Annotated in this window: 41 protein-coding genes (1 of these 41 running past the window's edge); 32 read left to right on the top strand and 9 right to left on the bottom strand. The window is 71.8% G+C overall.

Features of this window, described 5'->3' with window-relative positions; genetic code table 11:
* Window positions 1–70 precede the first annotated feature (70 nt).
* From Q5762_RS17395 to Q5762_RS17445, 11 genes are all read left to right on the top strand, one after another.
* On the top strand, window positions 71–2470 hold the full coding sequence (locus Q5762_RS17395) for a hypothetical protein (RefSeq protein WP_315893035.1): 2400 nt from the start codon (window positions 71–73) through the stop codon (window positions 2468–2470).
* A complete protein-coding gene (locus tag Q5762_RS17400; RefSeq protein ID WP_315893036.1) occupies window positions 2467–4101 on the top strand; it encodes a hypothetical protein in 1635 nt (544 codons plus the stop codon). The genes Q5762_RS17395 and Q5762_RS17400 overlap by 4 nt, the downstream gene beginning before the upstream one ends.
* On the top strand, window positions 4098–4631 hold the full coding sequence (locus Q5762_RS17405) for a Pycsar system effector family protein (protein ID WP_315893037.1): 534 nt from the start codon (window positions 4098–4100) through the stop codon (window positions 4629–4631). Before Q5762_RS17400 ends, Q5762_RS17405 begins: the two co-directional genes overlap by 4 nt.
* 6 nt (window positions 4632–4637) lie before the next feature.
* Window positions 4638–7148 carry a vWA domain-containing protein gene (locus Q5762_RS17410; protein WP_315893038.1) on the top strand — a complete coding sequence of 837 codons (2511 nt, stop codon included), beginning with the start codon at window positions 4638–4640 and terminating at the stop codon, window positions 7146–7148.
* Window positions 7149–7223: 75 nt separating this feature from the next.
* Window positions 7224–10649: a tubulin-like doman-containing protein gene (locus Q5762_RS17415; RefSeq protein ID WP_315893039.1), complete on the top strand. Its 3426-nt coding sequence runs from the start codon at window positions 7224–7226 to the stop codon at window positions 10647–10649.
* On the top strand, window positions 10646–13135 hold the full coding sequence (locus Q5762_RS17420; RefSeq protein WP_315893040.1) for a hypothetical protein: 2490 nt from the start codon (window positions 10646–10648) through the stop codon (window positions 13133–13135). The genes Q5762_RS17415 and Q5762_RS17420 overlap by 4 nt, the downstream gene beginning before the upstream one ends.
* The gene (locus tag Q5762_RS17425; protein ID WP_315893041.1) at window positions 13132–15315 is read left to right on the top strand and encodes a hypothetical protein; all 2184 of its coding nucleotides are present in this window, start codon (window positions 13132–13134) and stop codon (window positions 15313–15315) included. The genes Q5762_RS17420 and Q5762_RS17425 overlap by 4 nt, the downstream gene beginning before the upstream one ends.
* On the top strand, window positions 15315–17696 hold the full coding sequence (locus tag Q5762_RS17430) for a hypothetical protein (protein ID WP_315893042.1): 2382 nt from the start codon (window positions 15315–15317) through the stop codon (window positions 17694–17696). Before Q5762_RS17425 ends, Q5762_RS17430 begins: the two co-directional genes overlap by 1 nt.
* 40 nt (window positions 17697–17736) lie before the next feature.
* Complete coding sequence (locus Q5762_RS17435; RefSeq protein ID WP_315893043.1) at window positions 17737–18969, top strand: arginine deiminase; 1233 nt, start codon at window positions 17737–17739, stop codon at window positions 18967–18969.
* Window positions 18970–19082: 113 nt separating this feature from the next.
* Window positions 19083–20093, top strand: a complete 1011-nt coding sequence (argF, locus tag Q5762_RS17440) for an ornithine carbamoyltransferase (RefSeq protein ID WP_315893044.1) — start codon at window positions 19083–19085, stop codon at window positions 20091–20093.
* Between the two features lie 171 nt (window positions 20094–20264).
* Window positions 20265–21722, top strand: coding sequence for an amino acid permease (locus tag Q5762_RS17445; RefSeq protein WP_315893045.1), 1458 nt, complete (start codon window positions 20265–20267; stop codon window positions 21720–21722).
* Here the strand turns inward: Q5762_RS17445 and Q5762_RS17450 are convergent.
* Window positions 21676–22119: an ATP-binding protein gene (locus tag Q5762_RS17450; RefSeq protein WP_315893046.1), complete on the bottom strand. Its 444-nt coding sequence runs from the start codon at window positions 22117–22119 to the stop codon at window positions 21676–21678. The two genes, Q5762_RS17445 and Q5762_RS17450, sit on opposite strands and share 47 nt — an antisense overlap.
* A gap of 271 nt (window positions 22120–22390) precedes the next feature.
* Between Q5762_RS17450 and Q5762_RS17455 the strand changes: the two genes are divergently transcribed.
* Both Q5762_RS17455 and Q5762_RS17460 read left to right on the top strand, forming a co-directional pair.
* The gene (locus Q5762_RS17455) at window positions 22391–23218 is read left to right on the top strand and encodes an enoyl-CoA hydratase family protein (RefSeq protein ID WP_315893047.1); all 828 of its coding nucleotides are present in this window, start codon (window positions 22391–22393) and stop codon (window positions 23216–23218) included.
* Window positions 23219–23220: 2 nt separating this feature from the next.
* Complete coding sequence (locus tag Q5762_RS17460) at window positions 23221–25638, top strand: bifunctional salicylyl-CoA 5-hydroxylase/oxidoreductase (protein ID WP_399495187.1); 2418 nt, start codon at window positions 23221–23223, stop codon at window positions 25636–25638.
* On the opposite strand, the gene Q5762_RS17465 is transcribed toward Q5762_RS17460, so the two are convergent.
* Genes Q5762_RS17465 through Q5762_RS17475 form a run of 3 tightly spaced genes read right to left on the bottom strand, consistent with a single transcriptional unit; the run spans window position 25625 to window position 28572 of the window.
* Entirely contained in the window at window positions 25625–26080 is a 456-nt protein-coding gene (locus Q5762_RS17465; protein ID WP_315893049.1) for a hypothetical protein, read from the bottom strand. The genes Q5762_RS17460 and Q5762_RS17465 overlap by 14 nt on opposite strands.
* Window positions 26077–26919: a PaaX family transcriptional regulator C-terminal domain-containing protein gene (locus Q5762_RS17470; protein ID WP_315893050.1), complete on the bottom strand. Its 843-nt coding sequence runs from the start codon at window positions 26917–26919 to the stop codon at window positions 26077–26079. The genes Q5762_RS17465 and Q5762_RS17470 overlap by 4 nt, the downstream gene beginning before the upstream one ends.
* A 9-nt stretch (window positions 26920–26928) precedes the next feature.
* The gene (locus Q5762_RS17475) at window positions 26929–28572 is read right to left on the bottom strand and encodes an AMP-binding protein (protein WP_315893051.1); all 1644 of its coding nucleotides are present in this window, start codon (window positions 28570–28572) and stop codon (window positions 26929–26931) included.
* A gap of 120 nt (window positions 28573–28692) precedes the next feature.
* On the opposite strand from Q5762_RS17475, the gene Q5762_RS17480 reads away from it, so the two are divergent.
* The 10 genes from Q5762_RS17480 to Q5762_RS17525 all read left to right on the top strand — a co-directional run bounded on the left by Q5762_RS17480 (window position 28693) and on the right by Q5762_RS17525 (window position 36496).
* Complete coding sequence (locus Q5762_RS17480; RefSeq protein WP_315893052.1) at window positions 28693–29889, top strand: acyl-CoA dehydrogenase family protein; 1197 nt, start codon at window positions 28693–28695, stop codon at window positions 29887–29889.
* Window positions 29886–30284 (top strand): RidA family protein, encoded by a 399-nt coding sequence (locus tag Q5762_RS17485; protein WP_315893053.1) that lies wholly within the window; start codon window positions 29886–29888, stop codon window positions 30282–30284. The genes Q5762_RS17480 and Q5762_RS17485 overlap by 4 nt, the downstream gene beginning before the upstream one ends.
* A 117-nt stretch (window positions 30285–30401) precedes the next feature.
* A complete protein-coding gene (locus Q5762_RS17490; RefSeq protein WP_315893054.1) occupies window positions 30402–31952 on the top strand; it encodes an MFS transporter in 1551 nt (516 codons plus the stop codon).
* Window positions 31953–31981: 29 nt separating this feature from the next.
* Window positions 31982–32635: a hypothetical protein gene (locus Q5762_RS17495; protein WP_315893055.1), complete on the top strand. Its 654-nt coding sequence runs from the start codon at window positions 31982–31984 to the stop codon at window positions 32633–32635.
* Window positions 32636–32718: 83 nt separating this feature from the next.
* The gene (gene tpx, locus Q5762_RS17500; RefSeq protein WP_315893056.1) at window positions 32719–33219 is read left to right on the top strand and encodes a thiol peroxidase; all 501 of its coding nucleotides are present in this window, start codon (window positions 32719–32721) and stop codon (window positions 33217–33219) included.
* A gap of 224 nt (window positions 33220–33443) precedes the next feature.
* A complete protein-coding gene (locus tag Q5762_RS17505; RefSeq protein WP_315893057.1) occupies window positions 33444–34391 on the top strand; it encodes a tetratricopeptide repeat protein in 948 nt (315 codons plus the stop codon).
* Window positions 34392–34565: 174 nt separating this feature from the next.
* A complete protein-coding gene (locus tag Q5762_RS17510; RefSeq protein ID WP_315893058.1) occupies window positions 34566–34949 on the top strand; it encodes a sortase-dependent protein in 384 nt (127 codons plus the stop codon).
* Window positions 34946–35578, top strand: coding sequence for a class F sortase (locus tag Q5762_RS17515; RefSeq protein ID WP_315893059.1), 633 nt, complete (start codon window positions 34946–34948; stop codon window positions 35576–35578). The genes Q5762_RS17510 and Q5762_RS17515 overlap by 4 nt, the downstream gene beginning before the upstream one ends.
* Window positions 35575–36066 (top strand): RNA polymerase sigma factor, encoded by a 492-nt coding sequence (locus tag Q5762_RS17520; RefSeq protein ID WP_315893060.1) that lies wholly within the window; start codon window positions 35575–35577, stop codon window positions 36064–36066. Before Q5762_RS17515 ends, Q5762_RS17520 begins: the two co-directional genes overlap by 4 nt.
* A complete protein-coding gene (locus Q5762_RS17525; protein WP_315893061.1) occupies window positions 36050–36496 on the top strand; it encodes a hypothetical protein in 447 nt (148 codons plus the stop codon). Before Q5762_RS17520 ends, Q5762_RS17525 begins: the two co-directional genes overlap by 17 nt.
* A 42-nt stretch (window positions 36497–36538) precedes the next feature.
* On the opposite strand, the gene Q5762_RS17530 is transcribed toward Q5762_RS17525, so the two are convergent.
* From Q5762_RS17530 to Q5762_RS17540, 3 genes are all read right to left on the bottom strand, one after another.
* Window positions 36539–38068 (bottom strand): UDP-N-acetylglucosamine 1-carboxyvinyltransferase, encoded by a 1530-nt coding sequence (locus Q5762_RS17530; protein ID WP_315893062.1) that lies wholly within the window; start codon window positions 38066–38068, stop codon window positions 36539–36541.
* Between the two features lie 51 nt (window positions 38069–38119).
* Window positions 38120–38476 (bottom strand): extradiol dioxygenase, encoded by a 357-nt coding sequence (locus Q5762_RS17535; RefSeq protein WP_315893063.1) that lies wholly within the window; start codon window positions 38474–38476, stop codon window positions 38120–38122.
* Between the two features lie 129 nt (window positions 38477–38605).
* A complete protein-coding gene (locus Q5762_RS17540) occupies window positions 38606–40525 on the bottom strand; it encodes an amidohydrolase (RefSeq protein ID WP_315893064.1) in 1920 nt (639 codons plus the stop codon).
* Window positions 40526–40667: 142 nt separating this feature from the next.
* Between Q5762_RS17540 and Q5762_RS17545 the strand changes: the two genes are divergently transcribed.
* Together Q5762_RS17545 and acnA are read left to right on the top strand one after the other, a co-directional pair.
* Window positions 40668–41693 carry a LacI family DNA-binding transcriptional regulator gene (locus Q5762_RS17545; protein WP_315893065.1) on the top strand — a complete coding sequence of 342 codons (1026 nt, stop codon included), beginning with the start codon at window positions 40668–40670 and terminating at the stop codon, window positions 41691–41693.
* A 152-nt stretch (window positions 41694–41845) separates the two neighbouring features.
* Entirely contained in the window at window positions 41846–44566 is a 2721-nt protein-coding gene (gene acnA / locus Q5762_RS17550; protein ID WP_315893066.1) for an aconitate hydratase AcnA, read from the top strand.
* Window positions 44567–44653: 87 nt separating this feature from the next.
* Here acnA and Q5762_RS17555 read toward each other — a convergent pair whose 3' ends face one another.
* Complete coding sequence (locus Q5762_RS17555) at window positions 44654–45562, bottom strand: VCBS repeat-containing protein (protein WP_315893067.1); 909 nt, start codon at window positions 45560–45562, stop codon at window positions 44654–44656.
* Between the two features lie 153 nt (window positions 45563–45715).
* Window positions 45716–49534 (bottom strand): GH92 family glycosyl hydrolase, encoded by a 3819-nt coding sequence (locus Q5762_RS17560; protein ID WP_315893068.1) that lies wholly within the window; start codon window positions 49532–49534, stop codon window positions 45716–45718.
* A gap of 388 nt (window positions 49535–49922) precedes the next feature.
* On the opposite strand from Q5762_RS17560, the gene ngcE reads away from it, so the two are divergent.
* From ngcE to Q5762_RS17595, 7 genes are all read left to right on the top strand, one after another.
* Complete coding sequence (gene ngcE / locus Q5762_RS17565) at window positions 49923–51371, top strand: N-acetylglucosamine/diacetylchitobiose ABC transporter substrate-binding protein (RefSeq protein ID WP_315893069.1); 1449 nt, start codon at window positions 49923–49925, stop codon at window positions 51369–51371.
* A 71-nt stretch (window positions 51372–51442) separates the two neighbouring features.
* Complete coding sequence (locus tag Q5762_RS17570; RefSeq protein WP_315893070.1) at window positions 51443–52366, top strand: sugar ABC transporter permease; 924 nt, start codon at window positions 51443–51445, stop codon at window positions 52364–52366.
* Window positions 52367–52377: 11 nt separating this feature from the next.
* Window positions 52378–53301, top strand: a complete 924-nt coding sequence (locus Q5762_RS17575) for a carbohydrate ABC transporter permease (RefSeq protein WP_315893071.1) — start codon at window positions 52378–52380, stop codon at window positions 53299–53301.
* Window positions 53302–53513: 212 nt separating this feature from the next.
* Window positions 53514–54725: an ROK family transcriptional regulator gene (locus tag Q5762_RS17580; protein ID WP_315893072.1), complete on the top strand. Its 1212-nt coding sequence runs from the start codon at window positions 53514–53516 to the stop codon at window positions 54723–54725.
* Window positions 54726–54846: 121 nt separating this feature from the next.
* The gene (locus Q5762_RS17585; protein WP_315893073.1) at window positions 54847–55947 is read left to right on the top strand and encodes a substrate-binding domain-containing protein; all 1101 of its coding nucleotides are present in this window, start codon (window positions 54847–54849) and stop codon (window positions 55945–55947) included.
* Between the two features lie 187 nt (window positions 55948–56134).
* A complete protein-coding gene (locus Q5762_RS17590; RefSeq protein WP_315893074.1) occupies window positions 56135–56941 on the top strand; it encodes an ATP-binding cassette domain-containing protein in 807 nt (268 codons plus the stop codon).
* Window positions 56938–57671, top strand: the 5' portion of a protein-coding gene (locus Q5762_RS17595; protein WP_399495189.1) for a sugar ABC transporter permease. 649 nt of this gene lie beyond the right edge of the window; only the first 734 of its 1383 coding nucleotides appear in the window; its start codon is at window positions 56938–56940; its stop codon lies beyond the right edge, outside the window. Before Q5762_RS17590 ends, Q5762_RS17595 begins: the two co-directional genes overlap by 4 nt.

Here is a 57671-nt window from a genome sequence, read left to right on the forward strand (position 1 = left end):
GGCCATGCACCCGCCGGGACCGAGAGGTCACAACCCTACTCGTGAGGGCTGCAGAAGGGATGGTCCTCTAATGAGCGACGAGGACGGCGCCCCGGCCCAGGACGAGCCCAGAGACGGCGGCCCTTCCACCGGTGCCGACTCAGGAGGCGCAGGCGGACCGGGCGGAGCGGGCGGGCCGGGCGGTGCAGGGGGCGCGGCGGGAGCGGGCGGAGCGGCGGGCGGGGACCGGGGCGACGGCGCCGGCGCCGGCGAACAGCCGCCCGAGGCCAACCCCTTCGACCGGGCCGGCCGCAGCCCGCTCGACGGCGTGGGGGGCACCGGCACCGGCGGCGCCGGCACCGCACGCGCCGCCCTGCGCACCCTCGCGCCGCGCCCCTCCGGCCGTACGTACGAGATCGGCGGCGACGGCCAGGTATTCGAGGGCAACCAGTTCATCAACCAGTTCTGGTCGAGCCCCGGCACCCGCTCCGACCTCGTGCGGGGCCGCGTGCCCGAGGAGACCCTCCAGCACCTGGACGACGTGTACCGCGAGGTTCCCGGCTACGCGCGGATGCGGGACCTCCTGCGCGGCAACCGCCTCCTCGTCCTGTGCGGCGAACCCGGCAGCGGCCGCAAGGCCACCGCCCTCGCCCTGCTCTCCGAGGTGACCGCCCACAGGGTCAACCGGCTCGATCCCCGCCACCGCGTCGACGAGATCGCCACCGAGTCGCTGGAGAGCGGCTCCGGCCACCTCCTGGAACTCCCGTCCGACGAGGGCCGGGCCGAGCACGAGCCGCACCGGGGCCGCGACGAGCCCCGTGACCGGACCCGCCGTACCCGCGTACGCCTCTCCGAACTGCACCTCGACCGGTTCAGCGAGCAGCTGCGCGAACGGGAGGCGTACGGAGTCGTCCTGGTCGAGAGCGGCGACCTCGCCGACCGGCTGCTGCGCGGACGGTACGGGACGTACTGCCCGCCACCGCCCTCCGACGAGGTCCTCCACCGCCACCTGCGGACGCTGCTGCGCGGCGAACCCGAGGGGGCGCTCGACGGCGCGCTGACCCTGGCCCGGCGCGCCGACGTGACCAAGGCCCTCGGCCTCGACGCGCTGCGCCCCCGGGAGGCCGCCCGGCTCGCCGACCACCTGGCCCGGCGGCAGAAGGAGGAGCTGACGGACGCGGAACTCCTGGAGGACTGCTCGGCGTTCGTCCGCGCGCAGGCCCGCTCCTGGTTCGCCGGCGCGGACCGCCCCGGCACGCTGCCCGAGGCGCTGCCGGCCCTCAACGCCACCGCCTTCCGGATCGCCGTGGCCGTCTTCAACGGCTCGGCGTACAGCATCGCCGCCGAGGCGGCCGAACTCCTCACCTGGGAGCTCGCCGCCACCCTCGACCCCGAACAGCCCCCGGGGAGACGGCTTTTCGGCACCCATGCCGACAGTCGCCCGGTCCTCGCCCGCTCGGTCCTGGAGGACGGCGAACTCGACCTCGGAGCGGCCAAGGTCCCCGTCCGGGCCATCCGCTTCCAGGGCGAGGCGCTGGCCACGGCCGTCCTCGCCGAGGTCTGGTACGGCTACCACAACGTGCGCGGCCCGGTCTCCCGCTGGCTCCGGACGCTCTGCCACGACCCCCGCCCCGAGGTGTGGGTACGGGCCTCCATCGCCGCCGGTGTGCTGTGCTCCTGGGACTGGATCTACGGGTTCGGCGAGCTGATCGCCCCGATGGCGGCCATGGACAGCGCCGTACCGAGGATGGCGGCCGCCACCGCGCTCGCCGAGGCGGCCCGCAACCCGCGCGTGCAGCCGGCCGTCGTCGCCGTACTGAAGGACTGGGCGAGCGGCGACGACGACGAGCTCCGCGACACCGTCCTGCTCACCCACGGCTACGTACTGGCGGCCGGGACGGTGAACGGCTCGCTCGAAGCGCTGGCGCGGGTGGTGCGGCAGCGGGAGGCCACCGACGTGGAGGTGATCGCCACGGCCGCGTTCAGCGTCGTCCGGCTGCTCGCCGCGGGGGACCCGGAGACGGTCGTCCGGCGGATGGCCGCGTGGCTCCGGGACGGCCGGCTCAACCTGGCCAACCTGGTCCTCGTCTCCATGCTGAACACACTGACGTTCCGCACCACCCACCTCTGGGGGCTGCGGGACGTGCCCGAACTGGAGGCGCACGCCGCCCGCCCGCTGCTGGTGGCGCTGCTCGCCACCCGGCCCTCCCTGACACCGCACCTCGCGGGGCTGCTGCGGCACACGCTCAACACCGCGCGGTCGGGCGAGGCGGCCCTCGACGGCCTGGGAAGCCTGCTGCGCCGGGCGGCGAAGGACGAGGAGGCGCTCGACCACGTGTGCCGACTGCTGCCGCTGCTCGGGGTGAGCCGCAGGGACCGCGACCGGCTGCGCGGGCTGCTCAAGGAACTGGTCGGCGATCGCGACCGGCCGATGGACCGGCGGGCCGCGGGCCGGATGTGGGACGCGGTGGCGGAAGGAGCCGAGCGATGAACGACCCCGGGAACCAGAACGGCGGCGGCGCCGGCGGCGGACAGGGACAACGACGCCAGCAGGGCGCGCAGGGCGCGCAGGGACAGCGTGAGCCGCAGCGCGGGCAACAGCGTGAGCCGCAGCGCGGGCGCGGACAGCAGCAGGGACGGCAGGGCCAGCAGGGACGCCCGGGACAGCAGGGACAGGCAGGGCGGCAGGGGGCCGCCGGGCAGCGGGGAGAGGCGGGACAGCCGGGCATGGAGCGGGCCATCGGGCCGCTGATCGGCGAGGTCGCGCCCCCGTACCGCCGCACCAGCGGCACGGTCGCGGCCGTGCTGCTCTACCGGAACGGCGGCCACCGGATCATGTGGCCCGACCGCACCGAGGACACCAACAAGCCCCGGCTGAGCTCTCCGTACACCGTCTTCGAGGTCCTGACCGGCCGCCATGTCACCGAGTTCGAACTGAGCCTGCCCGCCTCCGGTGACGGCATCTTCTTCAAGGCCGCCGCCCGGGTCGTGTGGGAGGTGGCGGACCCGTACCTCGTCGTCACCCACCAGGTGTGGGACGTCGCCGAGTTGCTCCGGCACGACCTCCTCGACGGGCTGCGGGCGGTGTCCCGGCGGTTCCGGCTCACCGACGCCCAGCGCGCCGACGAGGCCGTACGCGAGGAGTTGAGCTCCGGGCGCTTCAGCCTCGGCGAGGACCTGGGGCTGCTCACCCGGGTCCTGGTCTTCATCGACCTGGACGACACGATCAAGGAGGAGATCGGCAAGCGGGACATGGTCGGCGTCTCCATGCAGGTCGACGAGCGGGAGATGGAGCAGCGACGGGTCAAGGAGCTGGCCGAGCGGCGGCTCGTCGCGGAACGGGCCCGCGATCTCGAAGAGCTGTTCCGGCGCGGCGACCTGGCGCAGATCGCGCACCACATGGCGATGAACCCCGACAAGCAGTGGGACATCAGGCGCGAGCTCCAGCACGAGAAGCGGGAGGGCCAGGCCGACTTCCTCGCGGTGTTCAACCGCCTGCTCGACACCGGGGTGCTTGAACGGCACGACATCGGTGAACCCATGTACCAGGTACTGGAGTTCCTGCGGGAGAGCACGGGCACGGTCCTCGGCGGCGTCGCGGGCCAGGTCCTCAACCCGCCCGGTCGCGCCCGCGGAAGAGCGGCCCTCGACAGTGCGCGCGCCGAACCCGTCCTGCCGCCGTGGCACGACGACACCGGCGACGAGGAGGAGCCGGCGGAGGCCGGCCGTGACGCGGTCGACCGTGAGCGGGCGGGCCGTGACGCGGCGGACCGTGAGCGGGCGGACGGTGAGCGGGCGGACGGTGAGCGGGCGGACCGTGACGGGGCCGGGCGTGATCGCGTGGAGCGGGACGAGGGACGGACGGTGTACGAGCCGACCCGCGTCCAGTCGTCCTCGGAACGCGACCGCGACGAGCGCGCCCGTCGCCGGTACCGGGACTTCGACGACCGGCGCGACGACGACGGACGCCATGACGACAGGCGGTACGACGACCGGGAGGACGGCCGGGACGACGACCGGGACTTCGACCGGGGCTACGACGACCGGCGGCGGGACGACCGTGACCGCGGCCGTCCACCCCGTCGCCCCAGCGCCGAATTCGACGACTGGGACACCGAATGACCTCCCCGACCCCGACCCCGACCTCAGCCCCGACCCCGACCCCGCCCCCCGCGCCCGTACCGGACCCCGCCGAGCTCCGCTTCATGGCCGAGCGGCTCCTCTCGACGGTCCGTGAGGACATCGGCCGCGCCGACACCAAGGCGGCGATCCTGCTCTCCGGAGCCCTCGCCTTCCTGGCGGTGGTCTTCTCCCGGGACCGCGGCCCGCTGCCCTCGTCCGGCGCGGGCCTCGTCCTGCTCCTCGTGGCCGGGACGCTGTGGACGGCCGGGGTCCTGATGCTCGTCTCGGTGGTGCTGCCGCGTACCCGTATCGGCGCCGACCGCACCCTGCTGCGCGAACTGACGGCGGGGACGAGCCCGGACGCGCTGCGCGACCGGCTCACGGCGTCCGGCGCGGACGTCACCGACTGGCTTCTCGAACAGGCGAGCGTGCACGGTGTCGTGCTCGCCGCGAAATACCGGTGGCTGCGGCTGGGCGTGTGCGCGCTCGCGCTCGGCTCGCTGCCGGCCCTCTTCAGCGGACTGTGGTGAGAGACGATGCAGTGGAGAAACACCGGGGGCGTCCTGCTCCTCGCCGGGGCGCTGCTCGCGCTCTCCGGCCCTCTGGGCACGGCCGGCCCGCTCGGCCCGGGTACGGCGGAAGCGGCGCAAGCGACCGCCGCGAAGGCAGCCGCGCCCGCGCCCGCCGAAGGCCCCGACCCCATCGACTTCGCCGTCGTCGTGGACCAGTCGGCGAGCCTCGCCGACAAGGACCTCGCCCTGGAGACGGAGGCGGCGGCCCTGCTCAGCCAGGGCGAGATATCCGAACGCTCCCGGGCCACCGTCATCGGCTTCGGCAGCTCCGAGAAGCCGGGCCAGTCCCCGGTCCGCGAGGTGTGCCCGCCGACCGTCGCCGACGCGGCCGGCCGGCAGCGCCTCAGCGACTGCGTACCGCAGTTGACCCGCCGGGACGCCGGCCGGATGGGCCCCGGCACCGACTTCCCCGCCGCGATCCGGCAGGCCGTCTCCCGGCTCACCGAGGACGGCCGTGAGAACACGCCCAAGGTCGTCTTCCTGCTCACCGACGGCAAGCTCGACGTCGGCGACAGCCCCGAGTACGGCACGGACAAGGCCAGTCGGCAGAGCAACGGCGAGAAGCGGCTCGCCGAGGAACTCGCCCGCGCCCGGGCCGCCTCCGTCCAGGTCTGGCCGCTGGGCTTCGGCGGTGAGATCGACCGCGCCGCGCTCACCGCGATGGCCGAGGGCGGCTACCGGGGCAGCTGCGCCGACGTGCCCGGGGCCGTACCCCGGATGCGGGTGGTCGACAGTGCGGCGGGCATCGACAAGGCGCTCCAGGAGACGTTCGCGGCGGCCCGCTGCGCGCGGATCGCCCACGGCACGGCCGGCAAGCCGCCGGCCGACCTCTCCGTCACCATCCCGCCGATCGCCACCGACGGTTCGCTCACGGTCGGCAAGCACGACCCGAAGGTGCGGGTGACGTACTACGACCCGAGCGGGCGGAAGGTACCCACCCAGGGTGAGCTCGACGGTTCCACCTTCGAAGTCAGTGGACAGGACGGCCCGGTCGAGGCGCTGCGCGTCAAGAACCCGATGCCCGGCCGCTGGCGCGTCAACATCGAGGCCCCGGAGGGCCACCGGGACCGTGAGGTCGCCGTACGCGCGATCTGGCAGGGCCGGCTCCGCTCCGAGGTCACCCTCGACCCCGCCTCGCCGCGCGCCGGCGAGGAGGCCGTCGTGGAGGTACGGATGCAGACCCGGCGCGGGGTCGTCATCACCGACCCCCAGCTGCTCGCGGGCGTCAGCGTCTCGGCCGTGCTCAGCGGCCCCGGCTTCGCACCGGTCAGGGTCAGGCTCGCCGACGACGGGCGGGCCCCGGACCGGCGGGCGGCGGACGTGCGGTTCACGGGGCGGATCACCGTGCCCGCCACCGCCACCGGCGACCTGGAACTCGTCACGGACATGGCGGCCCCCGGGATCACCTCCGACCGCCGCCCGCTGCACACCAAGATCACCGAGGGCACGCCCGCCGTCACGGCGGGGCTCACCGTCGACCGGGTGACCGTGCACCCCGGAGCCACCGTGCGCGGCACCCTGGACGTCACCAACAACGACAGCGGCCCGCACAGCCTGCGTCTCGCCCTGAAGGACCAGACACCCGGTGCCGATCTCAAGGTCTCGCCGGCCACCGTCACCGCCGAGGCGGGCCGCAAGACCCGCTTCGACTTCACGGTCACGGTCGGCGACGGCACTCCGGTAGGTGAACTGGGCGGCCAGGTCGTCGTCCTGGACACCGGGGACGGCGACCGCGACCTCGACACCGCCTTCCTCGACGTACGGGTGGAGGCGCCGCCGACCTGGTGGGACCGCTGGTGGGGCGCCGTGGCCGCCGCGGCGGCGGTCCTGCTGCTCGCCGGGGCCTTCACGGCCGTGCGGCTCCTCGCCGGGATCCGCCGCAAGGACCTGACCGGTGTCCGGCTCGAACTCCTCCGCGACGGACAGGTCCTGAGCACGATCGGCATCCGCAAGGGCCAGAGCCGTGGCGGCGAGTACCTCTTCACCATCGAGGAGGCGCGGGGCGCGGCACCCGCCCTCCGCCGGGCCCGCGGCTCGGCCGCCGCGCACCGGCTGCGCCGGACGGGCCGGGGCGATCTGCTGCTGCGCCCCAAGGGGGGCCGGGAGTTCGGCGTCCGCCTGGGAGTTCCGGCCGGCCTCGACGACTTCGAGCTCGTCGTGGGAGACGGCCGCCGCCCGAGCCGGGGTACGGACGCGGGCCGCACCCCCGGTACGGGTCGGACGGGCGGCTCGGGCGGCGGAGCCGACTCGGGACGTACGAGCGGCAGTACGAGCAGTACGCGCCGTACGAATCGAGGCGACCCCACCCGGACCCGCGGCCCCGGCGGCTGGCGGGAGCTGTTCAGGCGCCGCCCGTCCACCCCGGGCACCGACGGCCGCGACCGCGACCGCGACCGGCGCCGTACCGCGCGGCCCGATGCCCGCGGACCCACCGAGCAGTCCGGATCCACCGACGAACCGCACGGCGACTTCTGACCGGCTCACGCACCGACCGCACCGACCGCACCGAACGCACCGACCGCACCACCACGGTCTCAAGGGGAGACGTACATGAAGATCTACCAGCCCATGCTCTTCGTCGGCCTGGGCGGCACCGGCGGACGCATCGGCGGCGAGCTGGAGCGGAGCCTGCGCAGGGAGCTGTGCGGCCCCGACGGCACCGACCTCGTCGACGGCGGCAAGCGGCTGCCGTTCCAGTTGCCCGAGTGCCTCCAGTTCGTCTACGCCGACTTCAGCGAGACCGACCTGCAGAACCAGACGCAGTTCAAGGCCAGGGGCGCCGAGAGCCAGGCCTACGCCCGTACCTCCCGGATGATCCGCGACCTGCTCCCGGCCGAGTTCGACTCCTCGCCCGAGGTGACCCGCATGCTGCGGATCGCGCTGCACGAGGAGACCCGCTCGTGGCTGCCGCCGCAGGCCCGCCAGCCCCGGGTCGCCCCGCTGCACGACGGGGCGGGCCAGCTGCCGACCGTGGGCCGCGCCGCGCTGTTCGCGACGATGCGCCACGGCCTCGAACCGGTCCTGCGCCAGCTGCGCGAGGCCATCAGCGCCATCGGCACCTCGGCGGGCGACCTCCAGCGGGTCGGCGGCGGCCGGATCAGGGGCTGTGACGTCTTCGTCGCCTTCTCGGTGGCGGGCGGCACCGGCGCCGGCATCTTCTACGACTTCCTCCACCTCATCGGGCACGAGTTCCGCAACGCCAAGGTGCGGGGCGTGAAGATCTATCCGCTGGTGGTGATGCCGTCGGCGTTTCCGCCCGAGGCAGGCGGCGGCCGCGAGGCCGAACTGAACGCGGCGCGCTCCCTGGTGGACCTCTCGCGGCTCGTCGACGACCAGAACGTGCCGGACGCGCTCGACGAACTCGGTGACGTCGAGCAGCGCAGCCGGATCAGCGTCCGCTACCCGGGCGAGGGCGCCGTCAAGCTGCGTGCCTCCACCGTGCAGACCGCCTTCCTGTTCTCCAAGCCCGCCGTCATCCGCCCGGAGGACCTGCGCCGCTCCATCACCGCCATGGTGATGTCGCTCATCGGCACCGAGGTCGGTGAGGACTCCGGGACCGGCAACCGGGGTGGCGGCGACGACGACTACCAGTCCTTCGCCGCGAGCTTCGTCAACAAGAGCGTGGAGCGGTCCACCCCGGCCCGTACCGGCATCGGCTACCGCGGCATGTCCACCAGCCTCGCCGCCTCCCTCACCGTGCCGGTCGACGACCTCGCCGAGATCGTCGCCGCCCGGCTGCTCGCCCAGGCCGTCCGGGGCATGACCGAGCGGGCCCGCCGCCCCTCCTCCGAGGCCCCCGAGCTGGTCAAGGAGCTCTTCAACCGGTCCGGGGTCGGCCGGCTCTGGGTCCGTGAGGCGCCCGACGTGCCCGCACCGGAGGAACTCCCCAAGGGGAGCAAGGCGATCACCAAGGCACTCTTCGACCGGCTCGGCGACATGGAGGACTCGCTCGACCGTCTCGCGAGCACGCTCGAACGCGAAGTCCCCCGTCTCGTCGAGGAGTTCAAGCCGGGCACCGGCGTACGCGAACTCCTCGACAAGGCCGGGCCGTTCCAGCTGGAGGCCGTCCTGAACGGGCTGCCCGGCCACACGGACCGGGTGGCAAGGGAAGGCTTCACCGGCATGCTCGACAACCGCCGCAACGAGCCCGAACGGCAGCCGCACGTGCACAACCAGCCGCCGGTGATCCCGCACATCAAGCGCGGCGCCGGCGGCCTCGTACCGGCCCGCTGGAGCGATCCGGACGTCCAGGACGCGCTCGCCGAACAGGAGGACTGGTACACCTGGCGGGCCCGGAAGCTCTGGCACAGCGGCTGGCAGGAGGGCGAGACGCAGTGGCGGGACCCGCTGCACCGCATCGTCCACGACCTCGGCGAGCTGACCGGCGCGCTGCGCACCCACGAACAGGACGAGGGCCGCCTCTTCGCCGAGCGCAGGCGCGAGCTCTACCGCGACGACCGCACCGGCATCACCTACCTCCTGCCCCCGCAGAACAGCCTGCGGGCCTTCTACGACGACGTCCTCGACCGGCTCGCGCAGAGCGAGCGGCTCCCCGAGAACGTCGACGCCGCCACCCTCCTCGGCCGGCTCGTCAGGCCCGAGGACTGGCGCGCCGCCCTGGACGCCGTCCGCCGCTCGCCCGGCGCCGCCGTCAAGGAGATCAAGCAGGTCGTCGAACAGCGCGTCAAGCGGCTCTTCGGCGAGGCCAACGAGGACCGGTACGCGCGGCCCCTGCTGCCCTCCATGGAGCTGCTGCTGCGGGCCGCGTCCGGCGACGAGGCCGCCGAGTCGAAGATCGACGTGCGCTGGCTCGAACAGTTCCGCGCGGGGATCGCCGGACTGCTTCCGGTGGGCTTCAGCCCGGACGGCGGCGGGCCCCTGAAGACCCTCATCGTCCACCCGGCGAGCGAGTCCGACACCCGCGCGGCCGAGTACCTCGCCGAGGACCTGAACCTGCCGGCCGGGGGCACGCAGGAGTTCCGGGCCGTCGACACCGACTCGATCACCGTGGTCCTCTTCCGCAGCGGGATGAACCTCACCGACATCTCCGAGGTGCGTTCCGTCCTCAAACTCTGGTCGGAGGCACGGGACTCGGCCGGCGAGGACGACTTCCTGCACTGGCGTCAGCGGCTCGGCTATCAGGACGACTGGCTGGTCTCCACGGAGGAGGACCGGCAGCGGATCCTGCACCGGCTCCTCAGCGCGATGTGGAACGGGAACATTCGGATCCAGGGTCCGGCGGACTCCCCGGAACTGGTCCGGATCCGCCTCCAGGAGGGCGAGGCCGCGACGATGTCGCTGCGCCTGGAGGGCTTCGACGGAGCGCTCTCCAGCTGGGCCGGGCTGCTGCGCGGGTACGAGCAGTCGGCGCTGCTCGAAGAGAGCCAGATCGTCGAGGTGTTCTGCGAACGGCTCATGCGCTCGCTGCCGCGTGGGCTCACGCACGTGCCGGCCGAACCGTCGCCGCTCTTCGTCCATCTGATCGAGAAGGTCGTCCCGCGGCAGTTGGTCCTTCTCGACCAGCTGAGCGCGGAGTACGACGAGAGGGACGCGCAGTGGCTCGCGCCGCTGCGCCACTTCTGGGCGGAGACCTTCCCGGCCGCCATGAACCGGCGCTTCTCCGGGTCCGGCCACCCGGTACGGCCCAGCCTGCAGGCGCTCTTCGACCGGTACGTCCAAACCCAGACCCAGACCCAGGCCCAGACCCAGGCCCAGACCCAGGCCCAGACCCAGGCCCAGGCCTCGGCGCAGGCCTCGGCGCAGGCCGGGGCGCAGGACCGGGAGCGGACGGAGCCCCGGGCGCGGGCATCCGAGCCGCCGCCCGAGCCTGTACGTCGGGTGTCGTACGACTCCGCTGACGAACCCCGGCCTGAGCCCGAGCCGGCCCACCGCCCCGAGCCCGACCACCAGCCCCGGCCCGAGCCGGAGCCCGAGGAGGTTCGCCACCCCTGGGGCCTGGACGGTGAGGAGGAGTGAGCCCCCGCGCGACCCCGGAGCACCCGGTACCCGGCCACGCCGTGTGCCTCGACCTGCGGGCCCCGCTGCACGATCCCGACGGTGTGGTGCGCGCCGCGCTGGACGTCCCGCAGCCCACCGGCGACCGGCGCTTCGTCGTCCTGGACGACGCCGACATGCTCGTCGCCCACCAGCTCCTCCACGAGCGCCTGTCGTCCTACGGCCCCGCGCGGATCATCTGCCTGGCCGTCGGCGCCCCCGGGCAGCGCACCCTGCACCGGTCGCTCACCCTGCGCCCGCGCAACGCCGGGGTGCTCTGGCTGCTCGACGACCCGGACGACGCGGCGCTGCGCCCGCTGGTCGACATCGTGTCGGGCCCGGAGGTGTTCGCGGCCGTGCTCGGCGCGCTCGCGGAGGTGGTGCACGGCGTGGCCGTGCCCTCCGCCCGCGTCCTGGAGCACGACCTGACCGACGAGGCCCGGGCCCGCTCCTGGCGCCAGGCGGTGGAGGGCCTGGCCGGACCGGACGTACCCGCCCAGGCGCCCGCCACGGACGGGGTGCCCACCGAACTCGCCCTGCTCCTGGACGAGTCCGTCCCTCGCTCGCTCGCCGGGCACGACTGGCTCCCCGGCCACGGACGGGCCGGGGGCCTGCTCCTGACCTGCGAGGAGGCGCTGGACGACGCCGTCGAGGGCCATGCGCGGGTGCGCGGTCCGGCCGGTCTCCTCACCACGTCCGGCCCCGCGCACGACCTGCCGGGCGAGATCGAGCGGCTGGCCGAGTCCCTGAAACGGTTCCGTACCGCCGTCGCCGACGCGTTCGCCGTCGCGGGCGGCGCCCGGCTCACCGCCGAGCACCGCGGCCACCTGCGCGACCGGGGCGTCGAACTGCCCGAGATGCCACGGGAGATGAGCCGCGCCGGGATCGTCCCGGCGCTGCGCGACCACACCCACGAACTCATCGACCGCGGGCTCCCGCTGCGCTCCGTCGCCGCCCGGCTCGCGGCGCTCTCGTCCCGTACCGCACCGGCGGGCAGCGCCGCCCGGCTCGCCCGCCTCGACGAGGTCTGCCCGCCGGACGAGGCGCGACGGATGGCCGCGCAGCGGCCGTTCACGGCCGGCGGCTCGCGGCCCGTCGCCCTCGTGGTGAGCGGTGTCCTCGCCTTCCTCGCCGGGCTCTGGCCGGTCGTCGGCTGGGCCGCCGGCCCCGCCGTCGGTGTGCTGGCCGCCGCCCTCGCCCATCTGATGCTGCGGCGCAGGCCCAACCGCTCGCCCGACGGCCGGCTCGACGGCGGCGGCAGCACCGGCGCCGCGCCCCGGCTCTTCGGCGGCCTCGTCGGCGGTGTGCTGGGAGCGGCCGTGGGCCAGCTCGTAGGCCTGCCGCACTGGGCGGGCGCCGTGGCCGCCGCGCTCGCCGTGGCCGGCGTCGTGGGGCTCGCGCTGCGGGACTGGACGCGGGCCGTGGACGACTGGTGGGCCCGGGTGGACGCGGAGCGCGCGGGACCCGTACTGAAGGAGATCCACGCCCTGGTGATCACGACGGCCGTGCACGACTGGCTCTTCGCCGACGTGCGCCACCACTGCTCGGACGGCGCCGGGGCGGTGGCCCGACTGCTCCGGGGCCTGGCGACGACGGCGGACGCGTACAGGTACGACGGGTACGGGACCACGGGGACCAGCGGGACCATCGGCACCGGGACTCCCGGGCCCCTGAACGCCCCCGCGGCCTCCGCTCCCGAGCGCACCGACCCGTCGACCGGCGCGGGCGCGGGCGCGGGCGCGGGCTGGAGCTGGGGCGACTGGGCGGACAGCGACGGCGACGACCTCTGGTCCGACGCACCGGACGATCCCGCTCCGGAACCCCGTGGACCTGCCTCCTTCGAGCCCGTCGCACCCGCACACGCACACGCACACGCACACGAGACCGAGGACTCCCCGCCCGCCTGGCTGGAGCGCACGCACGGCGACGGCGGTCCCGCGCTCGTGGACACGCTCGTCGCCGACCTGGTCGAGGGCACCGTCCGGATCCTCGACGGCTGCTGGGCCGGGATCGAGCGCGATCCGGCGAACGCCGGCCGGCTGCCGCTGGCCGAGCGGTTGACCGATCTCCTTGACGAGACCCGCGTACGCCTCGAACGGGACGTCGCGGCCTCCCCGCCGCCCGGCGCGGGGGAGCGGCGCCCCCGGCCCGACGCGGCCCGGCTCACCGGGGTCGCGCCCGACGCGGTGGCCCGGCTGATCGCCGCCGACGACGACCCCGACCGCACGGTCCCGATGTGCGGCCCCGAGCACCTCCGGCTGCTGTCGCACGACCCGGGCGCCGTCCGCCAGGTCCGCTTCGTACCGGAGACCATGCGCCGGGGCGCCACCGGAGACGACATCTGGCGGGGCACGGCGGAGGACGTGGAGTGGACGAGTGCCGGACGCCACGCCGGCGTCCTGCGTCTCGTACCGCTGCGCCCGGACGTGGTACGCATCGTCAGGGCAGAGGAGGCGGGAGCGCCATGACCGAACCCGACGACGCACAGCAACACACCGGCCCCCAGGAGGAGTTGGAGTTCTCCACCCACCTCGGGGAGTCGATCCGCTTCTCCGTCCGCTACGGCCCGGACCGCCGGGCGTACGGCCGCCCGGGCGTGCTCGCCCGCGAGGTCACCCTGAGCGCCGGCTGGCCGGTCCTCCAGTACCGGCTGCCCCTCTCGGCGCAGGCCGACCCGCACGCGTACGGCGCGCTCGAACGGGAGGTGTCCGCCGCCGTCGCGCTCGAACGGCGTTACGGCGCCGAGGGGTTCGGCGAGGTCTTCACCCGGGTGGTCGGCTTCGACCTGGAGTGCGCGGAGCCCTACGTGCTCTACCGGCCGCCCACCGGGGTGCCGCTCACCGAGTGCGCCGACCGGCTCGGCGGCGACGAGCAGCTGCGGGTGATCGCCCAACTCGCGCTCGCCGTACGCCTGCTGCACGCCGCCGAGCTGGTGCACCGGTCGCTCGCCCCCGACACCGTGCGCTGGGACGGCACCCATGTGCGGCTGTGCGCGCCGTACGCGGCGCTGCGCGACGGCGAGGCCCGCGAGGCCTTCGGCGCGGCGCCGTGGGCCTCGCCCGAACAGCGCGCGGGGCGCGGCGCCGCCGACACCCGCGACGACCTGTGGTCGGTCGGCAGGATCGGCTACCACCTCCTCTCCGGTCACCCCGACCGGGGCGAGGGGCCGCCCGAGGACCTCGGCGACTACCGCCGCCTGGCGGCGCTCGAACACAGCGGACTCTTCGCGCCGGCGGCGGCCGAACGGCCTTCCCCCGTCGAACTGTTGAGGCTGCTGCACGTCACCGATCCGCTCGCCACCGCCGTCGGGACGGCTGATCCGCTCAGCCGCGGCCGCGCGGAGTACGACGCCCGGCTCGCGAGCAAACGCGAGGCGTCGGCGACGACGGGGTCGCAGTGGTCGGAGCGGCCGCAGTGGTCGGAAGAGGAGCCGGTACGGGAGGGTCCGCGCAACCCGTACGACCTGGTGCCGCCCCGACTCTCCCTGCGCGCCCGGCTGTTCGGCGGCGACGGATCCGAGCGGAACGCACCGGCACCCGTCCCCGCGCCGGCGCCCATGGCCGCTCCCGTCCCGGCGCGGTCGCGCGGGCGGATGTGCCCGCACTGCCTGCTCCCGGTGGAGTACGACGAGAGTCTGCTCGTCACCATCGACGCGAAGGGCAACCGGATACCGCTCGACCTCGCCGCCGAACCCCGCCCCGCCCACCGGCGGGAACTCCTGCGCAAGGCGTACCACCTGTGCCCGCACGCGGGCCCCGGGGACGAGGCGCACGAACTGCCCGTGCCGTACCTGACCAACGGCGAGCCGCTGTCCATCGCCTTCGTCGGCAGCTCGTCCGTCGGCAAGACCCACCTGCTCGCGGCCATGCTCGGCGAGGTCGAACTCGGCGGCCTGGAGCGGTACGGACTGAAGTGCCTGCCGCTGAACCCGGACGCGCACCGCACGTTCCTGCGCGAGCGCGTGCAGAGTCTGCAGCAGGGGCGGCAGTTGGGCCGTACCGGCCAGCAGACGTTCGCCCGGTTCGCCGACGGGCTGCTGGTCTCGGCCGGGGGCGCGACGCCCCGGCCCGTCGTCTTCTTCGACCTGGCCGGCGAGGACCTCGCCCAGGACGGGACGGTGACGAACTTCCTGTCGGGCGTCGACGCGTTCGTCTTCGTACTGGACCCGCTGCGGGCCCTGCGGATGGCGTCGCTCGACCCGGTGCGCGAGCAGGACGGCCTGCCCCGCCGGGACCTGGGCGACGAGGCGTTCGCCACGGTCCTCAACCGGCTGGAGCGGCGGGACGACGGACTCGTCGGCGCGGCGGCGGCCATCGCCGTCAACAAGTCCGACCTGGTCCGCTTCGAACCGGCCGTGGACCGCTGGCTGGGCCGCGGGCTGCCGCCGAGGCTCGACCGGGACGCGCTGCGGGCCGAGAGCCGGGACGTCTACGCCTTCCTGTCCCACTACGCGAGCCGCGCCTGGCTCAGGCCCTTCGACGACTGCGCCCGCTGCACGCTGCACTTCGTCGCGGCGACCGGCGGGCAGGCGAAGGGGGACCGGTTCCCGCACGGGGCCCGGTCGCGCCGGGTCCTCGCGCCGCTGTTGTCCGTCTTCGCCATGTGCGGGCTGCTTCCCGGGGCGGAACCGATCGAGGAGGGGGCCTGATGGCCCGGTCGAGATACGAGGCGGACCAGATCGTCTTCCGCTGGGACAGCGAGAACGCCGTCGGCACCACCGGGTTCGGCCCGGTGGCGTGGTCGGGGCCGCGGGACGAGGTGGAGACGCTCTTCCACATCTACGGCGCGCTGCTGCGGGCGAGCGGGGAGGAGACCCGGCCCGCGCTGCTCCGGGTGGAGCAGCGCGCGGGCGTCGTGCTGATCCGGCGCATGCCGGGGCAGGACCCGGGCGGGCGGACGTCGGTGGTCTGCCACGCGCTCGTCGGCTCGCCGGAACTCCTTGACCCGGCGTTCTGTCTCGGGCTGCACGGGTGGGACTGGGAGGGGGCGGAGCTGCCGTCGGGGCGGGTACGGGGGTCGCTGCCCGTGGTCCCGAGGGACGCGCTGGTGGCCTCGTCGGTGGCCGGTCAGCGGGCGCTCGACCTGGCGGGTCCGCGTGTCGAGCGTGAACTGACGGGCGCGGTGGCGGAGTTGCTACGGCACCCGCAGGCGCGGTTCACGCTCCTGGACGAGCGGGGCGACACCGCGTACGCGGTGCTGCGGGGGCTGCACGCGATGTTCGGTGACGTGCCGCGTCCGCGCCGCTGGACCTTCGCCAGCCACGACACGGCCGAACTGACCAAGCTGCGTTACGTGTTCGTCGGTCAGTGGGCGGGGGCGGCCAGCCGGAACACGGACCGTCGCCGGGTGGACCCCCGCGAGCGGGTCGGCGACATGGCGGAGGAGCTCGCGGCGCGCCTGGTCCACCACCACCTCGGCGGCCCGGAGGGCGCGGTCGTGGCGGCCCTCCGCGAGGCCCCGGGCGCGGCCGACCTGTCGCTCCTGGAGACGGCCGAACGCGCGGTGACCCGCCTGGACAAGCCGTCCCGCGCAAGGAGCCCGTACGACCGGCCGAACTCCCCGGAACCCGCCCGCGGCACACCGTGGGTCGCGGACGACGCGGCGTACCCGCCACCCCCGGCCTTGACGCCGGACACCCGGGACACCCGGGACGCCTACGGCGAGACCCCGGCGGCGTCCTCCCCGTACGACGACACCCCGAGCGCGCCGCCGCACCCACGCGACGACCGGTCGCGGGGCGTGTCGGGTTCGTACGGGGAGGCCCCGGGGGCGGAAGTCGCCCGTGAGGACAGCGGGCTCTCCGGTGCGTACCGGGACGAGCCCGCCGGGCCGTCCCCGTACCGCGAGAGCCCGAGCGGGCCGTCCCCGTACCGCGAGGCCCCCGGCGGCCCGCCGCCGGTGCGGGAGGATCCGGGGCAGGAAGCGTCCGGGCTGTACCGGGACTTCCCCGGCCCGCCGCCCGCACCCGCCGGGAACCCGGCGCTGCCGCCCATGCACCAGTCAGCGCCGCCCGCGCCATCCACACCGTCCGCGCCGCCCGCGCCGTCCGCGCCGCCCCCGCAGCCCATGCGCCAGGCCACCGCCGCTCCCGCCCCGCACCAGGCCACCGGCCCCGCCGCACCCCAACGCCCCCCGGAGCCCCCCGAGTCCTACCCCCGGCCCGCCCCGGCCCCCGCCGAGGGCCTTCTGCCCGTCGTGGCGCCCGTGTGGCGGGAGCCCAAGGGCGGGCGGACGTGGTGGCGCAGGGGCAGGTCGCGGCGCGGGAGGCCCGTCGAGACCGGTCTCGTACGGTGGCTCTCCGCCGCGCCCGACGACGCCGAGGCGCGCATCCGGGCCGCCGGCGACGCCGAACTGCTCACCGCGCTCCGGGGGCACCGCCCGTACCAGGTCACCACCCTCCTCATGCACGAGCTCGCCCGCCGCGTGCCCACCTGGCCGCACCCCATGCGCCGCGAGTTCCGCGATCTCGTCCTCGCCCACGAACTCTTCGTGACCGCACCGCGCTCCGCCCTCCTCGGCGAACCCGACGACACCGAGCGCGCCGCCAACGCCGCCGCTCTGTACCGCTGGGCCGTGCGCCCGCTCCTCGACGAGGGCGACGCCCCGGCCCCCGGCGTGCTCGTCGTGCTGCTGACCCGGCTCCGGGCCAGCCCCGTCCCCGCCGCCCGGTCCGCGTTCGCGCAGATCGTGGACGACGAGCGGCCCGGACTCCCCGAGGCCGTCTGGCGGGGACTCGTCCAGGAACCCCGGCCGACGGAGCCGCCCCGGACGCACCAGACCCAGCCGCCCGTACACCAGCCGCCCGTACACCAGCCACCCCTACACCAGCCGCCCCTACACCAGCCGCCCCTACACCAGCCGCCCGTACACCAGCCACCCGTCCCCCCGCCCCCCGCACCCCCACCGGCACCACCCGATGCAGCGACCGCACCCCCACGCGCCCCCGGCGACGGCCGGCTCGTCGCGCTGACGCTGCTCGCCGCTCTGGTCACCCTCGTGGTCGTCATCGTCGCCGTCTCCGTCACGTGAGAACCACGCGCGAGCCGCCCGGCTCCGTCAGGATGGGCGCATGGGATTCGATGTCGCTTCCGAGGCCGGGCGGCTCCGCCGCGTCATACTGCACCGGCCCGATCTGGAGCTGAAGAGGCTGACACCCTCGAACAAGGACGCTCTCCTCTTCGACGACGTGCTCTGGGTGCGCCGCGCCCGGCAGGAGCACGACGGGTTCGCCGACGTCCTGCGCGACCGGGGCGTCGAAGTCCATCTCTTCGGGGACCTCCTGGCGGAGTCCCTCGAACTGCCCGCCGCCCGCAAACTCGTCCTGGACCGGGTCTTCGACGAGAAGGAGTACGGTCCGCTCGCCGCCGACCACCTCCACGCGGCCTTCGACTCCCTGGACGCACCCGCGCTCGTCGAGGCGCTGGTCGGCGGGATGACCAAGCGGGAGTTCCTGGCCGCGCACCGCGAGCCCACCTCGGTCCGGTTCCACGCGATGGACCTGGACGACTTCATCCTGGGGCCGCTGCCGAACCACATCTTCACCCGGGACACCTCCGCCTGGATCTACGACGGCGTCTCCATCAACGCGATGCGCTGGCCCGCCCGCCAGCGCGAGACGGTCCACTTCGAGGCGATCTACAAGCACCACCCGCTCTTCACCGGCCCGGAGGCGGGCACCTTCCATCTCTGGTCCGAGGGTCAGGCCGACTACCCGTCCACCATCGAGGGCGGCGACGTCCTCGTCATCGGCAACGGCGCCGTGCTGATCGGGATGAGCGAGCGGACCACCCCGCAGGCGGTGGAGATGCTGGCCCGGGGCATGTTCGCGGCCGGCTCGGCCCGTACGATCATCGCCCTCGACATGCCGAAGCGCCGCGCGTTCATGCACCTCGACACGGTGATGACGATGGTCGACCACGACACCTTCACCCAGTACGCGGGGCTCGGCATGCTCCGCTCGTACACGATCGAACCGGGCGACGAGGGCCAGTCCCTGCGGGTCACCGACCACCCGCCCGAGCACATGCACAGCGCGATCGCGGCCGCCCTCGGCCTCCAGGACATCCGGGTCCTCACCGCGACGCAGGACGTCCACGCGGCGGAGCGCGAGCAGTGGGACGACGGTTGCAACGTCCTCGCCGTCGAGCCCGGCGTGGTGGTGGCGTACGAGCGGAACTCCACCACCAACACCCATCTGCGCAAACAGGGCATCGAGGTGATCGAGATCCCCGGCAGCGAGCTGGGCCGGGGGAGGGGCGGCCCGCGCTGCATGAGCTGCCCGGTGGAGCGCGACGCCGTGTGAGGAGCGGCGGCGGACAAATGGGCGGGCGAACCCCTGTATAGCCATGCTGATCTACGTATAGACTTCCAGTCGTAGAGTTGTTCGCCCTCCCCGACCGTACCCAGGAGCGCCCCATGGCCACCGACCTCATCGGCCGCCACTTCCTCAAGGAGCTGGACTTCACCGCCGAGGAGTTCCGCGGGCTGATCGAGCTGGCCGCCGAGCTGAAGGCGGCCAAGAAGGCGGGCGCGGAGGTCCAGCGGCTGCGCGGCCGGAACATCGCCCTGATCTTCGAGAAGACCTCCACCCGGACCCGGTGCGCCTTCGAGGTCGCCGCCGCCGATCAGGGCGCCTCCACCACCTACCTGGACCCCTCCGGTTCGCAGATCGGCCACAAGGAGTCGGTCAAGGACACCGCCCGGGTGCTCGGCCGCATGTTCGACGCGATCGAGTACCGCGGCGACAGCCACTCGAAGGTCGAGGACTTCGCCGCCCACGCGGGCGTGCCCGTGTTCAACGGTCTGACCGACGACTGGCACCCCACCCAGATGCTCGCCGACGTCCTCACCATGACCGAGCACACCGACAAGCCGCTCGCCGCGGTCGCCTTCGCCTACCTCGGCGACGCCCGCTTCAACATGGGCAACTCCTACCTCGTCACCGGCGCCCTCCTCGGCATGGACGTCCGGATCGTGGCCCCCAAGGCGTACTGGCCGGCCGACGCGATCGTCGCCTCCGCCCGCGCGCTCGCGGAGAACAGCGGCGCGAAGATCACCCTCACCGAGGACGTCGCCGAGGGGGTCAGGGGCGCGGACTTCGTCGCCACCGACGTCTGGGTCTCCATGGGGGAGCCGAAGGAGGTCTGGGACGAGCGCATCGCCGACCTCGCGCCGTACGCCGTGACCATGGACGTCCTGCGCGCCACCGGCAACCCGGACGTGAAGTTCCTGCACTGCCTGCCGGCCTTCCACGACCTCGGCACGGCCGTCGGCCGCGACATCCACGCCCGGCACGGCCTGACCGAGCTGGAGGTCTCCGACGAGGTCTTCGAGTCCGAGCACTCCGTCGTGTTCGACGAGGCCGAGAACCGGATGCACACGATCAAGGCGGTCCTCGTCGCCACGATGGCCGGCGACCTCGGATAGCGATCGGGCGGCGATCGCTCAGCGGTCGGATAGCGATACGCCCGATTGGGTGTATATGCGATCCCATGGTTACCATCGGGTCGATTGGTGGGGTTCGAGCTCGCACGCTCGGACCCCACTCGCGCGTCCGCCCCCCGCGCGCCCTGCTCGACCAGAGATGAGAACCCCCGCATGTCCCCGTCCGCTTCGCGGATCAAATCCCCCCAGCAGCTGATCGCCGAGTCCGGCGCGGACCTCGAAGGCCACGGACTCAAGCGCACCATGGGCCTGTTCCAGCTGGTGTGCTTCGGCATCGGCGCGATCGTCGGCACCGGGATCTTCGTCGGCCTCTCCGACAGCGTCGCCGAGGCCGGTCCGGCCGTCGTCGTCTCGTTCGTCCTGGCCGCGATCACCTGCGTCTTCACCGCCTTCTCCTTCGCCGAGCTGGGCGGCGCGATACCCGTCTCCGGTTCGTCCTACTCCTTCGCCTACGCGAGCCTCGGCGAGCGGGTCGCCTTCCTCGTCGGCTGGTGCCTGCTCCTGGAGTACGGCGTGTCCGTCTCCGCGGTCGCGGTCGGCTGGAGCCAGTACCTGAACGAACTCCTCGACGGTCTCGTCGGGCTGCGGCTGCCGGACGCGCTCTCCGCCGGCCCCGGCGACGGCGGTGTGATCAACCTGCCCGCCGTGATCGTCATCGCCCTCGCCGCCACGCTGCTGGTGCGCGGGGTCCGGGAGAGCGCCCGGGCGACGGCCGCGATGGCCGTCCTCAAGATCGGGATCCTGGTCCTCTTCTGCGCGATCGGCTTCAGCGCCTTCCAGGACGGCAACCTCTCGCCGTTCGCCACGCACGGCGCCGCCGGGATCACCGCGGGCGCCTCGGTGGCGTTCTTCTCGTACATCGGCTTCGACGCGATCACCACCGCCGGCGAAGAGGTCAAGAACCCCCGCCGCAACATCCCCGTAGCCATCCTCATCTGCATCGGTCTGGTCACGCTGCTCTACTGCGCGGTGGCGCTCTCCGCGATCGGGGCGCTCGGCGCCGACGCCGTCGCCGACAAGCCGGCCGCGCTCTCGCTCGTCGTCGACCAGGTCACCGGGTCCTCGATCGGCGGCGGGATCATCGCCTTCGGCGCGGTCGTCGCCATCGCGTCCGTCGTCCTCGCGGTGATGTACGGGCAGACTCGCGTCCTGATGTCGATGTCCCGGGACGGCCTCGTCCCCCGGGTCTTCGAGCGGGTCTCGCCGAAGAGCGCCACGCCCGTCGCCAACACCTGGATCGTGGCCGCCGTCTTCGCGGTCCCGGCCGCGTTCGCCTCGCTCGACGTGGTGGTCGGACTGACGACCATCGGCACGCTCGCCGTCATGGCCGTGGTCAACATCGCGGTGATCGCGCTGCGCCGCCGGAATCCGGAGCTGCCGCGCAGCTTCCGGGTGCCGCTCTACCCGCTCAGCCCGGTGCTCGGGGTCTGCTTCTGCCTCTATCTGATCTGGGGCACGGGGTGGGCGACCTGGCTCCAGTTCGCGCTCTTCCTGGTGGTCGGAGTGCTGGTCTACGCGTTCTACGGGCGCCGCAACTCGCGGCTCGCCGTCACCGCTCCGACCGTCACCGCTCCGACCCGCGCCGCTGTGCCGGAACCGCGGGAAGGGTGAACCAGACCGCCTTGCCCTGCGCGGTGGGGCGGTGCCCGCAGTCGCTGCTGAGCGCGCGGATGAGGAGAAGGCCGCGGCCGTGCTCCTGCCAGGGGTCGGGCATCTCGACCGGCTCCGGGCCGATCAGCTCGCCGGGGCCGGCCGGGCGCCGGTCGTGCACCTCGACCTGACAGCCGCCCGGCAGCAGCTCGACGACCAGCTCGATGGGGCCCTCGCCGGCGGTGTGCTCCACGGCGTTGGCGACCAGCTCGGCGGTCAGCAGCTCGGCCGTGTCGCTGTCGGTGGGCGCGTCGAGGTCGATGAGCGCGGTACGGACGAGGGCGCGGGCGATCGGCACGGCGGCGGTGGTGTGCGGAAGTTCGATGCGCCACGAGGTGGGGTCGGTGGCTTCGACCATGGCAGGGTCCGTTCGCCGAGGGCTGGGGCTGGGGCTGGGGCTGGGGCGGGGGAGCGGGGGCGTAGGCGGACGTGTCCCGAGACGTCCTGCTTTCAACCTTACGAAGCGCACAAGCGCATTCCATGGGCACCCCCTCCTTCGCGGCCGGGCCCAGCGTCCTCGGGGGCCCGGGACCTTCGGCCCTGCGGGACATCCCCGGGTATCGCGTACTCGTGACGACAGTCACAACACGGTGATACGCTCCTGGGAGGAGGAAGGGAGGGCGTCCCTCATGAGCCCCTTTACCGGCTCCGCACCCCGTACCGAGCGCTGGCGGCATCTGCGCCTCACCGTCGACGACGGCGTCGCCACCGTCACTCTCGACCGCCCCGCGAAACTCAACGCGCTCACCTTCGGCGCGTACGCCGACCTGCGCGACCTGCTCGCCGAACTCTCCCGCGAGCGGGCGGTGCGTGCCCTCGTGCTCGGCGGCGAGGGGCGCGGTTTCTGCTCCGGCGGCGACGTTGACGAGATCATCGGCGCCACGCTCGCCATGGACACCGCGCAGCTGCTCGACTTCAACCGGATGACCGGGCAGGTCGTCCGGGCGATCCGGGAGTGCCCGTTCCCGGTGATCGCGGCCGTCCACGGCGTCGCGGCGGGCGCGGGAGCGGTGCTCGCCCTGGCCGCCGACTTCCGGATCGCGGACCCGAGCGCCCGCTTCGCCTTCCTCTTCACCCGCGTCGGTCTCTCCGGCGGCGACATGGGCGCGGCGTACCTGCTGCCCCGGGTCGTCGGCCTGGGCCACGCGACCCGCCTCCTCATGCTCGGCGAACCGGTCCGAGCGACGGAGGCGGAGCGCATCGGCCTGCTCAGCGAGCTCACCGAGGAGGGCGGCGCCGGCGCCCGCGCCGCAGAACTGGCCCGCCGCCTCGCCGACGGCCCGGCGCTCGCCCACGCCCAGACCAAGGCCCTGCTCACCGCCGAACTGGACATGCCGCTCGCGGCCTCCGTAGAACTCGACGCCGCCACCCAGGCGCTCCTGATGAACGGCGAGGACTACGCCGAATTCCACGCCGCCTTCACCGAGAAACGCCCCCCGAAATGGCGGGGGCGCTGACGATGGGCGGAAATCCAGCCTCGCCGGCGTTCGAGGCGCGGGGTCCGGGGCGGAGTCCCGGTTCGGGAAGGGGCGGGGTGGGGAAGGAGCCCGCCGCAGGCGCCCACCCCCACGACCAGCCCGCACCCGCCCCCGCACCCGCACCCACCCCCCTCCGCATCGCCATCGTCGGCGGCGGCCCCGGCGGGCTCTACGCCGCCGCGCTGCTCAAGCGGCTCGATCCCGCCCGCGAGGTCACCGTCTGGGAGCGGAACGCGCCCGACGACACCTTCGGTTTCGGGGTCGTGCTCTCCGACGAGACCCTCGGCGCCATCGAGCATGCCGACCCCGCCGTCCACCGGGCGCTCCAGGAGGAGTTCGTCCGCTGGGACGACATCCACATCGGCCACCGCGGCCACCTCCTCACCTCCACCGGCCACGGCTTCGCCGCCCTCGGCCGCCACCGGCTCCTGGAGATCCTGCACGCCCGCTGCGCCGAACTCGGCGTACGGCTCCGCTTCCGTACCGAAGCGCCGCCCGCCGCCGAGCTGGCCGCCACGCACGACCTCGTCATCGCCGCCGACGGTGTCCACAGCGCGACCCGCGAGGCCCACGCGGACGTCTTCCGCCACCGGATCACCACCCACCGCTGCCGCTACATCTGGCTCGCCGCCGACTTCGCCCTCGACGCCTTCCGCTTCGAGATCGCCGAGACCGAGTACGGCGTGATGCAGCTCCACGGCTACCCCTTCTCCTCCTCCGCCTCCACCGTCATCGTCGAGATGCGCGAAGAGGTCTGGCGGGCCGCCGGATTCGACGAGCTGGACGAGGACGAGTCCACCGCCCGCTGCGCCAAGCTCTTCGCCGACGTCCTCGGCGGCCGGCCCCTGCGCTCCAACAACTCCTCCTGGACCGCGTTCCGTACGGTGGTCAACGAGCGCTGGTCCCACGGCACCACCGTCCTCCTCGGCGACGCCGCCCACACCGCCCACTTCTCCATCGGCTCCGGCACCAAGCTCGCCGTCGAGGACGCCCTCGCGCTCGCCGTCTGCGTCGAGGAACAGCCCACGATCGCCGAGGCGTTGACCGCGTACGAGACCGAGCGCAGGCCCGTCGTCGAGTCCACCCAGCGCGCGGCGGCGGCCAGCCTGCGCTGGTTCGAGGAGATCGCCGGCCATCTCGACCAGCCGCCACGCCAGTTCGCCTTCAACCTCCTCACCCGCAGCCGCCGCGTCACCCACGCCAACCTGCGCCTGCGCGACCCCCGGTTCACCGACTCCGTCGAACGGGACTTCGGCTGCCCGCCCGGCACCCCGCCGATGTTCACCCCCTTCCGGCTGCGCGGACTCACCCTGCGCAACCGGGTCGTGGTCTCACCGATGGACCTGTACGTCGCCGAGGACGGCCTCCCCGGCGACTACCACCTCGTCCACCTCGGCGCGCGTGCCCTCGGCGGCGCCGGTCTCATCATGACCGAGATGGTCTGCGTGAGCCCCGAGGGCCGCATCACCCCCGCCTGCACCGGCCTGTGGACCGACGAACAGGCCGGCGCCTGGAGCCGGATCACGGCCTTCGCGCACGCGCAGGCCCCCGGCACCGCGATCGGCGTCCAGCTCGGCCACTCCGGCCGCAAGGGCTCCACCCGCCGCATGTGGGAGGGCATGGACCAGCCACTCCCCGAAGGCAACTGGCCGCTGACAGCCGCCTCACCGCTCCCGTACCGCCCGGGCGTCAACCAGATCCCGCACGCCCTGGACCGCGCCGGAATGACCGCCGTACGGGAGGAGTTCACCGCGGCCGCCCGGCGCGCCGCGGCGTGCGAGTTCGACCTCCTGGAACTCCACTGCGCCCACGGCTACCTGCTCTCCGGATTCCTCTCCCCGCTGACCAATCACCGCGACGACGCCTACGGCGGCCCGCTGGAGAACCGGCTCCGCTTCCCCCTCGAAGTCTTCGACGCCGTACGGGAGGTGTGGCCCGAGGACCGGCCGATGACCGTCCGCCTCTCCGCGACCGACTGGGCGGACGGCGGGACCACGCCCGAGGACTCCGTCGAGATCGCCCGCGCCTTCGCCGCCCACGGCGCCGACGCCCTCGACGTCTCCACCGGCCAGGTCGTCCCCGACGAACGCCCCGAGTACGGCCGCTCCTACCAGACCCCGTACGCCGACCGGATCCGCAACGCGCTCGGCGTCCCGGTCATCGCGGTCGGCGCGATCTCCTCCTGGGACGACGTCAACTCGCTCCTCCTGGCCGGCCGCGCCGACCTCTGCGCCCTGGCCCGCCCCCACCTCTACGACCCGCACTGGACCCTGCACGCGGCGGCCGACCAGAACTACCAGGGCCCGGCAGCCCCCTGGCCGCCCCCGTACCGCGCCGGCAGCCGCACACCCCCGACGGGCCGCACGGACGCCCCGAAGCCGAGGCTCAGACTGAAGTGACGTTCAGGCAGTCATGACACAGGCACGGGTCGGGGTGCGGGCCCGCATGGTGGGTGCGCCGTAGTTCCCGCGCCGTGCGCTCCAGCTCGACGGCCGCCTGCTCGGCGCCCTCGCGCGTGCGCGGGAACCAGCCGGCGCCGCGGTGGCGCCGCAGCACGGCCGGCGCGTACACCAACGTGGCGCGGAAGGTGTGCAGATGCCGGGTGCCCATGTCGATGGTGATCCACCGGCCGTTGTGGCGCCCGCGGCCGACGGTGGTCAGCTGCTCGTTGCCCATGCCGGGATAGGTGTCGACGACGTACACCTTCGCCCCGCCCTTGTACGCCTTCGTGCCGGGCCGCAGCTCCTGGCCGAGGTCGCCCCACCGCCGCCACAGCACGACGTTCGCGGCGACCAGCCAGGCGGGCTCCAACGGCTCCTCTTCGGTACGGACGGATGTCATGTACTGGAAGGACGACCGGTCTCGTCGGCCGGTTGCGCGAACTCCGCCCCCACGTCCCGCAGCCGCTCGTGCAGTTCCGCGAAGACCGCCGCCGAGCGGGCGCCCGGCCAGTCCTGGGGGAGCAGCTCGGCCGGGAGGACCGGGTCCGCGTACGGGAGGCGGCGCCAGGTGTCCAGGGCGAAGAGGTAGTCGCGGTAGGCGTCCTCCGCCGAGCCCGGGGCGGCCTTCCAGGCCCGCAGCACCGGCTCGTGCGCGGCCAGGAACTCCTCGTGGAGCTTGGCGATCGACGGCAGGTCCCACCAGCGCGCCACCGCCTCCGCCGTCGGCGCGTACCCCAGGTGCTCGCCCCGGAAGAGGTCCACGTACGTGGAGAGGCCGAGGCGTTCCAGGGTGTGCCGGGTCTCCTCGTACAGCCGCGCCGGCGCGATCCAGACCCCCGGCGCCGCCGTGCCGAAGCCGAGCCGGGCCAGGCGCGAGCGCAGCAGGTGGCGCTTGTGACGTTCGGCCTCGGGGACGGTGAAGACGGCGAGGACCCAGCCGTCGGAGAGCGCCGGCACCGTACGGGCGTAGATCCGGCGGTCGCCGTCGTCCAGGAGCTGGCGGGCGTCGTCCGACAGGACGTATCCCGCTGCCCCGTCCGACGTCCGCCGGGGCAGCAGCAGGCCCCGCCGCTTCAGCCGGGACACCGACGAGCGCACCGACGGCGCGTCCACGCCGAGCACCGCGAGGAGGCGGATGAGCTCGGCCACCGGCAAGGGCTCCTCGCCGGGCGCGAGGCCGCGGCCGTACGCGCCGTACAGCGAGACGATCAGGGAACGGGGGGTGTGCTGCTCGGCCACGTGATCACTCTAGGGGGTGTCCTCGGGGCCCGCGCGCAGCCGGAATCGCTGGAGCTTGCCCGTCGCCGTCCGGGGCAGCGCGTCCAGGAAGACGATCTTCCGGGGGCTCTTGTACGGCACCAGCCGGGCCCGTACGAACGCCCGCAGCGCCCCCGCCGTCTCCGCGTCGCGCGGCACCCCGTTCCGTACCACCGCGTACGCCACCACGATCTGGCCGCGCAGCGCGTCCTCGTGCCCCACCACCGCCGCCTCGACCACGTCCGGGTGGGCCAGCAGCGCCTCCTCCACCTGAGGGCCGGCGATGTTGAAGCCCGCCGAGATGATCATGTCGTCGGCGCGGGCGACATAGCGGAAGTAGCCGTCGGCGTCGCGGACGTACGTGTCGCCCGTGACGTTCCAGCCCCCGTGGACGTACTCGCTCTGGCGCGGGTCGGCCAGATAGCGGCAGCCGACCGGGCCGCGCACCGCGAGCAGCCCCTCCTCGCCGTCCGGCACCTCCGCGCCCGACCGGTCCACCACCCGCGCCTGCCAGCCCGGGACCGGCCGCCCGGTGGTGCCCGGGCGGATGTCGCCGTCGGCGGCCGAGATGAAGATGTGCAGCAGCTCCGTCGCCCCGATGCCGTTGATGAGCTTCAGGCCGGTGCGCTCGTGCCAGGCGTCCCAGGTCGCGGCCGGCAGGTTCTCGCCCGCCGACACGCAGCGGCGCAGGGAGGTCAGGGTGGAGACGTCGTGCCCGCCGTGCCGGTCGATCTCCTCCAGCATCACCCGGTACGCCGTCGGCGCGGTGAAAAGCACCGACACCCGGTGTTCGGCGATCGCCTCCAACAGCTGCTTGGGGCCCGCCTGTTCGAGCAGCAGCGCGCTGGCCCCGGCGCGCAGCGGGAAGAGGACGAGCCCGCCGAGCCCGAAGGTGAAGCCGAGCGGAGGGGAGCCGGCGAAGACGTCGTCCGGCTCGGGGCGCAGCACGTGCGCGGAGAAGGTGTCGGCGACCGCCAGCACGTCCCGGTGGAAGTGCATGCACCCCTTGGGCCGCCCGGTGGTCCCCGAGGTGAAGGCGATCAGCGCCACGTCGTCGGCGGCGGTCTCCACCGCCTCGTACGTGTCGGGCGCGGTGGCGGCGAGCGCGAGCAGGTCGTCCGGGGCGTCCCCGCCGAAGGCCGTGATCCTGAGCCCCGGCACCTCGGCCTTGACCAGGTCGTCGACCGTCCGGACGTCGCAGAGCGCGTGCGCGCAGCGGGCCATCTCGCACATGACCGCGAGCTCCTGGGCGCGCTGCTGGGCCAGCACGGTGACGGCGACGGCGCCCGCCTTCATGACCGCCAGCCAGCAGGCGGCCAGCCAGGGGGTGGTGGGGCCGCGCAGGAGCACCCGGTTGCCGGGCAGGACGCCGAGCTCGGAGGTGAGGACATGGGCGATCCGGTCCACCCGCTCGCGCAGCTGACCGTACGTCCAGACATCTCCCGCGCCGTCCCGGAAGGCGGGGCGCTCCGCGCCGAATCGTTCCACCGTGCGGTCGAGGAGTTCCGTGCCGCAGTTGAGCCGTTCCGGGTAGTCGAGCCCCGGCAGATCGAAGAGCAGGCGCGGCCACTGCTCGGCGGGCGGCAGATGGTCGCGCGCGAAGGTGTCGTGGTGGGCCGAGGGAGTCAGCTCCATGAGTTCGTCCCCTTGTCGTGGTGGGGTCGCACATCGAGCGTATCGTGATGGTGACGACAGTCAACAGTGCGCGATGGAAGTCGGTTGGAAGTGACGTCGGCGAACGGGACAGGGGTCCGAATGTCCGTATTCTCACTCGATCCACAGCAGACCACCCGCTGCGCGGAGCTTCGCGCCCTCGCGGCCGAACGGCTGCGGCCACTCGCCGAGAAGGGCGAACCGGGCCGCGTCAACCGCCCCCTCGTCGCCGCCCTCGGCGACCACGGCCTGCTCGCCGGGCTCTTCGACGCGGGCGCCCTCGACCTCTGCCTGCTCCGCGAGTCCCTCGCCCACACCTGTACGGAGGCCGAGACGGCCCTCGCCCTCCAGGGCCTCGGCGGCCACCCGGTCGCCGCCTTCGGCACCCCCGAGCAGCGGGCCCGCTGGCTCCCCGAGATCGTCGCGGGCCGGGCCGTCGCCTCCTTCGCGCTCAGCGAGCCCGGGGCCGGCTCCGACGCCGCCGCGCTCGCCCTGGAGGCCCGGCCGGACGGCGCGGGCGGCTGGCGCCTGCACGGCGAGAAACGCTGGATCTCCAACGCCCCCGAAGCCGACTTCGCCACCGTCTTCGCCCGGACCACCCAGGGCGCCGGGGCCCGGGGCGTCACCGCCTTCCTCGTCCCGGCCGGCCGGCCGGGCCTGTCCGGCAGCCCCCTCGACATGCTCGCCCCGCACGCCATCGGCACCCTCGTCTTCGACGGCGTCCCCGTCGGCCCCGCGGACCTCCTCGGCGAGCCCGACCGCGGCTTCCGGGTCGCCATGACCACGCTCAACCGCTTCCGGCCCAGCGTCGGCGCCTTCGCGGTCGGCATGGCCCAGGCCGCCCTGGACGCCACCCTCGCCCACACCGCCGCCCGCCCCGCCTTCGGCGGCGTGCTCGGCGACCTGCAGTCCGTCGCCCACCAGGTCGCCGAGATGGCCACCCGTACCGAAGCCGCCCGCCTTCTCGTGTACGCGGCGGCGGCGGCGTACGACGCGGGGGCGGAGGACGTGCCGCGCCGCGCGGCGATGGCGAAGCTGCTCGCCACCGAGACCGCGCAGTACGTCGTCGACGCGGCCGTCCAGCTGCACGGGGCCCGGGCCCTGCAACGCGGCCACCTCCTGGAACACCTCTACCGGGAGGTGCGTGCCCCGCGCATCTACGAAGGCGCCACCGAGGTCCAGCGCACGATCATCGCGAGGGAGCTGTACAAGGAGCGGGCGCGCTCCGAAGGCACATCAGAGCAGCGGCCGGCCGACCCGTCCGAGGGGAGCCACGACATGAGCGAGGCCACGACATGAGCCTGCACCGGCACAACCCCGCCGAACTCTCCCCGCCCACCGGCTTCTCGCACGCCGTCACCGCCACCGGCTCCCGCCTCGTCCTCCTCGCCGGGCAGACCAGCCTCGACCGGGACGGCAAGGTCGTCGGGGAGACCCTGCCCGAGCAGTTCGAGACGGCCCTCACCAACCTCCTCACCGCGCTCCGGCACGCCGGCGGCTCCCCGGCCGACCTCGCCCGCGTCACGGTCTACGCCACCGACATCGCCGACTACCGGCGCCACGCGTCCGAACTGGGCCGGATCTGGCGGCGGTTGGCCGGCCGCGACTACCCGGCGATGGCCGTCATCGGAGTCGTACGGCTCTGGGACGAGCAGGCCCAGGTGGAACTGGACGGCCTCGCCGTCCTGGAGTGAGCGCACTCCGCGCCCGCCCCGCTTGATCAACTGGAGACTCACAGGACCCGGGCTTAGTGTCGAAAGGTGGACCGACCGGCCCACGGCTCCTCACCGAGCGAGGCGGCGCGATGCGCCATGAGTACACCGAAGCCGACGCCTGACGCAGCACAAGCCTCGACGCCCAAGAAGGGGGGGGACGGCAAGGGCATCGCCCTGTTCGTCATCGCCTCGTGTCAGTTGATGGTCGTTCTCGACATCACGATCGTCAACATCGCGTTGCCCCACATCCAGAGTTCGCTGGAGTTCTCCACCACGAGCCTGTCGTGGGTGGTCAACGCCTACACGCTGACCTTCGGCGGACTGCTCCTGCTCGGTGGCCGTGCCGGTGACATCCTCGGCCGCCGCCGCGTCTTCATCTTCGGCATCCTCCTCTTCGGATTCGCCTCCCTGCTCTGCGGACTGGCCCAGAACGACTGGCAACTCCTCGCCGCCCGGGCCCTCCAGGGCGTCGGCGGAGCGATAGCCTCCCCGACCTCGCTCTCCCTGATCACCACGAACTTCGACGAAGGCCCGGAACGCAACCGGGCCTTCGGCGTGTTCGCGGCCGTATCGGCGGGCGGCGGCGCGATCGGCCTCGTCGCCGGCGGTCTGCTCGTCGAATGGCTCGACTGGCGCTGGATCTTCTTCGTGAACGTGCCGATCGCGCTGCTCATCGCGTTCCTCACGCCCCGGCACATCCGGGAGTCCGAGCGGCACCCCGGCCACTTCGACTTCACCGGAGCGCTCACCTCCACCCTCGGCATGGTGGCGCTGGTGTACGGGTTCATCCGCGCCGCCCAGGAGGGCTGGCGCGACCCCTGGACGCTGGCCTCGTTCGGCGCGGCGGTCGTCCTGCTGCTCCTCTTCATCCTGGTGGAACGGCGCTCCCGGCAGCCGATCACCCCGCTGCACATGTTCGCCGACCGCAACCGGGCGGGGACGTACGGCATCATGCTCTGCCTCGCCGCGGCGATCTTCGGCATGTTCTTCTTCCTGACGCTGTGGGTGCAGAACGTGCTGCAATTCAGCCCGCTGAAGACCGGCCTGGCGTTCCTGCCGGTGAGCGCGATCATCGCGGTCGGCGCGGGACTCACCTCCCAACTGCTGCCCAGGTACGGGCCGAAGCCCTTCATGGTCGTCGGCTCGCTCCTGTCGGCGATCGGCCTGTCCTGGCTGACCCTGACCGACGTGCACTCCACCTATCTGGGCAGCATCCTCGGCCCGATCCTGGTCTTCGGCTTCGGCATGGGCCTGATCTTCGTCTCGCTGACCCTGATGGCGCTCTCCAACGTCGAGCAGCAGGAGGCGGGCGCGGCGTCCGGGCTGCTCAACGCCACCCAACAGGTGGGCGGTTCGCTCGGCCTGTCGATCCTGGTGACGGTCTTCGGCACGGCCAGCCGCAACGAGGCGAAGGACCTGATCCCCCAGTTCCTCGCCCAGGCGAACCCCCTGGAACGGGCCCAGTTCGCCAGAACCGGCCAACTGCCACCGCCCTGGTCCGAAGAGGTCCTCACGGCGGGCGTCTCGTCCGGCTTCATCACGGCGGCGGTGTTCGCGGTCGTGTCGTTCGTGATCGCCGTCTTCGCGATCCAGGTCCGCCCCTCCGACATCGAACGCCTCAAGGGCGGTATACCACCTCCCGGCTGACTGTCAGTGGGGGCGCGTACGTTCGACCCATGAACGTGAACGTGAAGGCCCTGGCCACCTCGACGCTGACCGCCGAAGCGATACGCGACCTGCTGGCGCTCCCCACCATGGCCCCGGTGCCCGACGACCGGATCCTCGACCACGGCACCGACGTCCTGGGCTGGGGCTTCACGCAGTTGGTGTGCGACGCGGAGCGCACGCGCCACGACCATGTCCTCTCGTACAACGTGGACAACCCGATGGGGGACGGGACGGCGACGCTCAACCTGGTCTTCGCCGAGGCCTGCCCGTACGACCCGGACGGCGAGAACAACGTCGACTGGCTGACCGGTGACGTCCGCGGCTGGGCGGACGAGCTCGGCTGGACGTTCCGTACGGATGTCCCGCTCGACACCTGCGAGTCGGAGCTCGCCGAGGCGTCCGCCACCGTGAGCGAGGTGCTGGGTCACCCACCGGTCCGGACCGTGCGCACCGACGACTGGTTCGGCATGGGCCCGTTCGCGCTCTGCCGGATATGGCGCACCGGCGATCACGCCGTCGTCGTCAGCCCGCTGGCGGACCACGGCCCGTACGGGTATCTCACGCACTTCGTCCTCGTCCTGACCCCGTGCCCGGCCGACGAGGAGCTGCCGGCCGACGACGCGGCGCTGCGGAAGTGGGTGGTCGACCGGATCGACTGGTAGCGCGGCGTGCCGGGGCATCACGCGACGTACGATCGGGGGCGTTGTCGTATCACTCTCCGAACACCCTCCGAGGGAGACTCCCCATGGCCCAGATCGCCTTCAAGGGCAACCCCGTGCAGGTCAACGGTGTGCTGCCCGCCCCCGGCAGCGTCGCTCCGGCGTTCTCGCTCGTCGCCAAGGAGCTGACGGACAGTTCGCTGGAGCAGTTCGCCGGGAAGCGCAAGGTGCTGAACATCTTCCCGAGCGTCGACACCGGCGTCTGCGCCGCCTCTGTCCGTGCGTTCAACGAGAAGGCGGCCGACCTGGAGAACACGGTCGTGCTGTGCATCTCCGCCGACCTGCCCTTCGCGCAGTCCCGCTTCTGCGGTGCCGAGGGCCTGGAGAACGTGAAGACGCTCTCCACCCTGCGCGACCGCGACTTCCACACCAACTACGGCGTCGACATCAGCGACGGCCCGCTGGCGGGCCTGACCGCCCGCGCCGTGGTCGTCCTGGACGAGAACGACGAGGTGCTGCACTCGGAGCTGGTCGGCGAGATCACCACCGAGCCGGACTACGAGGCCGCCATCGCCGCCCTGAAGTAGCGGGACCGGTACGGGCGGGCCGTCCCCGCGGCGCCCGCCCGTACCGTCTTTCCGCACCGCCCGCCCGTACCGCCTGACCTGCCCACGACCGCCGGGTGAACTCTGGTGGAAGGTTGGACTCAGGACGATTCGGAGGGTGCCGGCGCCGGGGATAGTGGTCCCGTCAGCTGGTTTTCCTCTGGTTTCCCTCCGTGATGGGGCCGGGTCGTGTGCGTGGGGGTTCGATGACGAGATGGGATGCGGTCCGGGTCCGGCAGGGTCTCGTCGACAGCTGTTTCTCCGCCGAGCAGGCCGGTGACCAGGCCCTGCGCAGAGGCAAGCCGCGCGAGGCGCGGCGGCACTACGAACGCATGCTGGCGGAGTCGATCCGCCTGGCCGAACAGTTCCCCGACGTCTCCACGCGGCGGGACCTCGGCGTGTCGTTCAACAAGTACGGCGACTTCTGGGTGGGCGAGAACCGCCTCGACCAGGCCGAGCAGGCGTACGCGGAGGGCCTGGCCATCACCACGCGGCTGCACGAGGAGAACCCGGCCGACGTCCGGCTGCTGCGGGACCTGCGGTTCGGCGAGTTCAAACTCGGCGAGATCGCCCTCAAGGCCGGCGGAGTGGCGGCCCAGTACACGGCGCACGACCGCTACCTGACGGCCCTCGCGCTCGCCGAGCGCGTGGTCGCGGCCGATCCGCACGACCCCGGAGACCGCCGGGAACAGGCCGTGGTCCAGGAGCGGCTCGGTCTGCTGGCGACGGAACGCCAGGAGCTGGACGAGGCGGCCGAGTGGTACGCCCGCGCCCTGGCCGTACGCCGGGAACTCGCGGCCGAACTCCCCGGCGACCCGCAGGCCCGCCGGGACCTCGGCGTCCAGTACGAGCGCCTCGGCGACCTGGCTGTGCGCCGCCGGGAGCTGGAGGCCGCCCGCGCCCACTACGACGAGTCCCTCTCCATCCGCCGCCTGCTCCTCGGCGACGACCCGCGCGACCTGGAGACCCAGCGGGACCTGAGCATCGTCTGCGAACGCCTCGGCGACGTCGCCCTGCTCACCGACGGCCCCGACCAGGCCCGCCAGTGGTACGACGACAGCTTCGCGATCCTGGACGCGGCCTTCGGCCCCAAGCACCCCGAGACCCGCAACCTCCGCAAGAAACTCCGCAGGCAGCCGGCGCCCCCGAACTGACACGCGGATACGCGGCGGGGGAGTCCGGGACGGCTTCGCCATCCAAGGACCCGACCGGCTTCGCCATCCATGGGACCCCCGACCGGCTTTGCCATCTCTTTGCAACTACTCCCCCCGCTGCCTCGTCTCTCCTCTCGATCCATCACGCACCACCCCCTCGAGAGAGAGCGATCGATGCGCCGAACCGTCCGCCGTACTGCCTTCAGTGCCCTGGCACTCGCCTGCACCGCCCTGGCGGCGAGCACCGCGCCCGCCTTCGCCGACGGGCCCACCCCGGCTCCCACGCGCAGCGCGGCCCCCGCGCCCAAGGCCCCGGCCGAGCCGTCCGTTTCCCCCGCGCCCGGGACCCCCGCGCCCAAGACCCCCGCCCCGGCAGCTCCGACCTCCGGTCAGGTCGCCGTCGTGCCGAGCGGCGCACCCGACACCGGTGCGCTGACGCCCGTATCGGCGAACCCCATGGCCGACGCCGGGCTGATCGGCGGGGCCTCCGCCGCGGTGCTCGTCGGTGGCGGCGCCGCGTTCGTGTTCATACGCCGCCGGCAGGCGACCGGGGCATGACCTCGCTCTCCAGGCGCGCCTTCGCCACCGCGTCGATGGCGTCGCTGCTCGTGAGCTGCGGCGGTGCCCGTACGACCCGTACGACCCAGGGCGCGACCGCAAGTCCGAAGAGCACGCCACGGTCCTCCGGGAACGCGGCGCGCACGCCCGTCCGTTCGATCCCGGTCGGTCTGCGGATCCCGGCCATCGGCGTAGACACCGCGCTGATGCAGCTGGGGCTGGCCCAGGACGGCAGCGTAGAGGTGCCGCCGATCGCCGAGGACGACGTGGCGGGCTGGTACCGGCACTCGCCGACGCCGGGTCGGACCGGCCCGTCGGTGATCCTCGGCCATGTCACGGTCGGGGCCTGGGGGGACGGAGTCTTCCGGAACCTCGGGCGGCTGCGGCGGGGCGGGCGGATCGAGGCGCGCCTGGAGAACGGCACCACGGAGGTCTTCACCGTCACCGAGGTACGGACGGTCGCCAAGGCCGATTTCCCGTCGGACGCGGTCTACGGCAACGTGGACCGCCCCGAGCTGCGGCTCATCACCTGCGGCGGCCCCCGTGCCGGTGAGGAGTACCGGGACAACGTGATCGTCTTCGCCACGCTGTCCCCGGAGAACCCTGATCACGACCATGGAGAGCGGTGAAAGGGTCCCGTGAGAGGGCGGCGTCCGAACTGTTCGCCGCCCTCTATCCGCGCCTCGCCGGCTGGTGCCGGCGGCTGGTCGACGACGACGAGACGGCCCACGAGATCGCCTCGGAGGCGTTCACCCGGCTCTGGGCCCGCTGGACCTCCGTGGCGGAGCCCCAGGGTTTCCTCTACGTCACGGCGGCCAACCTCGTCCGGGACCACTGGCGCAAGCTCGAACGCGAACGCAGAGCCGTGCACCGCGCCACCGTAGAAGCCACGGTCGGCCCGCGGCCCGAACCCCCGGACCCTTCGGTACGGCTCCTCGTACAGTCGCTGCCGGAACGACTGCGCGTCCCGATCCTGCTCCACTACTACGCTGACATGCCGATCCGGGAGGTGTCCGTGCTCACCGAGCGCAAGGAGGGAACCGTCAAGGCCGACCTCCACGCGGCCCGAGAACTGCTCCGCGCCCACTTGGGGAGAAGCCTTGATCGCGCACTCTGACGAGGGTCCGGACCTCGATCCGGCCGACCCCCTCGCCGTCATCCTGCGCCCACCCGCCGCCGACCTCGGCCCGCCCGCAGGCCGCTACGAAGCGATCCGCCGCGCGGCGGCGCGCCGCAGGCTGCGCCGCGCCGCGGCCGGCGTGGGAGTGTCGTGCGCCGTCGCCGCCCTGGTCGCGCTGCCTCTGAGCCTGTCGTCCGACGTGGCCCCCGCACCCCCGACGGTCCCGCTCGCCCCACCCCCCGCGACGAGCTCCGCGCCCGAGCCCACCCGGTCGTCCACCCCGTCGCCCACACCCTCGGAGCCCACCCCGTCGGCCACCCCGGACCTGCTCCGCCCCGGCGTCCCCAAAACCCCCGGCCCCAGCGCCTCCACCAGCCCGGGCCCCTTCACCCCGGTACCGTCGACGCCACCGGCCCGCCCCTCATAGCGACGGGGAGGGCCGGGAGGCAGGGGACTGACTGGCTTCGCGTCAGATGTCCCGGAAAATCTCGATCTGTGCTCCTACCGAGTTCAGGCGCTCCGCCAGTTCCTCGTAGCCGCGGTTGATGACGTACACGTTCCGCAGGACCGAGGTGCCCTCCGCCGCCATCATCGCGAGGAGGACGACGACCGCGGGGCGCAGGGCCGGGGGGCACATCATCTCGGCCGCGCGCCAGCGGGTGGGGCCCTCGACCAGGACGCGGTGGGGGTCCAGGAGTTGGAGGCGGCCGCCGAGGCGGTTGAGGTCGGTGAGGTAGATCGCGCGGTTGTCGTAGACCCAGTCGTGGATCAGGGTCTTGCCCTGGGCCGTCGCCGCGATGGCCGCGAAGAACGGCACGTTGTCGATGTTCAGGCCCGGGAACGGCATCGGGTGGATCTTGTCGATCGGGGCCTCCAGCTTGGAGGGCCGGACCGTCAGGTCCACCAGGCGCGTACGGCCGTTGTCGGCGGCGTACTCCGGCGAGCGGTCGTGGTCGAGGCCCATCTCCTCCAGGACCGCGAGCTCGATCTCCATGAACTCGATCGGGACCCGGCGGATCGTCAGCTCGGACTCCGTGACGACCGCCGCGGCCAGCAGGCTCATCGCCTCGACCGGGTCCTCGGACGGGGAGTAGTCCACGTCCACGTCGATCTGCGGGACACCGTGCACGGTCAGCGTCGTCGTGCCGATGCCGTCCACCCGTACGCCGAGCGCCTCCAGGAAGAAGCAGAGGTCCTGGACCATGTAGTTGGAGGAGGCGTTGCGGATGACGGTCACGCCGTCGTGGCGGGCTGCTGCGAGGAGGGCGTTCTCCGTTACCGTGTCGCCGCGTTCGGTCAGGACGATCGGGCGGTCGGGGGAGACCGACCGCTCGACCTGCGCGTGGTAGAGGCCCTCGGTGGCCGTGATGTCGAGGCCGAAGCGGCGCAGCGCGATCATGTGCGGCTCGATCGTGCGCGTACCGAGGTCGCAACCGCCCGCGTACGGCAGCTTGAAGCGGTCGAGGCGGTGCAGCAGCGGGCCGAGGAACATGATGATCGAACGGGTCCGGATCGCGGCCTCGGCGTCGATCGAGTCCATGTCCAGCTCGGCCGGCGGCACGATCTCCAGGTCGACCCCGTCGTTGATCCAACGGGTGCGCACCCCGATGGAGTTGAGGACCTCCAGGAGCCGGAAGACCTCCTCGATGCGGGCGACACGGCGAAGCACCGTGCGGCCCTTGTTGAGGAGCGAGGCGCAGAGCAGCGCGACACACGCGTTCTTGCTCGTCTTGACGTCGATGGCCCCGGAGAGCCGGCGGCGGCCGACGACCCGCAGATGCATGGGTCCGGCGTAACCCAGGGACACGATCTCGCTGTCGAGTGCTTCGCCGATGCGTGCGATCATCTCAAGGCTGATGTTCTGGTTGCCACGTTCGATCCGGTTCACGGCGCTCTGGCTTGTGGCCAGGGCCTCGGCGAGCTGCGTCTGCGTCCAGCCCCGGTGCTGCCGGGCGTCACGGATGAGCTTGCCGATGCGTACGAGGTAGTCGTCTGCCATGGGCGTCACGTTATCTCAGATATGAGATGACGCTCGCGTGGGGGTGGGCCGTCAGGGTGACGTGTCGTGCGCAGTGGGGTGGCGCGGTTCGTACAGCGGCAGTTCGGCGCCGCTCGGCAGTCGTACGGCGGCGAGCAGGCCCCAGCCCTGGTCGCTGATGGGCCGTGAGATCACCGCGCCGCGGTCTTCGAGGGTGGTGAGCGTACCGGTGATGTCGTCGCACATCAGATAGAACTCGTGCTTCGGCTCGCCCTTCGTCGGGTGCACCGCGACCTCGGCCGGCGGCAGCCGGAAGATGAGCCATCCTTCGCCCGCGTCGACATGGCCGAGGTGCAGGACGTCCTTGAGGAAGGCCCGGTCGGCGTCCGCGTCCGGGGTGTAGAGAATCACATGCGCACCGCTGAACATGCTCCGATCCTCGACGCGCCGTACGGCCGCGGCAATCCTTCCGCGGCCGTACGGGTCCCGTGGGCGTACGGGTCCCCGGGGGCGTACGGGTCCCCGTGGGCCGAAGGAGCCCTGAGCGCCCGCGAGTGCTCAGCCGCAGCCGCACGCCTTGTGCCGGCCGCCGCCGTGCACCGCCGCGTACGCCGCCGGTCGCGGCCCCGCCGCCGCCCGCGCCAGACCGGCCGCGGCCGCCCGGCCCGTCGCCGTGTGCGCGTCGTGCACGGCTCGCCCGCCGACCAGGGTGAGTTCCACCTTCGTGTCGCTGATGTCCGGAATCGGACACTTGGTCACATCGCGGTCGAGCAGGATCAGGTCCGCTGCCCGCCCCCGCTGGACCGTGCCGGTCAGCTGGTCCATCCGCAGCTGCCAGGCCGTGCCGTACGTGTGCATCCGCAGCGCCGAACCCCGGCTCAGGCCCTCAAGCTCGCGGTAGAGCTCCCCCTCGCCCTCCGCGCCCTGCCGGTCGATCGCGGTCCGCAGCTGGTTCCACACCTGAAGCGGGTCGACCGGCCAGTCGGAGCCGCCGGCCAGCCGGGCGCCGTGCCGCTCCAGGCTGCGCGCCGGGTACATCCACCGGTGCCGCTCGGGCCCGATGTACGGCAGCAGCGCCTCCATCGTCCAGGTGTCGCGCGCCGCCCACTGCAACTGCATGCAGGCGACCACCCCGAGCGCCGCGAACCGGCCGAGGTCGGCCGGGTCGACGAGCTGGAGGTGGGCGACGGCGTTGCGCGCGTCGCGCAGACCGGTGGCGCGGCGCGCGTACGCGTAGCCGTCGAGCGCGGTGCGGACGGCGCGGTCGCCGAGGCCGTGGGCGTGCATCTGCCAGCCGGCCCGGTTGAAGGCGGCGCTCAACTTCCCGTAATCCTGACCGGAAACATACAATTCGCCCCGGTTCGTGGTGGGGCGGCCCTCGCCGTCCAGATAGGGCGCGAGCAGCGCCGCCGTCTGCGCCGGGTACTCGATCACCCCGTCCAGGAACACCTTCACCATGCCGAAGCGCAGCCCCCGGACGCCGCCGAACTCGCTCTTCAGCGCGCGGGCGTACGCGAGCGCGGCCGCCGGGTCCTTCGCCTGCTCCGCCTCGATCCGGATCGCCGGCACGATCCGCTGCGGCAGCTGCCCGGCCGCCGCCAGCGCCTGATACGTCCTCAGCTCACCGCGCCCCACCAGGGCGTCCATCATCGTGGTGACCCCGGAGGCGGCCGCCTGGGCGAGCACCCGGGCGCAGGCGGCGGTCAGCTCGGCCTCGGTCGGCTCCGGGATGTGCCGGGTGACCAGCGGCTGGGCATCGTCCTTGAGGACACCGGTCGGCCTGCCGTCCGTACCCTTGACGATCTTGCCGCCGACCGGGTCGGGCGTCGCGGCCGTGATGCCGGCGATCTCCAGGGCCCGCGCGTTGACCCAGATGTTGTGCCCGTCACCGCCGACAAGCGCGACCGGGCGGCGGGTGGGCAGCGCGTCCAGCAGGGTGTGGTGCGGCACGGAGCCCTGCGGGAGCAGGCCGATCGGGTTCCAGTCCTCCACCACGAGCCAGCCGTCGGGTTCCTGACCGGGGGAGTCCTTGAGGAAGCCGGTGAGGATCTCGGTCAGCTCGGCCGCCGTCGTCTCCGCGCCCGCCAGCGAGGGCCGCAGCGAGCGGCTGCCCGCGCCCAGCGGGTGGACGTGCCCGTCGTGGATTCCGCTCATGACGGTGCCGCCGCGGGCGTTGACGACCTCGGTGTCCCGGCCGATGAGCCGGCGCAGCTCGCCGCCGCGCCCGGTGGCGAGGACCTTCCCGTCCCGTCCGACGGCGACCGCCTCGACGGGCCGCCCGCCGCTCAGTCCGGTGAAGACCCGGGCGTTGTGCACGATCAGCGACGCGGACCGGGCGGCGGAACCGGCGGCGGACCCCGAGCCACGTGACGTCGAAGCCGCCGCCGGCCCCGCAGCCGCGCCCGCCAGTCCGGCCGCGCCCGCCAATCCGGCCGCGCCCGCCGCGAGCACGGTCCGTCGGGTGAGGGAAGAAGTCATGGCCACTCCAGGAACAGGCGGCAACGCAGCGGTGCCGGATCGGTTGTGGCCTGAACCCTCGGCGATTAACCCCTTAACCAGAAGCGCCCCCGGACGACGAATTCCCGCCGCCCCCTGCCCCCGCCACGACCGGATCCGTACGATGACGCCCGTGTCCGGACCCACCCTCGCCGACATCGCCCGCGCCGCCGAGGTGTCGACGGCGACCGTCTCGCATGCCCTGAACGGCACGGGCCGGGTCGGCGAGGCCACCCGCCGCCGGGTCCGCGAGGTCGCCACCGGCCTCGGCTACGGCCCGCCGCGCGCCCCCGTCACCCGCACCCTCGGCCTCGCCGTCACCACCTACGCCGGCGTCGCCTGGAACCTCACCGACATCCCCTTCTTCTCCCGCGCCATCACCGCCGCGACCGCCGCCGCCCACCAGCACGGCTACGCGCTCACCACCCTGCCCACCGCGCGCGGCGCCGAGAGCCTCTGGCACACCCTCGCCGTCGACGGCATGCTGATCATGGACAGCCCGGTCGGCGACCCGGTGCTGCGCGCCCTGCGCGCGCGGGGCGTCCCGCTGGTCTTCGACGGGGTGCCGGGCGACGCGCTCCCCGGCGACCTCTGGGTCGACAACGACCACGCCGCCACCACCCGCGAGGTCCTCGACCACCTGGCCGCCACCGGCGCCGAACGCGTCGCGCTGCACGCGGGGTACGGCCGCGACCACTACACGAGCGCGGCCACCGAGGCGTACGAACAGTGGTGCGCGGAGCGCCGCCGGCGCCCGCTGCCGGTCACCTTCGACCCGGCCGACAGCGCGGGCCGCGCCTTCGACCCGCTGCTCGGCGCGGCGGACCCGGAACTCCGGCCGGACGCCGTCTACTCGCTCTACGACCCGGGCGGCCGCCAGGTCCTCGCCGCCGCCGCGCGCCACCGGCTCGCCGTACCGGGGCGGCTGCGGCTGGTGTGCGCGAGCGAGGATCCGGGGTACGCGGAGACCGACCCGCCGGTGTCCACGGTGACGCTCCGTCCCGAGGTCACGGCCGCCACGGCGGTCACCCTCCTGGCCCGCCTCGTGGATTCCGGACCGGCATACGAGCACGCCGAAATCCCGCGTCCGGTCGTCGTCCCCGCCGCGCTACGGGTGCGTGCCTCGTCGCACGGCGCGGTCATGTACTAGAGTTATCTCGACATCGAGATAACTGCTTACGGCGCACCGCGGGCCGCCCACTCGGTAAGGGTCACCTAACTAAGCCTTACCTTAGCGGATCGGCGAGGAAGTCGTGGCGGCAGCATGGCGGTAATACGCGCACTTTGAAGAAGGAGACTGTCGTGTCGGCGAACAGCTTCGACGCCCGCAGCACGCTGCGCGTGGGCGACGAGTCGTACGAGATTTTCAAGCTGGACAAGGTCGAGGGCTCCGCGCGCCTTCCCTACAGCCTGAAGGTCCTTCTGGAGAACCTCCTCCGCACCGAGGACGGCGCGAACATCACCGCCGACCACATCCGCGCCCTGGGCACCTGGGACTCGCAGGCCCAGCCCAGCCAGGAGATCCAGTTCACGCCCGCCCGCGTGATCATGCAGGACTTCACCGGTGTGCCCTGTGTCGTCGACCTCGCCACCATGCGTGAGGCCGTCAAGGAGCTCGGCGGCGACCCGGCGAAGGTCAACCCGCTCTCCCCGGCCGAGCTGGTCATCGACCACTCCGTCATCGCCGACAAGTTCGGCACGGCGGACGCCTTCGGCCAGAACGTCGAGCTGGAGTACGGCCGCAACAAGGAGCGCTACCAGTTCCTGCGCTGGGGCCAGACCGCCTTCGACGACTTCAAGGTCGTCCCGCCGGGCACCGGCATCGTCCACCAGGTCAACATCGAGCACCTGGCCCGTACGGTCATGGTCCGCAACGGCCAGGCGTACCCCGACACCCTCGTCGGCACCGACTCGCACACCACCATGGTCAACGGCCTGGGCGTGCTGGGCTGGGGCGTCGGCGGCATCGAGGCCGAGGCCGCGATGCTCGGCCAGCCGGTCTCCATGCTGATCCCGCGCGTCGTCGGCTTCAAGCTGACCGGCGAGCTGCCGGCCGGCACCACCGCCACCGACCTCGTCCTCACGATCACCGAGATGCTGCGCAAGCACGGCGTCGTCGGCAAGTTCGTCGAGTTCTACGGTGAGGGCGTCGCCGCCACCTCGCTCGCCAACCGCGCCACCATCGGCAACATGTCGCCGGAGTTCGGTTCCACGGCCGCGATCTTCCCGATCGACGACGAGACCATCAAGTACCTGAAGCTGACGGGCCGTGACGCCCAGCAGCTCGCGCTGGTCGAGACGTACGCCAAGGAGCAGGGCCTCTGGCTGGACCCGTCCGCCGAGCCCGACTTCTCCGAGAAGCTGGAGCTCGACCTCTCCACGGTCGTCCCCTCCATCGCCGGCCCGAAGCGCCCGCAGGACCGCATCGTCCTGGCCAATGCGGCCCAGCAGTTCGCGCTTGACGTGCGCAACTACGTGGACGACGTCGACGAGGCGGGCAAGGAGTCCTTCCCGGCCTCCGACGCCCCGGCCAACCACCCGAACGGCGGCGCCCCGTCGAAGCCGGTCACCGTGACCGCCCCCGACGGCTCGACGTACGAGATCGACCACGGCGCCGTCACCGTGGCCGCGATCACCTCCTGCACCAACACGTCGAACCCGTACGTGATGGTCGCCGCCGCGCTCGTCGCGAAGAAGGCCGTCGAGAAGGGCCTGACCCGCAAGCCGTGGGTCAAGACCACCCTCGCCCCGGGCTCGAAGGTCGTCACCGACTACTTCGACAAGGCGGGCCTGACCCCGTACCTCGACAAGGTCGGCTTCAACCTCGTCGGCTACGGCTGCACCACCTGCATCGGCAACTCCGGCCCGCTGCCGGAGGAGGTCTCCAAGGCCGTCAACGAGCACGACCTCGCGGTCACCTCGGTCCTCTCCGGCAACCGGAACTTCGAGGGCCGTATCAACCCCGACGTGAAGATGAACTACCTGGCCTCCCCGCCGCTGGTCGTCGCGTACGCGCTCGCGGGCTCCATGAAGGTGGACATCACCAAGGACGCGCTCGGCATCGACACCGAGGGCAACCCGGTCTTCCTGAAGGACATCTGGCCGTCCGAGGCCGAGGTGAACGACGTCGTCGCCAACGCCATCGGCGAGGACATGTTCAACAAGTCCTACCAGGACGTCTTCGCGGGCGACGCCCAGTGGCAGGCGCTGCCGATCCCGACCGGCAACACCTTCGAGTGGGACACCGAGTCCACCTACGTCCGTAAGCCCCCGTACTTCGAGGGCATGACGATGGAGACCACCCCGGTCACCGACATCGTCGGCGCGCGCGTCCTGGCCAAGCTGGGCGACTCGGTCACCACCGACCACATCTCCCCGGCCGGTGCCATCAAGGCCGACACCCCGGCCGGCCAGTACCTCACGGAGCACGGCGTCGAGCGCCGTGACTTCAACAGCTACGGCTCGCGCCGTGGCAACCACGAGGTCATGATCCGCGGCACGTTCGCCAACATCCGCCTGCGCAACCAGATCGCGCCGGGCACCGAGGGCGGCTACACCCGCGACTTCACGAAGGAAGGCGCCCCCGTCTCCTTCATCTACGACGCCTCGCGCAACTACATCGAGCAGGGCACCCCGCTCGCGATCCTCGCGGGCAAGGAGTACGGCTCCGGTTCGTCCCGTGACTGGGCGGCCAAGGGCACGGCCCTCCTGGGCGTCAAGGCCGTCATCGCCGAGTCGTACGAGCGCATCCACCGCTCGAACCTCATCGGCATGGGCGTCCTGCCGCTCCAGTTCCCGGAGGGCGCCTCGGCCGAGTCCCTCGGCCTGACCGGCGAGGAGACCTTCTCCTTCACCGGCGTCGAGGAACTCAACAACGGCACGACCCCGCGCACGGTCAAGGTGACCACGGACACGGGCGTCGAGTTCGACGCGGTCGTCCGCATCGACACCCCGGGCGAGGCGGACTACTACCGCAACGGCGGCATCATGCAGTACGTCCTCCGCAACCTCATCCGCGGCTGACACCGACCGGCCAACGAAGCGGGCCCCGCTCCTCGGAAGAGGAGCGGGGCCCGTTCGCTGTTGTCCGTCAGGCGCTCAAGGCGTCGATCAGAACAGCAGGCGGTACGTGTTCCAGCCGCTGCTGCCGATCGACACGCGCGGCTTGAACGTACCCACGGCGTTGCCGGTGCCCTTGTACAGGTACAGGGCGCCGTCGGTGCCACGGGCGATGAGGTCCGTGATGCCGTCGATGTCGACGTCACCGACCGAGACCAGGTTGTTGAACATGTTCCAGCCGCCGCCGATCTTGACCTTGGCGGAGAAGGGCGACGTGGTGCTGCCGGTGCCCTTGTACAGGTACAGGTTGCCCGCACCGTCACGCGCGACGATGTCGGCCTTGCCGTCACCGGTCAGGTCGCCCTTGCCGGTGATCTGGTTGTAGGCGCCCCAGCCGCCGCCGACCAGCTTGCGCGAGGTCAGCTTGCCGTTGCCGTAGCCCAGGTACAGGTACAGGTTGCCGGCGTTGTCGCGCGCGAGCAGGTCGTCCGCGGCGGCGCCGCCGAGGTTGCCCGCCGAGGTGACCTTGTTGTACTGGCCCCAGCCGGTGCCGATGTTGACGGGGTCCACGCCCCACGCCGTGTACTGCAGCGTGCCGTCGGTGACGCTCCAGAGGCCGTCGGCGCTGCCGTCGGCGTCGTGGTCGACCTGCGTCATCTGCTTGGCGTAGTTCCAGCCGTAGCCGACCTCGAGCTTGGCGTCCAGGCCGCCCTCGCCGTTCGGCGGGTAGCCGTACATGGTGCCGCTGCTGTTCACGCCGTAGAGGGCGTTGACCGGAGCGTCGGCCGCGGCCTCGGTGCTGAACGCCGAAGCGGACGGCGCCGGCTTCGTGGCGCGCTCGGCGGAGGGCGCCTTGTCGGCCGCGATGGCCGACGTGGTCGTGGCGACCAGGGCCGCGGTTATCGCTGCGACCGTGACACGGGACAGGATGCCCGTGGTGTTCAGGCCAGAAGTGGCCACGTAGCACTCCAGTTTCTCTGTGGAAATGGGTCCGCCGCGCCCTGGTGAGGGCGCGGCGGACCACTCAGACCCCTGGATCCTCGCACACCATCTTCACGGGTCAATTGGTTTGTGACAGAGCTGTTTCGGTAAGAAGCTCCTGTTCGCCCTTTGTTAGCGAAGCAGCTCCACTTCCGCCAACTGGGCCTGCGCGGCGAGGACCAGACGGTAGATCGCGTACGAACCGGGCGACTTGACCGTGAATGCCCTGGTCTGGCGGTTCCAGCTGAAGGATTCGCCCGACCTCTTGTCCAGGTCCGTCCACTTCTGTCCGTCCGTCGAGCCCTGCAGCACCCACCCCGACGGCGCCGATTCCGCCCCCGCCGACGTCAGCGTGTACTGCACCGCGCGGGTCTTCTCCGCGACCGGCAGCTCGACCGACGTCACCGCCGCCGACGTGGCCGAGGTGTTGTCGACCAGCGGGCCCGTGCCCGTCGTCGCGTCCGTGCGCGGCGACGGGGCCTTGCCGTCCGGGGTGATCGAGACCGGGGCCGCCTGCTTGCCCGTGCCCCAGGCCGAGGGCCTCGGGCCCATGTCGAACGTCAGCGTGCCGCCCCGGGCCAGCAGGTCGTGCGGGAGAGCGGTGGAGTTCCAGCGCTCGCCGTTGAGCTTCACGCCCTGGACGTAGATGTTCTTCGCGCTGTTGCGAGGAGCCTCGACCACCAGCTTCCGGCCGCTGTCCAGGCGGAGCGTCGCCTTGGTGAAGAGCGGCGAGCCGATCGCGTACTCCCCGCTGCCCATCACCAGCGGGTAGAAGCCCAGCGCAGAGAAGAGGTACCACGCCGACTGCTCGCCGTTGTCCTCGTCGCCGTGGTAGCCCTGCCCGATCTCGCTGCCGGTGTACAGGCGGGAGAGGACCTCGCGGACCTTCTCCTGCGTCTTCCACGGCTGTCCCGCCGCGTTGTACATGTACGGCACGTGATGCGCGACCTGGTTGGAGTGGCCGTACATGCCCATCCGGACGTCACGGGCCTCCGTCATCTCGTGGATGACGCTGCCGTACGAGCCCACGAACTCCGGGCTCGCCGTCTCCGGGGTGGAGAAGTACGTGTCGAGCTTCTTGCCGAGACCGCCGCGGCCGCCGTACAGCTGCGCAAGGCCCCGCGAGTCCTGCGGCGCCGTGAACGCGTAGCCCCAGCCGTTCGTCTCCGTGTAGTCGTAACCCCAGATCCTCGGGTCGTACTGGGACGACGGCACCCGCCAGTCGCCCTTCAGGTCACGGCCCTGGAAGAAGCCGGCCTTGCTGTCGAAGAGCGAGACATAGCTCTGCGCGCGGGAGAGGAAGTACGCCGCCTCCTCCTGGTACCGCTTCTTCCCGGTCTTCTTGTGGAGCGCCTGCGCCATCTTCGCGATGCCGTAGTCGTTGAGGTACCCCTCCAGGGACCAGGAGAGGCCCTCGTGCGTCTCGGTCGACGCGTAGCCGAGGAAGGGGGAGGTCTCCATCCCCTTCCGGCCCACGCCCCGGCTCGGCGGCACGACCGTGGCGTTCTTCAGCGCCGCCTCGTACGCCGCCTCCGCGTCGAAGTCCACGCCCTTCACGAACGCGTCGGCGAACGCCACGTCCGAGGACGTACCGGTCATCAGGTCGGCGTAGCCGGGGGAGGACCAGCGGGAGATCCATCCGCCGTCCTTGTACTGCTGCACGAAGCCGTCGACCAGCTCGCCCGCCTTGTTCGGGGTGAGGAAGGAGTAGGCCGGCCAGGTCGTGCGATAGGTGTCCCAGAATCCGTTGTTGACGTACACCTTCCCGTCTACGACCTTTGCCCCGGTATGGGTGGGAGTGTCCGGGCCCGTCATCGGGGAGAACGGGCTCGCGTACTTGTACGTCGCGCCCACCTTCTCGAAGCCCGAGTTCGGGTAGAGGTACAGCCGGTACAGGCTGGAGTAGAGCGTCGTCAGCTGGTCCTGGTTCGCACCCTCCACCTCGACCCGGCCGAGGATCCGGTCCCAGGCGTCCTGCGCCCGCTCCTTCACCCGCTCGAAGCGGCTGCCGTCCGGGAGCTCGTCCGCGAGGTTCGCCTTCGCCTGGTCGACCGAGATCAGCGAGGTCGCCAGCCGGAGGGTCACGACACGGTCCGTGCCCGCGTCGAAGCGGAAGTGGCCCTTCACGCCCTGCGCGGCGGAGCCGGTGACCGGCGCGTCGAAGACGCCGTACACGAACATCCGGGTGGCGCCGGTCGAAAGCCCGCTCTTGACGTCGGAGAAGCCGGTGAAGGAGCTCGTCGCCGGGTCGAGGGTAAGACCGCCCTGCTCGGTGACGTTGTCGAAGACCACGCTCGCGTCCTCACCCGGATAGGTGAAACGCATCATCGCCGCGTGGTCCGTCGGCGTCATCTCGGCCTTCAGGCCGTTCTCGAAGGTGACGCCGTACTCGTGCGGGCGGGCCGTCTCCTTCTCGTGGCGGAAGGCGAGCGCCCGCGCGGTGCGGTCGGTCGGCGGAGCGCCGGCCGCCGCCGACGGCATCAGCTGGAAGGTCTGCCGGTCACCCATCCACGGGCTCGGCTCATGGCTCGCCGCGAAGGCCTGCACGGTGGGCAGGTTGTCCGCGTTGTTGCCGCGCGCGTACTCGTACAGCCAGCTCTGGGAGGCCGCGTTGGTCACCGGCGTCCAGAAGTTGAAGCCGTTCGGGACGGCCGTCGCCGGGAAGGTGTTGCCGCGCGAGAACGAGCCGCTGGAGTTCGTGCCCCGGGTGGTCGAGGCGTAGTCCGAGAGCCGGGCGAGCCGCTTCTCGGGCGCCTTCGGCTTCAGGGCGATGTCGTCGATCCAGCCCTGGAACTTCGCCGGGCCCTTGGGGGAGTCGTACGCCACCAGGACCCGGTCCACGGTCTTCCCGGCCGCGACCGCGCCGATCCGCGCCGACACCTGGTTCCACTGGTTGACGTAGAGCCGCTTCGCCGCGCCCTGGCCCTGCGGGGAGAGCACGCCGCCGTGCGAGTCGGTGGCCCGCAGCTCGCTCAGATGGGTGCCGTCGGTGAAGGCGAGATCCACCGACACGTTGGTGGCGGGGTAGTTGAGATCCGTCTCGGGCATCGACGGGAAGATCCGGTACGACAGCTCGGTGTCCCGCTCGATCCGGGTGTCCACGTCGAAGATCCGGTTGTACGAGTACGCCCGGCCGTCCGGCTTGTGCGTACCGGCGTAGCGCAGCGCCCTCGTTCCGGTGAAGCCGGCGTTGGCCTTGGCCGTCGGCGATCCGCCGGGGCCGCGGTCGACATGGCTGCGCATCTCCTCGGGTACGGGGGCGGTGGCGTCCCCGTTCGAGAACTGGACGTCGGCCAGCTGGGTGAGACCCGCGCCGGCGTTCTTGGTGATCTCCAGCCGGTAGTGCGCGTACGCCGTGTCGTTGGCGAAGTCGAACGTCCGGGTCTCGAAGCGCTTGGCGAAGCTCTGGCCCGCCCGCGTGTCGAGGACCGTCCACTCCTTGCCGTCCGCCGAGCCCTTGAGGGTCCAGTCGCCCGGGTCGCGCTCGGCCGCGTCGTTGGCCGAAGTCAGGGCGTACGTGACCACCTTGACCGGCTCGTCGAGGTCGAACTCGATCCAGGCGGTCGGCTCGAAAACCAGCCATTTCGTGCCGGGCTGGAGGTCGACCAGGTTCTCCTTGGTCTCGCCCCCGCCGGCGTTCTCACCGCTGGCCCGGAGCGCCACCACCTTGTCGGTGACATTGCCCGGTATTCCACTGGCGAATCCGCCGTCGACCCCCGACGCCCGCTTGGCGCCGTCCGTTCCGACGTCGACCGAGTTACGCCAGGTGGGCTGAGTTTCGTCCGATTCGAAGGAGGTGGTGAACTCCCGGGAGGATGTATCCCTTTGGCCGGGAAGTGTCTGTGCCACCGAGGGCGCCGAGCTCAGTACCAGAGCCGTCGACGCAAGCAGCGCGGCGGCTCTGAAGCGGGGGTTCCGGGACCGTGATCGGGTGCGAATTCTGGGCTGCATGCCGTCTCGCCGCTCCTGCCACTGGATTTGGACAACGTTGTCAATCGAAAGGGGCAGGCTCCAGTAGGAGGCCAAGTGTCAGGTGGTGTCAAGGGTGTTGACGGCAAGTCGAGGGATGAAACGGCACTTATACGCCGTCATAATCCGTGAGGTCTCAACTCGGGAAAGACTGGCGCGCAAAGTCGCTTTCGATCTTGCTCAGGGCAAGGAAAGTGGACTATACCTGTCGGCGTCCGGACCGTCGTACCACTCACTCCACGGCACGACGCCTGTACGTGCACGACCCAAGCTGCATTCGAATGCGGTGGCGGGGCCCTTCGCCTGTGGCGAGCAGATAACGGGCGACCGGTACACCGCCTGAGTCCTGAATGAAGGCGAGGACTTGAGCATGGGATCCACCTCCGCGCACAACAACGAGGGCCTCGGCCGCCGCGGTCTGATCAAGCGCTCCGCCGCTCTCGGTCTGATCTCGGTGCCGACGATGAGCTTCCTCTCCGCCTGCGCCACCGGTGGCGGTGGCGGCGAGAAGGGCCCGACGAAGGCACCGGGCGGTGAGAAGACCGAGAAGAACCCGCTCGGCGTCAAGCAGGGCGCCGCGCTGGAGGCGTTCATCTTCAAGGGCGGTCTGGGCGACCAGTACGCCAAGGACGCGGAGGCCGACTTCAAGGCCACCTACGGCGCCGAGGTCAAGCACACCGGCACCCAGCAGGTCGGCCCGAAGCTGACCCCGCGCTTCGCGGGCGGCAACCCGCCGGACGTCATCGACAACTCCGGCGCCGACCACCTGGACATGAACAAGCTCTCCACCCAGGGCCAGCTCCAGGACCTGAACGTGCTCCTCGACGCGTCGTCCATGGACGACCCGGCGAAGAAGGTCCGGGACACCATCCACCCGAGCACCATCGAGAAGGGCAAGCACGGCGACAAGTTCGACGTGCTCTACTACGCCTTCACGATCTACGGCACCTGGTACTCGCAGAAGCTCCTGGAGTCCAAGGGCTGGGCGTACCCCAAGACCCTCGACGAGATGGTCACGCTCTGCGGGGAGATCAAGAAGACCGGCGTCGCCCCCTGGACGTACGCCGGAAAGTACCCGTACTACGTCCACTTCAACCTCTTCGCGCAGATCGCCAAGATCGGCGGCATGGAGAAGTGGATCGCGATCGACAACCTTGAGCCCAACGCGTGGACCAGCAACGACGCGGTCAAGGAGGTCGTCGAGCACTACGAGGAGCTGGCCGCCAAGAAGTACTTCCTCGAAGGCAGCCAGGGCCTGACCCACATCCAGTCCCAGACCGCCTGGAACAAGGGCAAGGCCGTCTTCATCCCGAACGGCTCCTGGGTCGAGAACGAGGCCGCCCCCACCACCCCGCCGGACTTCGGCATGGCGGTCGGCGCCCTCTTCGACGGCACCGGCGACAAGATGCCGCACGGCACCCTGCGCGCCGAGCCGAGCGAGCCCTACCTCGTTTCGGCCAAGGGTCAGAACCCGGTCGGCGGCATGGAGCTGCTGCGCATCATGCTCTCCAAGAAGCACGCGCAGAACTTCGCCACCAAGGTGAAGTCCCTGACCTGTGTCATGGACGCCACCGAGGGCATGACTCTCTCGCCCGGCCTCGCCTCCGCCAGCAAGGTCTTCAAGGAGGCCGGCACCAACCTGATCAGCCTTCAGCTGCAGGAGTGGTACCCGGCGCTCACCGACGAGAAGATCGGCGGTCTGACCGGCCAGCTGCTCACGGGTGAGCTGAAGGCTGCCGACTGGATCAAGAAGACCCAGGAGGAATGCGACAAGGTGGCCAAGGACAGCTCGGTCGCCAAGTTCAAGCGCACCGCCTGACCAGCTGGGACCGCCTGACGCGCTACCTCCGTAGCGCCCGTGTCAAAAGAGGGGAAGGGCCGGGGAGCACCATGCAACACGGCAAATACCGATTCATCGTGGGCTTCCTGGCCCTGCCTCTGATCATTTACGCCATCTTCGTGATCTCGCCGTTCGTCCAGGCGTTCCAGATCTCGATGACCGACTGGTCCGGCCTGGTGGGAACGGCGAAGTTCGTCGGCCTCGAGAACTTCCAGAAGCTCTGGGAGAGCGACGACTTCTGGAACGCGCTCCGCCACAACGTCTACATGCTGGCGCTGGTCCCGGTCGTCACGCTCGGCCTCGGCCTCTTCTTCGCCTTCATGCTGAATGTCGGCGGCAGGCGCAGGAAGAACGAAGTCGTCACCGGTGTGGCCGGTTCCAAGCTGTACAAGTTCGTCTTCTTCTTCCCGCAGGTCATCTCGATCACGATCATCGCGGTGATCTTCTTCAACATCTACAACCCGGACCCGCAGGACGGCATGCTCAACTCGCTGCTCGGCGCGGTGGGTCTGGACAGCCTGCAGAACTCCTGGCTGGGCGAGAAGAGCCTCGCGCTGTGGTGCATCAGCGCGGTCATGGTCTGGGGCCACGTCGGCTTCTACGTGGTGCTCTTCTCCGCGGCGATGGCCTCCATCCCGCGGGACATCTACGAGGCGGCGCTGCTCGACGGCGCCAGCCGCTTCCACACCTTCTTCAAGATCACCCTGCCGCTGCTCTGGGACACCGTCCAGACCGGCTGGGTGTACATGGGCATCATCGCGCTCGACGCCTTCGCCCTGGTCCAGATCATGTCGGTGAACATGGGCGGCCCGGACGGCGCCACGGACGTCATGCCGCTGAGGCTCTATCTGACGGCCTTCCGCGACAGCCAGTTCGGTTACGCCTCCGCCATGGGCATCGCGATGCTCATTGTCACGATGACCTTCGCAGTGCTCACGATGCGCTTCGCGCGGCGTGAGCGGATCGAGTACTAGGGGTACGGCGGATGACGACCGAAGAGATCGAGAAGGTGGCGAAGGACGAGACGCCCGCCACCGTCACCAGGAAGCTCGGCCCGACGGCCGGCCGCTCCTCCGAGGGCGGGATCCTCAACGTCTTCTCCCACGGCATCCTGATCGTCTGGGCGCTCATGGTCGGCGTGCCTCTGCTGTGGGTGCTGTGGAGCGCCTTCAAGGACAGCAACGGCATCCTCACCGACCCGTGGGGCCTGCCGACGGTCCTGCACTGGGAGAACTGGTCCAACGCGTGGAACGACGCGAACATGGGCCAGTACTTCGTCAACACCGTGATCGTGGTCGGCGGCTCGGTGATCGGCACGATGGTGCTCGGCTCCATGGCCGCGTACGTGCTGGCCCGCTTCACCTTCCCGGGGAACAGGTTCATCTACTACCTGTTCGTGGCCGGCATGTCCTTCCCGGTCTTCATGCTGGTGATCCCGCTCTTCTTCGTCCTGCGGGAGTTCCCGGGCAGCTCGCTCCTGGCGACGTACCACGGACTGATCCTGGTCTACATCGCCTACTCGCTGCCGTTCACCGTCTTCTTCATGACGGCCTTCTTCCGCACGCTGCCGACCTCGGTGGCGGAGGCGGCGATGATCGACGGCGCCTCACACACCCGGACGTTCTTCCAGGTGATGGTGCCGATGGCCAAGCCCGGCCTGATCAGCATCGGCATCTTCAACTTCCTGGGCCAGTGGAACCAGTACCTGCTGCCGATGGTGCTCAACCAGCAGGAGGACAAGTACGTCCTCACCCAGGGCCTGGCGATGATCGCGCTGCAGCAGGGGTACGAGAACGACTGGGGCGCGCTGATGGCCGGCATGATGATCGCCATGCTGCCCGTTCTGGTCGTGTACACGATCTTCCAGCGCCAGGTGCAGGCCGGTCTGACGGCGGGCGCGCTCAAGTAATCAGCCACATACTCCGTACCCGAGGCCCCGGTGGGACATCCCACCGGGGCCTCGGCTCATTCGAGCCCGTCTGCGCTCAGGTCTTGACGGGGGACAGCCCGAAAGAGTCAGCTTAGAGTTCACAAGTTGGAGAACAAGCTGGGGTCTCACAGTCGCGGCCCCGGCCGGGGCGGCGATCACGCCGTCCGTCGCAGGCGGGAGTGGATGAGTCGATGGAGACTCCGGGTTCGCAGACATCTCTGCACAGGGCCAACCTCGAGCGGGTGGTCCGTGCGGTACGCATGGCGGGCTCGCTCACCCAGGCGGAGATCGCCCGGGCGACCGGCCTGTCCGCCGCCACGGTCTCCAACATCGTGCGGGAGCTGAAGGACGGCGGCACCGTCGAGGTGACGCCCACCTCCGCGGGCGGCCGCCGGGCCCGCAGCGTCTCGCTCTCCGGGGACGCGGGCATCGTCATCGGCGTCGACTTCGGCCACACCCACCTCCGGGTCGCCGTGGGCAACCTGGCCCACCAGGTGCTCGCCGAGGAGTCCGAGCCGCTGGACGTGGACGCGTCCTCCGCCGAGGGCTTCGACCGGGCCGAGCGCCTGGTCATGCGGCTGATCGGGGCCACCGGCATCGGCCGCGACAAGGTCGTCGGCGTCGGCCTCGGCGTACCGGGACCGATCGACGTCTCGTCCGGCACGCTCGGCTCCACCTCGATCCTGCCGGGCTGGAGCGGCATCAACCCGGCCGACGAGCTGTCCGGCCGGCTCGGCGTGCCGGTGTACGTCGACAACGACGCCAACCTCGGCGCGCTCGGCGAGCTCGTCTGGGGCAGCGGCCGCGGGGTGAAGGACCTGGCCTACATCAAAGTGGCCAGCGGCGTCGGCGCCGGCCTCGTCATCGACGGGCGGGTCTACCGGGGGCCGGGCGGCACCGCGGGCGAGATCGGGCACATCACGCTCGACGAGTCCGGCCCGGTGTGCCGCTGCGGCAACCGGGGCTGCCTGGAGACCTTCACGGCCGCCCGGTACGTCCTGCCGCTGCTCCAGCCCGGCCACGGGCCCGATCTGACCATGGAGCGGGTCGTCCAGCTGGCCCGCGAGGGCGACCCCGGCTGCCGCCGGGTGATCGCCGACGTCGGCCGCCACATCGGCAGCGGCGTCGCCAACCTCTGCAACCTGCTGAACCCCAGCCGGGTCGTCCTCGGCGGCGACCTCGCGGAGGCCGGTGAGCTGGTCCTCGGGCCCATCCGGGACTCCGTCTCGCGGTACGCCATCCCCAGCGCCGCCCGGCAGTTGTCGCTGGCCCCCGGGGCGCTCGGCGGCCGCGCGGAGGTGCTCGGCGCGCTGGCGCTCGCACTGAGCGAAATGGGCGATTCGACCCTGCTGGAGAGCGCGCCGCCTGGCGCCCTCCAGGCCTCGGCTCCTGCCTTCACTTAGATAACGAATGGCACCGTTGCCATCTCGTTAAGGATTTACTTCTTGACGGTGACTCCTGGGCCGAGTTGACTTCCAGCCACCTCGGCCGCAACGTCGCGGCCTCGTCAGGGAGGCAACCCCAATGAACGCATTGACGCGTCGCGTCGTCATAGGCACGGCCGCGGTTTCCATGGCCCTCTCCGTCGCCGCGTGTGGCAAGGCGGGCGACAGCGACTCGGGCAACGGGAGCGGCGGCGACAGCAAGACCATCGGTCTGCTGCTGCCGGAGAACAAGACCACGCGCTACGAGACCTTCGACCGCCCCATCATGGAGGCGAAGATCAAGGCTCTCTGCTCGGACTGCGAGGTCAAGTACAACAACGCCGCGCAGGACACCGAGACGCAGAAGAAGCAGTTCGACGCGCTGGTCACGCAGGGCGTGAAGGTCATCATCCTGGACTCGGTCGACTACAAGGCCACCAAGTCCTGGGTCCAGCAGGCCGAGAAGAAGGGCGTCAAGGTCGTCGCGTACGACCGGCTGGCCGAGGGCCCCCTCTCCGCCTACGTCTCGTACGACAACGAGAAGATCGGCCGCCTGCAGGGCGAGGGCCTGGTGAAGGCGCTCGGCGACAAGGCCAAGGACGCCAACGTTGTCATGATCAACGGCTCGCCGACCGACCCGAACGCGCCGCTGTTCAAGAAGGGCGCCCACGGCGTCCTCGACTCGGCCGTCAAGAAGGTCGTATACGAGCAGGACATCCCGGACTGGTCCCCGGACGAGGCCAACAAGAAGATGGGTGCCGCCATCGACTCGCTGGGCAAGGACGGCTTCCAGGGCGTCTACTCGGCCAACGACGGCATGGCCGGCGGCATCATCACCGCCCTCTCCAAGCAGGGCATCAAGGTCCCGGTCGGCGGCCAGGACGCCGAGCTCGCCGGTCTGCAGCGGATCCTGAAGGACGAGCAGGCCTTCACGATCTACAAGCAGATCAAGCCGGAGGCCGAGACCACCGCCGAGATCGCGGTCCGCCTCCTCAAGGGCGAGAAGATCGACGACCTCGTTCCCACCAAGGTCACCAGCCTGACCGGTGAGTTCAAGGACATCCCGGCGAAGCTGTACGACGCCCAGGTCGTCACCAAGGGCGACATCGCCGGCACGATCATCAAGGACGGCGTCTACAAGGCGGCCGACATCTGCACCGCCGAGTACAAGGCGGCCTGCGAGGCGGCGGGCATCAAGTAACCCCCGCTGCCGGTACGGCCGTTCGGGCCCCAGAGGTCCCGGCGACCTCCTCCGAACGGCCCCCGGTCCGGTCCGGCGCCCCGCCCCGTTCAACGCCCCGCAAGCGGGGGCGGGGCGCCGGACTTCTCTCACAGCCCCTCTTGTGCTCTCTCGCACCACCATCCCCGCCGGTCAGGCGGCGAAGGAGATGATTCACGTGTCCGCTACGCCCGTGCTGGCGTTGCGCGGAGTCTCCAAGCGGTTCGGCGCCGTCCAGGTGCTCACCGACGTAGAACTGGAGATCCACGCCGGTGAGGTCGTCGCCCTGGTCGGCGACAACGGCGCCGGCAAGTCGACTCTCGTCAAGACGATCTCGGGTGTCCACCCGATCGACGAGGGCGTGATCGAGTGGGACGGCAGCCCCGTCCAGATCACCAAGCCCCACGACGCCCAGAACCTCGGGGTCGCCACCGTCTACCAGGACCTGGCGCTCTGCGACAACCTCGACGTCGTCGCCAACCTCTTCCTCGGCAGCGAGCTGAGCTCCGGCTCCGTCCTCGACGAGATCGCCATGGAGAAGCGAGCCAAGGAACTCCTGGACACCCTGTCCATCCGGATTCCTTCGGTCCGCATCCCCGTCGCGGCGCTCTCCGGTGGTCAGCGCCAGGTCGTGGCCATCGCCCGCGCTCTGATCGGCGACCCGAAGATCGTCATCCTGGACGAGCCCACCGCCGCCCTCGGCGTCGAGCAGACCGCACAGGTGCTCGACCTCGTGGAGCGGCTGCGCGAGCGCGGCCACGGAGTCATCCTCATCAGCCACAACATGGCCGACGTCCGCGCCGTCGCGGACAAGGTCGCGGTCCTCCGCCTGGGCCGCAACAACGGTGTCTTCGACGTCAAGGACACCACCCACGAGACGATCATCGCCGCCATCACCGGTGCCACGGACAACGCCGTGACCCGTCGGCAGGCCCGTACGGCCTCGGCCACGGCCACGAAGGAGGACGCGAAGTGAGCGACCTCGCCAAGACCCCCGAGACGCCCGAGAACACCGGGACCGCGGCGCCCGGGACCGCGGCGCCCGGGACCGCGGCGCCCGAGACCGCGGCGCCCGAGGCTGCCGTGCCGGCCCAGGCCGCCCCCGCCGAGGGATCCGCCGCCCCGATACCCGCCGTCGACCCGCGCCTGCTGGTCCGCGAGGAGGGCATCAAGGGCTACTGGACCGAGTTCACCCGCAAGATCCGCGGTGGCGAGCTCGGTTCCCTGCCCGTCGTGCTGGGCCTGATCGTCATCGCGATCGTCTTCCAGGTCCAGAACGGCAACTTCCTCTCCGCGAGCTCCGTCGCCAACATCGCGGTGTACTCGTCCGGACTCGGCATCATGGCCGTCGGCATCGTCTTCGTCCTCATCCTGGGCGAGATCGACCTGTCGATGGGCTCGGTGGCAGGCGTCGGCGCCGCCGTCTGGGCGGTGCTCAACGTCACCAACGGCATGAGCGACCTCCTGTCGGTCATGCTCGCCGTCGCCTCCGGTCTCCTCATCGGGCTGCTGCACGGCTTCTTCTTCGCCAAGATCGGCGTTCCGGCCTTCGTGGTCACCCTCGCCGGCTTCCTCGGCTGGAGCGGTCTGCAGATCTGGCTGATGGGCAAGGAGGGCTCGATCAACGCGCCCTCCGGTTCCATCGTGGAGAACCTCACGGCGTACTACTTCGAGGACAAGGTCGCCGCGTACGGTCTGGCCCTCGC

This window comes from Streptomyces sp. P9(2023) (assembly GCF_032436795.1).
Classification (GTDB): domain Bacteria; phylum Actinomycetota; class Actinomycetes; order Streptomycetales; family Streptomycetaceae; genus Streptomyces.

Excerpts from the sequence above, each read along its gene's own strand:
- Q5762_RS17395 (WP_315893035.1), top strand. The coding sequence starts at position 71 with ATGAGCGACGAGGACGGCGCCCCGGCCCAGGACGAGCCCAGAGACGGC.
- Q5762_RS17400 (WP_315893036.1), top strand. The coding sequence starts at position 2,467 with ATGAACGACCCCGGGAACCAGAACGGCGGCGGCGCCGGCGGCGGACAG.
- Q5762_RS17405 (WP_315893037.1), top strand. The coding sequence starts at position 4,098 with ATGACCTCCCCGACCCCGACCCCGACCTCAGCCCCGACCCCGACCCCG.
- Q5762_RS17410 (WP_315893038.1), top strand. The coding sequence starts at position 4,638 with ATGCAGTGGAGAAACACCGGGGGCGTCCTGCTCCTCGCCGGGGCGCTG.
- Q5762_RS17415 (WP_315893039.1), top strand. The coding sequence starts at position 7,224 with ATGAAGATCTACCAGCCCATGCTCTTCGTCGGCCTGGGCGGCACCGGC.
- Q5762_RS17425 (WP_315893041.1), top strand. The coding sequence starts at position 13,132 with ATGACCGAACCCGACGACGCACAGCAACACACCGGCCCCCAGGAGGAG.
- Q5762_RS17430 (WP_315893042.1), top strand. The coding sequence starts at position 15,315 with ATGGCCCGGTCGAGATACGAGGCGGACCAGATCGTCTTCCGCTGGGAC.
- Q5762_RS17435 (WP_315893043.1), top strand. The coding sequence starts at position 17,737 with ATGGGATTCGATGTCGCTTCCGAGGCCGGGCGGCTCCGCCGCGTCATA.
- argF (WP_315893044.1), top strand. The coding sequence starts at position 19,083 with ATGGCCACCGACCTCATCGGCCGCCACTTCCTCAAGGAGCTGGACTTC.
- Q5762_RS17445 (WP_315893045.1), top strand. The coding sequence starts at position 20,265 with ATGTCCCCGTCCGCTTCGCGGATCAAATCCCCCCAGCAGCTGATCGCC.
- Q5762_RS17450 (WP_315893046.1), bottom strand. The coding sequence starts at position 22,119 with ATGGTCGAAGCCACCGACCCCACCTCGTGGCGCATCGAACTTCCGCAC.
- Q5762_RS17455 (WP_315893047.1), top strand. The coding sequence starts at position 22,391 with ATGAGCCCCTTTACCGGCTCCGCACCCCGTACCGAGCGCTGGCGGCAT.
- Q5762_RS17460 (WP_399495187.1), top strand. The coding sequence starts at position 23,221 with ATGGGCGGAAATCCAGCCTCGCCGGCGTTCGAGGCGCGGGGTCCGGGG.
- Q5762_RS17465 (WP_315893049.1), bottom strand. The coding sequence starts at position 26,080 with ATGACATCCGTCCGTACCGAAGAGGAGCCGTTGGAGCCCGCCTGGCTG.
- Q5762_RS17475 (WP_315893051.1), bottom strand. The coding sequence starts at position 28,572 with ATGGAGCTGACTCCCTCGGCCCACCACGACACCTTCGCGCGCGACCAT.
- Q5762_RS17480 (WP_315893052.1), top strand. The coding sequence starts at position 28,693 with ATGTCCGTATTCTCACTCGATCCACAGCAGACCACCCGCTGCGCGGAG.
- Q5762_RS17485 (WP_315893053.1), top strand. The coding sequence starts at position 29,886 with ATGAGCCTGCACCGGCACAACCCCGCCGAACTCTCCCCGCCCACCGGC.
- Q5762_RS17490 (WP_315893054.1), top strand. The coding sequence starts at position 30,402 with ATGAGTACACCGAAGCCGACGCCTGACGCAGCACAAGCCTCGACGCCC.
- Q5762_RS17495 (WP_315893055.1), top strand. The coding sequence starts at position 31,982 with ATGAACGTGAACGTGAAGGCCCTGGCCACCTCGACGCTGACCGCCGAA.
- tpx (WP_315893056.1), top strand. The coding sequence starts at position 32,719 with ATGGCCCAGATCGCCTTCAAGGGCAACCCCGTGCAGGTCAACGGTGTG.
- Q5762_RS17505 (WP_315893057.1), top strand. The coding sequence starts at position 33,444 with ATGACGAGATGGGATGCGGTCCGGGTCCGGCAGGGTCTCGTCGACAGC.
- Q5762_RS17510 (WP_315893058.1), top strand. The coding sequence starts at position 34,566 with ATGCGCCGAACCGTCCGCCGTACTGCCTTCAGTGCCCTGGCACTCGCC.
- Q5762_RS17515 (WP_315893059.1), top strand. The coding sequence starts at position 34,946 with ATGACCTCGCTCTCCAGGCGCGCCTTCGCCACCGCGTCGATGGCGTCG.
- Q5762_RS17530 (WP_315893062.1), bottom strand. The coding sequence starts at position 38,068 with ATGGCAGACGACTACCTCGTACGCATCGGCAAGCTCATCCGTGACGCC.
- Q5762_RS17535 (WP_315893063.1), bottom strand. The coding sequence starts at position 38,476 with ATGTTCAGCGGTGCGCATGTGATTCTCTACACCCCGGACGCGGACGCC.
- Q5762_RS17540 (WP_315893064.1), bottom strand. The coding sequence starts at position 40,525 with ATGACTTCTTCCCTCACCCGACGGACCGTGCTCGCGGCGGGCGCGGCC.
- Q5762_RS17545 (WP_315893065.1), top strand. The coding sequence starts at position 40,668 with ATGACGCCCGTGTCCGGACCCACCCTCGCCGACATCGCCCGCGCCGCC.
- Q5762_RS17560 (WP_315893068.1), bottom strand. The coding sequence starts at position 49,534 with ATGCAGCCCAGAATTCGCACCCGATCACGGTCCCGGAACCCCCGCTTC.
- ngcE (WP_315893069.1), top strand. The coding sequence starts at position 49,923 with ATGGGATCCACCTCCGCGCACAACAACGAGGGCCTCGGCCGCCGCGGT.
- Q5762_RS17570 (WP_315893070.1), top strand. The coding sequence starts at position 51,443 with ATGCAACACGGCAAATACCGATTCATCGTGGGCTTCCTGGCCCTGCCT.
- Q5762_RS17575 (WP_315893071.1), top strand. The coding sequence starts at position 52,378 with ATGACGACCGAAGAGATCGAGAAGGTGGCGAAGGACGAGACGCCCGCC.
- Q5762_RS17580 (WP_315893072.1), top strand. The coding sequence starts at position 53,514 with ATGGAGACTCCGGGTTCGCAGACATCTCTGCACAGGGCCAACCTCGAG.
- Q5762_RS17585 (WP_315893073.1), top strand. The coding sequence starts at position 54,847 with ATGAACGCATTGACGCGTCGCGTCGTCATAGGCACGGCCGCGGTTTCC.
- Q5762_RS17590 (WP_315893074.1), top strand. The coding sequence starts at position 56,135 with ATGATTCACGTGTCCGCTACGCCCGTGCTGGCGTTGCGCGGAGTCTCC.